Origin of the sequence: Bradyrhizobium genosp. P (genome assembly GCF_049949265.1) — a bacterium.
In the GTDB taxonomy this organism is placed as follows: domain Bacteria; phylum Pseudomonadota; class Alphaproteobacteria; order Rhizobiales; family Xanthobacteraceae; genus Bradyrhizobium.
Map to the genome: position 1 here is coordinate 1,354,219 of NZ_CP188195.1, position 56,765 is coordinate 1,410,983.

51 protein-coding genes and 1 pseudogene (2 of these 52 only partly in view) are annotated in these 56,765 nt (G+C 60.5%); 26 read left to right on the top strand and 26 right to left on the bottom strand.

Translation table 11 applies throughout. The features are described 5' to 3' along the window. Positions 1-798, top strand: partial view of a tetratricopeptide repeat protein gene (locus tag ACP2YO_RS06495; protein WP_426440110.1) — the 3' portion only. 117 nt of this gene lie to the left of the window's left edge; 798 of the gene's 915 nt are visible here — the last part of the coding sequence; its start codon lies beyond the left edge, outside the window; its stop codon occupies positions 796-798. Between the two features lie 760 nt (positions 799-1,558). Here ACP2YO_RS06495 and ACP2YO_RS06500 read toward each other — a convergent pair. The 10 genes and pseudogenes from ACP2YO_RS06500 to ACP2YO_RS06545 form a co-directional block, all read right to left on the bottom strand. Further along, positions 1,559-1,993 carry a hypothetical protein gene (locus ACP2YO_RS06500; protein WP_426440111.1) on the bottom strand — a complete coding sequence of 145 codons (435 nt, stop codon included), beginning with the start codon at positions 1,991-1,993 and terminating at the stop codon, positions 1,559-1,561. After that, positions 1,990-2,367, bottom strand: coding sequence for a hypothetical protein (locus ACP2YO_RS06505; protein WP_426440112.1), 378 nt, complete (start codon positions 2,365-2,367; stop codon positions 1,990-1,992). Before ACP2YO_RS06505 ends, ACP2YO_RS06500 begins: the two co-directional genes overlap by 4 nt. A gap of 269 nt (positions 2,368-2,636) precedes the next feature. Next, positions 2,637-5,255: an AAA family ATPase gene (locus tag ACP2YO_RS06510; protein WP_426440113.1), complete on the bottom strand. Its 2,619-nt coding sequence runs from the start codon at positions 5,253-5,255 to the stop codon at positions 2,637-2,639. Further along, positions 5,248-5,505, bottom strand: coding sequence for a helix-turn-helix transcriptional regulator (locus ACP2YO_RS06515; RefSeq protein WP_426440114.1), 258 nt, complete (start codon positions 5,503-5,505; stop codon positions 5,248-5,250). The genes ACP2YO_RS06510 and ACP2YO_RS06515 overlap by 8 nt, the downstream gene beginning before the upstream one ends. A 79-nt stretch (positions 5,506-5,584) precedes the next feature. Beyond that, positions 5,585-6,019 carry a hypothetical protein gene (locus ACP2YO_RS06520; protein ID WP_426440115.1) on the bottom strand — a complete coding sequence of 145 codons (435 nt, stop codon included), beginning with the start codon at positions 6,017-6,019 and terminating at the stop codon, positions 5,585-5,587. Next, positions 5,994-7,223 carry a tyrosine-type recombinase/integrase gene (locus ACP2YO_RS06525; RefSeq protein WP_426440116.1) on the bottom strand — a complete coding sequence of 410 codons (1,230 nt, stop codon included), beginning with the start codon at positions 7,221-7,223 and terminating at the stop codon, positions 5,994-5,996. Before ACP2YO_RS06525 ends, ACP2YO_RS06520 begins: the two co-directional genes overlap by 26 nt. A gap of 544 nt (positions 7,224-7,767) precedes the next feature. Continuing rightward, positions 7,768-8,509: pseudogene (locus ACP2YO_RS06530) on the bottom strand (AMP-binding protein); the annotation flags it as partial. Between the two features lie 123 nt (positions 8,510-8,632). Beyond that, the gene (locus tag ACP2YO_RS06535) at positions 8,633-9,445 is read right to left on the bottom strand and encodes a crotonase/enoyl-CoA hydratase family protein (RefSeq protein WP_426440117.1); all 813 of its coding nucleotides are present in this window, start codon (positions 9,443-9,445) and stop codon (positions 8,633-8,635) included. A gap of 15 nt (positions 9,446-9,460) precedes the next feature. Beyond that, positions 9,461-10,159: a TetR/AcrR family transcriptional regulator gene (locus ACP2YO_RS06540; RefSeq protein WP_426440118.1), complete on the bottom strand. Its 699-nt coding sequence runs from the start codon at positions 10,157-10,159 to the stop codon at positions 9,461-9,463. Between the two features lie 259 nt (positions 10,160-10,418). Next, a complete protein-coding gene (locus ACP2YO_RS06545; protein ID WP_426440119.1) occupies positions 10,419-11,366 on the bottom strand; it encodes a LysR family transcriptional regulator in 948 nt (315 codons plus the stop codon). Positions 11,367-11,547: 181 nt separating this feature from the next. Between ACP2YO_RS06545 and ACP2YO_RS06550 the strand changes: the two genes are divergently transcribed. From ACP2YO_RS06550 to ACP2YO_RS06565, 4 genes are all read left to right on the top strand, one after another. Further along, positions 11,548-12,294 carry an SDR family NAD(P)-dependent oxidoreductase gene (locus ACP2YO_RS06550; RefSeq protein ID WP_426440120.1) on the top strand — a complete coding sequence of 249 codons (747 nt, stop codon included), beginning with the start codon at positions 11,548-11,550 and terminating at the stop codon, positions 12,292-12,294. 71 nt (positions 12,295-12,365) lie between these two features. After that, on the top strand, positions 12,366-12,791 hold the full coding sequence (locus tag ACP2YO_RS06555; RefSeq protein ID WP_426440121.1) for a GlcG/HbpS family heme-binding protein: 426 nt from the start codon (positions 12,366-12,368) through the stop codon (positions 12,789-12,791). A gap of 106 nt (positions 12,792-12,897) precedes the next feature. Continuing rightward, positions 12,898-13,497, top strand: a complete 600-nt coding sequence (locus ACP2YO_RS06560) for a redoxin domain-containing protein (RefSeq protein ID WP_426440122.1) — start codon at positions 12,898-12,900, stop codon at positions 13,495-13,497. 487 nt (positions 13,498-13,984) lie between these two features. Continuing rightward, positions 13,985-14,614 carry an alpha/beta fold hydrolase gene (locus ACP2YO_RS06565; RefSeq protein WP_426440123.1) on the top strand — a complete coding sequence of 210 codons (630 nt, stop codon included), beginning with the start codon at positions 13,985-13,987 and terminating at the stop codon, positions 14,612-14,614. A 360-nt stretch (positions 14,615-14,974) separates the two neighbouring features. Here the strand turns inward: ACP2YO_RS06565 and ACP2YO_RS06570 are convergent, their stop codons facing one another. Further along, positions 14,975-18,082: an efflux RND transporter permease subunit gene (locus tag ACP2YO_RS06570; protein ID WP_426440124.1), complete on the bottom strand. Its 3,108-nt coding sequence runs from the start codon at positions 18,080-18,082 to the stop codon at positions 14,975-14,977. Positions 18,083-18,095: 13 nt separating this feature from the next. Further along, a complete protein-coding gene (locus ACP2YO_RS06575; protein ID WP_426440125.1) occupies positions 18,096-19,334 on the bottom strand; it encodes an efflux RND transporter periplasmic adaptor subunit in 1,239 nt (412 codons plus the stop codon). A 255-nt stretch (positions 19,335-19,589) separates the two neighbouring features. On the opposite strand from ACP2YO_RS06575, the gene ACP2YO_RS06580 reads away from it, so the two are divergent. The 8 genes from ACP2YO_RS06580 to ACP2YO_RS06615 all read left to right on the top strand — a co-directional run bounded on the left by ACP2YO_RS06580 (position 19,590) and on the right by ACP2YO_RS06615 (position 27,894). Further along, positions 19,590-19,979 carry a hypothetical protein gene (locus ACP2YO_RS06580; protein WP_426440126.1) on the top strand — a complete coding sequence of 130 codons (390 nt, stop codon included), beginning with the start codon at positions 19,590-19,592 and terminating at the stop codon, positions 19,977-19,979. A gap of 454 nt (positions 19,980-20,433) precedes the next feature. Continuing rightward, complete coding sequence (locus tag ACP2YO_RS06585; RefSeq protein WP_426443091.1) at positions 20,434-21,090, top strand: response regulator; 657 nt, start codon at positions 20,434-20,436, stop codon at positions 21,088-21,090. A gap of 39 nt (positions 21,091-21,129) precedes the next feature. Beyond that, complete coding sequence (locus ACP2YO_RS06590) at positions 21,130-22,428, top strand: ATP-binding protein (RefSeq protein ID WP_426440127.1); 1,299 nt, start codon at positions 21,130-21,132, stop codon at positions 22,426-22,428. A gap of 308 nt (positions 22,429-22,736) precedes the next feature. Beyond that, complete coding sequence (locus ACP2YO_RS06595; RefSeq protein WP_426440128.1) at positions 22,737-23,234, top strand: hypothetical protein; 498 nt, start codon at positions 22,737-22,739, stop codon at positions 23,232-23,234. A gap of 182 nt (positions 23,235-23,416) precedes the next feature. Next, positions 23,417-24,277, top strand: coding sequence for a helix-turn-helix domain-containing protein (locus ACP2YO_RS06600; protein WP_426440129.1), 861 nt, complete (start codon positions 23,417-23,419; stop codon positions 24,275-24,277). A gap of 419 nt (positions 24,278-24,696) precedes the next feature. Then, positions 24,697-26,169, top strand: coding sequence for a catalase (locus ACP2YO_RS06605; protein WP_426440130.1), 1,473 nt, complete (start codon positions 24,697-24,699; stop codon positions 26,167-26,169). A 121-nt stretch (positions 26,170-26,290) separates the two neighbouring features. After that, positions 26,291-27,034 carry an MIP/aquaporin family protein gene (locus ACP2YO_RS06610; protein ID WP_426440131.1) on the top strand — a complete coding sequence of 248 codons (744 nt, stop codon included), beginning with the start codon at positions 26,291-26,293 and terminating at the stop codon, positions 27,032-27,034. A 506-nt stretch (positions 27,035-27,540) separates the two neighbouring features. Beyond that, complete coding sequence (locus tag ACP2YO_RS06615) at positions 27,541-27,894, top strand: carboxymuconolactone decarboxylase family protein (RefSeq protein ID WP_426440132.1); 354 nt, start codon at positions 27,541-27,543, stop codon at positions 27,892-27,894. A gap of 120 nt (positions 27,895-28,014) precedes the next feature. On the opposite strand, the gene ACP2YO_RS06620 is transcribed toward ACP2YO_RS06615, so the two are convergent. Then, positions 28,015-31,119, bottom strand: coding sequence for an efflux RND transporter permease subunit (locus ACP2YO_RS06620; protein ID WP_426440133.1), 3,105 nt, complete (start codon positions 31,117-31,119; stop codon positions 28,015-28,017). Then, positions 31,119-32,429: an efflux RND transporter periplasmic adaptor subunit gene (locus ACP2YO_RS06625; protein ID WP_426440134.1), complete on the bottom strand. Its 1,311-nt coding sequence runs from the start codon at positions 32,427-32,429 to the stop codon at positions 31,119-31,121. The genes ACP2YO_RS06620 and ACP2YO_RS06625 overlap by 1 nt, the downstream gene beginning before the upstream one ends. Positions 32,430-32,922: 493 nt before the next feature. Here ACP2YO_RS06625 and ACP2YO_RS06630 point away from each other — a divergent pair, with 493 nt between their 5' ends. After that, positions 32,923-33,777 (top strand): PepSY domain-containing protein, encoded by an 855-nt coding sequence (locus ACP2YO_RS06630; protein ID WP_426440135.1) that lies wholly within the window; start codon positions 32,923-32,925, stop codon positions 33,775-33,777. A 704-nt stretch (positions 33,778-34,481) separates the two neighbouring features. Here ACP2YO_RS06630 and ACP2YO_RS06635 read toward each other — a convergent pair. The 3 genes from ACP2YO_RS06635 to ACP2YO_RS06645 all read right to left on the bottom strand — a co-directional run bounded on the left by ACP2YO_RS06635 (position 34,482) and on the right by ACP2YO_RS06645 (position 36,488). Next, positions 34,482-35,177 (bottom strand): GNAT family N-acetyltransferase, encoded by a 696-nt coding sequence (locus ACP2YO_RS06635; RefSeq protein WP_426440136.1) that lies wholly within the window; start codon positions 35,175-35,177, stop codon positions 34,482-34,484. A gap of 69 nt (positions 35,178-35,246) precedes the next feature. Beyond that, the gene (locus tag ACP2YO_RS06640; RefSeq protein WP_426440137.1) at positions 35,247-35,558 is read right to left on the bottom strand and encodes a hypothetical protein; all 312 of its coding nucleotides are present in this window, start codon (positions 35,556-35,558) and stop codon (positions 35,247-35,249) included. Between the two features lie 258 nt (positions 35,559-35,816). Continuing rightward, positions 35,817-36,488, bottom strand: coding sequence for a hypothetical protein (locus tag ACP2YO_RS06645; protein ID WP_426440138.1), 672 nt, complete (start codon positions 36,486-36,488; stop codon positions 35,817-35,819). 919 nt (positions 36,489-37,407) lie between these two features. Between ACP2YO_RS06645 and ACP2YO_RS06650 the strand changes: the two genes are divergently transcribed. Next, on the top strand, positions 37,408-37,620 hold the full coding sequence (locus ACP2YO_RS06650) for a hypothetical protein (protein WP_426440139.1): 213 nt from the start codon (positions 37,408-37,410) through the stop codon (positions 37,618-37,620). 299 nt (positions 37,621-37,919) lie between these two features. Here ACP2YO_RS06650 and ACP2YO_RS06655 read toward each other — a convergent pair whose 3' ends face one another. From ACP2YO_RS06655 to ACP2YO_RS06665, 3 genes are read right to left on the bottom strand one after another with little or no spacing between them, the layout of a single operon-like run. Beyond that, positions 37,920-38,291, bottom strand: a complete 372-nt coding sequence (locus ACP2YO_RS06655) for a DUF2147 domain-containing protein (protein WP_426440140.1) — start codon at positions 38,289-38,291, stop codon at positions 37,920-37,922. A gap of 26 nt (positions 38,292-38,317) precedes the next feature. After that, positions 38,318-39,076: a hypothetical protein gene (locus tag ACP2YO_RS06660; RefSeq protein WP_426440141.1), complete on the bottom strand. Its 759-nt coding sequence runs from the start codon at positions 39,074-39,076 to the stop codon at positions 38,318-38,320. A 6-nt stretch (positions 39,077-39,082) separates the two neighbouring features. Next, positions 39,083-39,979, bottom strand: a complete 897-nt coding sequence (locus tag ACP2YO_RS06665) for a MipA/OmpV family protein (protein ID WP_426440142.1) — start codon at positions 39,977-39,979, stop codon at positions 39,083-39,085. 510 nt (positions 39,980-40,489) lie between these two features. On the opposite strand from ACP2YO_RS06665, the gene ACP2YO_RS06670 reads away from it, so the two are divergent. Together ACP2YO_RS06670 and ACP2YO_RS06675 are read left to right on the top strand one after the other, a co-directional pair. Next, complete coding sequence (locus ACP2YO_RS06670; protein WP_426440143.1) at positions 40,490-41,170, top strand: response regulator transcription factor; 681 nt, start codon at positions 40,490-40,492, stop codon at positions 41,168-41,170. Further along, complete coding sequence (locus ACP2YO_RS06675) at positions 41,167-42,537, top strand: sensor histidine kinase (protein WP_426440144.1); 1,371 nt, start codon at positions 41,167-41,169, stop codon at positions 42,535-42,537. The genes ACP2YO_RS06670 and ACP2YO_RS06675 overlap by 4 nt, the downstream gene beginning before the upstream one ends. Positions 42,538-42,566: 29 nt before the next feature. Here the strand turns inward: ACP2YO_RS06675 and ACP2YO_RS06680 are convergent, their stop codons facing one another. Beyond that, the gene (locus ACP2YO_RS06680; protein ID WP_426440145.1) at positions 42,567-43,280 is read right to left on the bottom strand and encodes an EipA family protein; all 714 of its coding nucleotides are present in this window, start codon (positions 43,278-43,280) and stop codon (positions 42,567-42,569) included. 238 nt (positions 43,281-43,518) lie between these two features. On the opposite strand from ACP2YO_RS06680, the gene ACP2YO_RS06685 reads away from it, so the two are divergent. Continuing rightward, positions 43,519-44,856 (top strand): sensor histidine kinase, encoded by a 1,338-nt coding sequence (locus ACP2YO_RS06685; protein ID WP_426440146.1) that lies wholly within the window; start codon positions 43,519-43,521, stop codon positions 44,854-44,856. Between the two features lie 43 nt (positions 44,857-44,899). On the opposite strand, the gene ACP2YO_RS06690 is transcribed toward ACP2YO_RS06685, so the two are convergent. Beyond that, positions 44,900-45,625, bottom strand: a complete 726-nt coding sequence (locus tag ACP2YO_RS06690; protein WP_426440147.1) for a response regulator transcription factor — start codon at positions 45,623-45,625, stop codon at positions 44,900-44,902. A 387-nt stretch (positions 45,626-46,012) separates the two neighbouring features. Here ACP2YO_RS06690 and ACP2YO_RS06695 point away from each other — a divergent pair, with 387 nt between their 5' ends. Beyond that, entirely contained in the window at positions 46,013-46,423 is a 411-nt protein-coding gene (locus tag ACP2YO_RS06695; RefSeq protein WP_426440148.1) for a thermostable hemolysin, read from the top strand. Positions 46,424-46,619: 196 nt separating this feature from the next. Beyond that, positions 46,620-46,970, top strand: a complete 351-nt coding sequence (locus ACP2YO_RS06700) for a hypothetical protein (protein WP_426443092.1) — start codon at positions 46,620-46,622, stop codon at positions 46,968-46,970. Between the two features lie 255 nt (positions 46,971-47,225). Here ACP2YO_RS06700 and ACP2YO_RS06705 read toward each other — a convergent pair whose 3' ends face one another. The 3 genes from ACP2YO_RS06705 to ACP2YO_RS06715 all read right to left on the bottom strand — a co-directional run bounded on the left by ACP2YO_RS06705 (position 47,226) and on the right by ACP2YO_RS06715 (position 53,021). Beyond that, positions 47,226-49,148, bottom strand: coding sequence for an AMP-binding protein (locus ACP2YO_RS06705; RefSeq protein ID WP_426440149.1), 1,923 nt, complete (start codon positions 49,146-49,148; stop codon positions 47,226-47,228). Positions 49,149-49,422: 274 nt separating this feature from the next. Further along, positions 49,423-51,459, bottom strand: coding sequence for a biotin carboxylase N-terminal domain-containing protein (locus tag ACP2YO_RS06710; RefSeq protein ID WP_426440150.1), 2,037 nt, complete (start codon positions 51,457-51,459; stop codon positions 49,423-49,425). Positions 51,460-51,467: 8 nt separating this feature from the next. Beyond that, the gene (locus ACP2YO_RS06715; RefSeq protein WP_426440151.1) at positions 51,468-53,021 is read right to left on the bottom strand and encodes an acyl-CoA carboxylase subunit beta; all 1,554 of its coding nucleotides are present in this window, start codon (positions 53,019-53,021) and stop codon (positions 51,468-51,470) included. Between the two features lie 138 nt (positions 53,022-53,159). Between ACP2YO_RS06715 and ACP2YO_RS06720 the strand changes: the two genes are divergently transcribed. The 5 genes from ACP2YO_RS06720 to ACP2YO_RS06740 all read left to right on the top strand — a co-directional run bounded on the left by ACP2YO_RS06720 (position 53,160) and on the right by ACP2YO_RS06740 (position 56,263). Continuing rightward, a complete protein-coding gene (locus ACP2YO_RS06720) occupies positions 53,160-54,344 on the top strand; it encodes an acyl-CoA dehydrogenase family protein (protein WP_426440152.1) in 1,185 nt (394 codons plus the stop codon). 11 nt (positions 54,345-54,355) lie between these two features. Beyond that, on the top strand, positions 54,356-54,529 hold the full coding sequence (locus ACP2YO_RS06725; RefSeq protein WP_426443545.1) for a hypothetical protein: 174 nt from the start codon (positions 54,356-54,358) through the stop codon (positions 54,527-54,529). 31 nt (positions 54,530-54,560) lie between these two features. Continuing rightward, positions 54,561-55,187: a TetR/AcrR family transcriptional regulator gene (locus ACP2YO_RS06730; RefSeq protein ID WP_426440153.1), complete on the top strand. Its 627-nt coding sequence runs from the start codon at positions 54,561-54,563 to the stop codon at positions 55,185-55,187. 181 nt (positions 55,188-55,368) lie between these two features. Continuing rightward, a complete protein-coding gene (locus tag ACP2YO_RS06735; RefSeq protein WP_426440154.1) occupies positions 55,369-55,779 on the top strand; it encodes a hypothetical protein in 411 nt (136 codons plus the stop codon). Positions 55,780-55,951: 172 nt separating this feature from the next. Continuing rightward, positions 55,952-56,263 carry a hypothetical protein gene (locus tag ACP2YO_RS06740; RefSeq protein WP_426440155.1) on the top strand — a complete coding sequence of 104 codons (312 nt, stop codon included), beginning with the start codon at positions 55,952-55,954 and terminating at the stop codon, positions 56,261-56,263. 6 nt (positions 56,264-56,269) lie between these two features. Here ACP2YO_RS06740 and ACP2YO_RS06745 read toward each other — a convergent pair whose 3' ends face one another. Next, a complete protein-coding gene (locus ACP2YO_RS06745) occupies positions 56,270-56,491 on the bottom strand; it encodes a hypothetical protein (protein WP_426440156.1) in 222 nt (73 codons plus the stop codon). Positions 56,492-56,529: 38 nt separating this feature from the next. Between ACP2YO_RS06745 and ACP2YO_RS06750 the strand changes: the two genes are divergently transcribed. Beyond that, positions 56,530-56,765: the start of an AAA family ATPase gene (locus ACP2YO_RS06750; protein WP_426440157.1), read on the top strand. Its footprint extends 445 nt past the window's final position; only the first 236 of its 681 coding nucleotides appear in the window; the start codon lies at positions 56,530-56,532; the stop codon falls past the right edge of the window.

Sequence of the window (56,765 nt, forward strand, 5' to 3'; positions counted from 1 at the left end):
GACGCGCAAGCCCAATACAATCTCGGACTCAAGTACGCTACCGGCCAAGGCATTCCGCAGAACTACTTCGAGGCTGTTAGGTGGTATCGTCCTGCAGCCGATCATGGCCGCGCTGACGCGCAGAATAATCTTGCACTGATGTACAATGAAGGGAAGGGCGTACGGCAGGACTTTTTGGAGGCCGTGAAATGGTATCGACGCGCCGCCGAACAAGGCTACGCCACCGCACAGTACAATCTCGGCCTCGTGCATACTAACGGAACGGGCGTGCCGCAGGACAATGTCCTCGCGTATATGTGGTTCAGTTTGTCGGCTGCTCAGGGTGACAAGGACGCGATAGTAAGTCGAAACGGACTCGCACAACGCATGACTTCGGCGCAGATCGCCAAGGCGGCGAAGCTGGCTCGCGACTGGCGCGCGACGACGGTAGCTCAAGCTGGTGCTGCTCAACCGGTCGACCATGGTGCTCTACCGGCGTGGGACGATCTTCCAGCCACCAAGAGCGCGCCACGACAAGAAGGACAAGATTTCGACAGTATACCGCCCGACGCAAACGCAAAAGCTATTCTAGATTGGTCAGCGAGGTCGGCCAACTGCGAGACCGATTCAATCGAATCTGTATCGGGCGACGGCGGAATAATTAAGATGCTTTCGGGGGCAATATTTCAGGTTGATGGTGTCGACCAGGTCGATACCCAACTCTGGCTGCCAGCCGACGACGTGGTGGTGTGCGATGATGCGAGGGTCATCAACACTGACGAAAGCAGCGAGCAGGCTTCAGTCGCTAAGCTGCGCTAACCCAAGGTTGCTGGTACATAGTCGCGGCGCCCCTCCCATCTGCTCGGCTGGCCGAGCGACGGAGCCAACTCTGGAGCATCCAGCAGCGGGGGCCGCCCTGAGGACGAGGGGCGCAGTTGGTCGGGAGAGGGTGTGAAGCTCAGGCCTCGCATGACAGAACTTATGGACACCGCGGTACGTTGCGAATGGCATGGATGGCCGCGCCAGCAGTACGCCAGTCAAGTCAGTGGCCCCCAAGCACCGTCATAGCTCAACGGAGGCTCGGCCCTATGTTGAGTCCCCTGGGTCGACTTAAACAGCCCGGCTGCGCCCATCCGTCAAGCTGTCAGGCACGTTCTTCCAACAGCACCAAATAATTGGATACGCGGACGCGTAAGCGAGCTCAGCCATGCACATGGCTTCGCGTGCACTGCGGGCCGTTACAGGGATACTTTGAAAGAGGTAGGACAGTTCTTCGTGAACACTGGAATGATAAAAGTGTAAGCGTCTGGTGAGCCACTGGCTCCGGCCGACGCGTTGTACGGAGTAGATGTGATCACCCATCTGCTTGATATGGAAAAGCCCTACCTTTAGCCAGCCACACCCGCGGCGCATGCTGTCGGGATGCAACAAGACAGTTCCGCGGGAGAATAGCAGGCGAGGAGCCTGCTTTTCAGTCCATTCGTTCGACGGGTGCATTTTGTACTCCTTCTTCCTCGCGGTCATCTCAAGTTCGATGTTGGATAATGGCATGCGGAGCGCATCGGATTATCGCTGTTGCTCAGGTTCCGATGGGGATCCAACAGGCGGCGAGCACTGACGTCGGCAGCGGATCGCAATGCTCGGCAACGAGCATTGCCGACGCCATCGTTCGGGACCAGATCGGGTTGCCACTGAAGGCGCAAACCAGGGCCTGATCTTGATCAGGCTGGTTGGCTACTGAGCGTTCGATGATCCAATACCTGCCGCAACGCTGCACCCAAAGCATCCGATCGCTGGTGCTCGACCGTTTGCTGAAACCCGATGTTCCTCTTTTCCAACCTGCAGGGAGTGCACCGCCGGACACGTAGCCCAGCGCGTTGAGTATGGTCGGTCCCGCGATCGACACGTGGGTTGCTGAAGGTAAGTAGTAGTCCGGCATTTCGGTTTGTGTTCGATCCAAAATCGGATCGAACAGCATCGCCGGAACTTGCTTTAGCTTGGCTGTGGCGATCATGTTTTTCTTACCTTTTCACCTTGTCCCAAGGTGCAAATGTGCCAAGGTGAGGCGGTGGAACCTTGGCGGGGTTCTACCTTTTCACCTTCCGGCAGCGGTCTCATTGGGCGTACCCAGCCGCGGCTGACGGTGTCGCGAAAGCCACCAGGTAACAGCCGGCGCGACTGGATCGGGATGAACTTCAGTTCCCGCATGATCATGGCCAGCCTACGTGCGTTGCTGGTCGTGTGGCGGGCGCCTACGAGGTCAAGAAGTGCAACCGTGCTCATGGCATCCACGCCCTTCAGAGCGCTTTCCAGGGGCTTCCTCCACGGGTCGGGAGTTGGAGCGTCCAGCTGTTTGGCGGCGTCGCGTATTTTCTCAAGGAAGGACATGGGCACCTCCTGGTGTTGTAGCTGGCACCTTTGTGGCGGTCGGTCTGTGACGCTTCTGGCGGGCAATTAGTTCGGCTCGTTCGGCAACGGCGTAGCCAAGGGCGGCAGCGGGCCGCCTTATGATGGCTGTCGGCATGGGGCGCGGCCAATGCCGACGGTGAAGGCGGCAGGTGATCAATGGCCCCCTAAAGGGGGGCCCATTGACCACCACCACTGCCGCAGGGGATTGGTCAATGCATTGACCAGCAATTGACCAATTGACCACCGCGCTAGGCGGTGATTTCGGGCTCGGTTGCATCGGGTTTTCCGTTCGTGGTGAGTGAGGGGTCGGTGTGAAGTCCTTGCCTTCTCCGAAAACGTCCCGCTCCCGTAATTGCGCGGGACGCTAGGGCGCCTTCCTTCTGCATGGTCTTGATCATCGTCTTGACCAAGGCTTCGAGATCACCGGGGACCCATTGCCGTGGAGTGGTAGCGGTCTGTGCCGCGGCAATGGCGTCCTCCATGATGGAGCGCTCGTTGGCGGCGCCAGCGGTGTTCGGGCTGTACGGATAGAAATTGCCGTTGATCATTTTGCCGCGATTGACCAGGTCCAGGATCGCCTGCCGTATTTTTTGGTCGTCAGTTGAGCCGGCTCCGCCCGTTTGGGATGGCTGCAGCTCACGAACGATCGCCTGCACATTGTCGCCGAAAGGGTAGATCGTAGGCTCGGCATTTGGCAGCTGCACGCTGTGTAGGCGATACAAAGGCAAATCGGTGCTGCGGGGGACGAGGTTGGACTTGGCGTCGACAAGTTTGATATAAGATGCCCGCTGCGACGGAAGTATTCCGAGCGCCGCTGCTTCCTCAGCGGACAGAGGGACAGGCATGATGGCGCGCCGTGCCAAGTTGACGATGGACGCGGCGCCGCTGATGGCATCCGCGCTGCCGACGTCGCCGCCCTTCCGGGTGTGGTGCACGATCAGCGCTGCGCAGTCGAAATCCCCCGCCAGGCGCTTGAGTGCCCGCATCACAAGCGACATGCTGGAGTTGTCGTTCATGTTGCCGCCGGCGCATAAGGCGACGAGAGGGTCGAGGACGATGACGTCCGGTGATAAAGTCTGAAGCGCGTCCTTCAGCATGGAGAAGCCGGCCTCGTCCAGTTCGGATTGGCCCTTCAGGTTGGTGCGCAACAGCGAGAGACCTTGAACGCAGGGATTATCGGCGCCGGCGACGGAAAGGCGGTCCAGCTCGTGTTCGCTGACCCCGTGGGCCAGGCAGAAGGCCCACACGCGCCGTCGAATTTCCTCGGTGCTGTCTTCGGCATTGATGATCAGGACTTTGAGGTCGTGGCCGCGGATTTCTTCTTTCAGGAGTTCCTTGCCGACGGCGATCGACACCATCATGCCGATGGCCAAGGACGACTTGCCGCCGCCACCTGGCGACCCGAGGACAGTGAGTTCGCCGCGGACCAAGTCATAGCCGTACAAGGTGCGACGGTGCCGGATGTTCGAGAAGGTCACTCTCAAGTCTGCCGGGGACCAGATTGCCGGTGCTGCAATCGTCGAGCCGGGATTTACCGTGGCGGTAATTGGGCCGGTCAGGTGAAGCGGCGACTTGCCCAGGGAAAAAAATGAGCAAGTTGCGCATGACTGGCAACCCGCGCCGCGAATAGTTGCGCAGCTAGGCCAGCCAATGCCCCGTTCTGCGCGATCTGCCAGCTTGCGCTCGTACATCGCCTGCGTGTCGGCAGAGGTGTAATCCCGGTGGCCCTTCGAAATCTCGTGTGCGATCGCCTCGCCGCCTTCGAGAAACGTCGCCAACAGCACGGAGTACATCCAGAGGGTCTGGTCGTAGTCCGCTCCGCCAGTGTCACGGGCGTGGCGCGAGAAGCCGCACTTCTCGAAGACGGGACCAGGGTCGAGCGGGTGGCTGCTACGTCGGATGCGTGCGGTGAGATCGTCAGCCCCGGGGAACGACGCGAAAGCGGGGGCGGGTGGATCACCGAAAGCGCTCTCGTGGCCCGGCTCGATCACCGGAACCAAGGAGGGTGAGAGCACGTTCGCCGCAAGCTTGATCGACGTCACGTTACGTAACGTGCAAAGCTCGGTCGCAAAGTCGTACGGGCGGCCTAGATGAACGAGCTTAACGAGCCGGGGCGGAGAATATTTATGGTTCAGCGTATCCGGTACCCGAAGGATACGAGCACTGTCGGTTGTGAGCCCCGTGTCGCACTTCACACCCTCCCTGATCAGTAGGGCCTTGAGACCCTCAGCGTGGCCGCGCCAGTCGTCCGGCGTCATTGCCGCGTCCGCAATCCAGTACACGTGCACGCCGCCCCCGGACTTGACCACGGCAGAGGGCGTGGGGAGCCCGATCTTCTTCCGGAACTTGCGGATCGCAGCAAGCGCCTTCGAGATGGAGGTGTAGTGCTTGCCAGTGGTATCGTCCGGCTTGACGTCAATGTCGATCCAGATGGCCTTGAGCCAAGTGGCGTTAGCCGCAAGGCGCCTGGCCTTGGCCTTGCCGGTTTCGGCGTTTGTGGCGATGTCGCTCTGCTGCGAGGTGCAGAACCACACGTCGAAGAACTGACTGGTACTCTCGACCAATGCGGCGCGGCTGAGGAAGTCATCGACCGTCTTGAAGGGCCAACCGACGACGAAATCCTTCCCTCCCTTGATCGAGGGGTTCGTGTTTTTCGCGTGGCAGTGGAGGTTGATCCATCCGGGAGCATTGGCACTCCCCGGCCAAACCACCACGCTCTCCAAGAACTTTCGGTTCTTCTCAGCGTTGGACAGCGACGCGCGGGGGTGCGCTTCGCTGGGATTTGTTGACATGCCGGGAACATCGGCGCCGGTGCAATCGCCCTGCCGATCGGCAGCCTCAACAATGCCGGATGGAGCGTCAGACATGCCGCGGCACTCGCTCTTGAGGGCGCTCGGTAGCGGTCTCGCGATCCCTGGCTTTTGCGTTGAGCCACTCGTCGATCTCGTGTTCAAACCAAGCAGTACAGCCAGGACTGAGTTTGATAGGCGCTGGAAACTGGCCGCGGTTTACAAGGCGCCAGATACTGCTCGCTGCTAATCCGGTCTTCTCTGAGACATGCGGGAGCCGGATAGTCCGGAGGTGAGGTATGGTCTCGGTGCTCATAGTTGTCTCCATTCGATGGAGACGGCACCGTGGTGCATCATGGACATCATCGGTTACACGAGCCCGGCTCGTGTAATGGCCATATGCAGGATCAACCCATAAGCGGCCCTCGCTTCAGGGCCTGGTGTACATCACGTCGAACCTGGCTGTCCGTCGCGACAATGCCTGTGTCGTCTAGCCATTCGATGAGCTTCATTATGGTGCGATTTGAAGTCGCGGCTTTTTGGTCCTTGCGGTATTTCTTCTCCAAAACAAAACGCAGCAGGAGATTGACCCTGTCCCTCCGAAATGCTGCATTTCGCTTTGCGGCGCTCGTGCTCTTCTTTCCCCTCAATTGTTGCTGACGAGAAAGGTGGGCAACCAAGACTGCTAGCACAAACCGCTCTTCGGTCGTGTAGTCGGGTATGGCTCTCGGGGCCAGGGCACGATCCACCAGCCGTCCTACCGCTCGGATTTCTGCTTGCGAAAGCCCAGCGTCGCCGGCATTCGACATAACGCCCTCAAGAGGACCGGTCTTCTTGCCCATTCTCATACCTATCAAGTTGATCGGCGACAGCCTGAAGCGCTTCGGCATGCTGCTCGCGATAGCGGCTCTTGTTGTAGATCGCCAGGAGGTGGTCGTTTTGAGGATTTTTGTGCCCCAAGATGATGCTCACGACGTGCGGTGCAACATTGAGGTCCGCAGCCATGGTAGCGCAGGTCCTTCGCAGATCATGCCGGGTCCAACCTTTAGTTCCGGTCCGGTTGAACATGGACTTCGACCAACGATCCCAGTTGTCTAGCTTGCCGCCGTGAGCATTCGGGAAAACCAGCGCACCTGCATCCTGCCCTTTTTGCACTGTTAGCAGCATGGAAACTGCTTGACGGGGTAAGGGAATGATATGCGGTTGGGGAGGGGTCTGCTTCTTGCGTGCCCGGCTGCGGGTATCCTTTCGCCGGCCGGCAGTGATGGTCCATACTCCGGCATCAAGATCGACCTCGCTCCAGGTCGCTGAGCAGACCTCGTCTAGCCGGGCGGCAGTCCACAGCATCATACGGGCGGCGGGTCCATGACGCCCATCAGCGAGGGCTGGCAGCACCTTAGCGAGGGTATCTCGATCAAGGACAGTTTGACCGCCCCCGTGGACGTCGACCTCTGCGGGCTTCTCCAGCTCTGAGAACCCTCGCTGCATCAATCCGCGCTTCGCTGCCCACCGCGCTAGCGGCCGCAAATAGGTGACGGCACGGCTCGCCGAAGACGTGCTCGTGTGGGCGTCGGCCGTCAGCTGGAGGTCCTGCACGCTGATATCGATTGCCGCTCGGTCCAGATGCTTGCCGAATACGTGGCGTATGCGCGCCGCCTGTTCGCCCTTGGTCTTCAGGGCTTGACCATCTCCCCGATCGAAGTACGCGTTAATCACGCTCCTAAACGTCCCTATGCCGGCCTTCGCGTCCTTTACCCGCTGCCTGGCCGCGCGACGTTCGCCGGTCGGGTCGCTACCTTGCTTTATCGACTGTTTGAGGGTCTGTGCGCGGCTCCTTGCCTCGGCAAGTGAAAGGTTGTCCCCGACGTCGAAGCGGCGTCGTTCGCCTTTTGCGTTGCGGATGTTGAGAGACCAGAACCGGCCGCCCTGGCTGATGCGCACCCGCAGGCCGGGCAGGAGCCCGTCGCCAAGCTCAATAACTTCACCACCGCGCGGGCGCACCCCGTCCAGGCGTCTGGCTGACAATGGTTGTATGCGTTTGGGCATGATAACCGCTCAAAAAGGTTCCACCTAGGTTCCACGCGATGTGAGATTGAGCGAGACGAAATGCAATAGCTAGAGTGTAAAAGGTGCCGATAAAACAAGGTCAACATGAAAATTGACCTGTCTCAGGGGGCATCAGCTCGTCTTACCAAAACGCACCGAACGCTTACTGTGGAACAGGAGGTCGGTGGTTCGAGCCCACCCAACTGTACCAACAAAATCAATAACTTATTCTAGTCTTCGCTCGAAGCCAACGACCTCTAGCTACCAGGTAGCTACCACGGCGACGGAAACGCGGTGTGGTTCTGGAAGCGGTCATTCGTAATGACAGGGTCATAGGTTCGAGTAATGTTTGCGACATCACTCAACCTGATGAAATTGCTCCCGAGTCCTTACGCGGTTCGCGGCGGTGATAACGTGAGATCGCAAGTCAGTCCCGGCGACCGATGGCAAGCGAATTCCATACGCCGTCGTAACGGCCGATCGCAGCGACCTGTCAAGGTCAGCATCCCCATCCGGTTCGTAATGCGCTATCGGTAGCGAGCCAAAGATGCATCCTTTCGACCACCCGTTTCATCAATTCTATCGAACAGGGCGCTCCTGCCGTAGCCCGCCGCCGTACGAAGGGTAGAAAGGTCGAACTCATCAAAGCGCGGATGGTCCAACTCGGCGGCGAACATCGTCGGCGCCGTGCAACGCGGTGCAGCCCTCCTCTCGCACGGCCTCAAGAACGGTCAAGGGATCGAAGCCACATTCGGATAAACGATCGTCGAGCCGTGGGTAAGGCACCCAAGATTGCCCATCACCATGCCGAAGCAATGATAAAGAGGAACGGGGATGCAGAGCTTATCTTCGTGAGTGAGCCTCATGCGCTCGCCGACGAAGAAGCCATTATTCAAGATGTTTCTATGCGTGAGCGTTGCCCCTTTGGCTTTGCAGCCTGACTTGCTGAGTGCGTACTCGAGCTCGGCCGCGCGGTAGGCCAGATTTACATTGACGAGGATAATGCCCGTCTTTGCTGTCGCCAGCTGCATCAGCAGCCAAGAGATATAGTTGTGCGACCAAATGCCCACGCGATCTCCCGCCGTTAAACCCAAATTCAGCAATGCGCTCGCAAGTCGGTTCGTTTCAAGCTGCAGTTCTCGGTAGGTGTATCGCCTACCCTCATGCCGGCTAACGACCGCTTCACGGTGCGGCCAGCGCTCAACCACTTCGTCAAAAACATCGCCAAGCGTCTGCTCGATCAGAGGCAAATGAGTGGAGCCCCGTGTAAAGCTCTGAACCAGCATCTGTCACGTTCTCCATAGTCAAGCGGGCTGCTTTGCGGGAAAGTGCGTTACCGGAGGTATTGCCATCGAGTCTTGGGCAGCGCGCGTTCGTCGGCGCCGCCTTTCATTTGCCAGGGAGAGTGATCAGATTTTCTCGAAATTACCATGGCGGCCCAGGCCGCTCGCAAAGCGACCAGCGCCGGCCGCTCCTTCCTTGAAGTGCGCTTCGGTGCCATTCGCCCATTCGCGACGAAGTGCCTCGCGAACCGGCAAACCGTACGTTTCAAGCACCGAGCGGCGGTCGGCACGCACAGCCTCCTGGGGGAAACGTGCAATTTCCCGCGCCATCGTCTCAGCCGCGGCCCGTGCTTGACCGGGAGCAACAACCTTTTCACACATTCCGATGCGCACTGCCTCCTCCGCGGGGACTTTGCGGCCGGTCAGAATGATTTCCATGACCCGGCCTTGGCCCACCAGCCGCGCAAGTCGGACACTTCCGCCGTCGAGTAGCGGAATCCCCCAGCGTCGGCAGTAAACTCCGAAATAGGCGGTTTCAGCCATTACGCGGATGTCGCACCACAATGCGAGTTCCATTCCGCCCGCGACGGCCGGCCCCTCCACAGCCGCGATTACCGGCTTGGACAACTCAAGACGCGTGGGGCCCAGCGGCCCTCGGGGCGCTGCGTTCGCTCCGATGGGGAAGGCCAAGCCGTCCACGACTTCACGCTGAAAGATGTCGCGGTTCGACAGGGTGCTGGCGAATTTAAGGTCCCAGCCCGAGCAGAACGCACCACCTTCGCCCCATAAGACCGCCACGCTGGCAGTTTTATCCGCGTCGAATGACTTCATTACGTCGACTATCGCGTCGGCACTTGCGGGGTCCATCCCGTTACGGGCCTCGCTGTATCTGCTATGGATCACTGTCCATACCGGACCGTCTTTCTCAACACCCACCATTTCTCTTCTCCTGTTCTACTTTGTCTTGGCTTGCGGTTTCGTCGCATTGCGCTGGCCAGCTTCGTCATGGGAGTCGTCGAGCGACTGTGACGAAAACGTCCACAATTGTTGCAACAGCAGCCGCAGCAATTCTCGCGGGTCGATCTCCAGAAAATCCAAACGCCCCGCGATTTGCAGAACGAGCGCACCGATCATTTGGCTAAAGAGGAGAACGACCATGGGGCGAACATCCACCGATGCAAGCCCACGAGCTTCCGCCAGTGGCTCAGCGATCCGTTGCAAAACCGTCCAAAGCGCCTGATTGAGACGACGGTCCGCTTTCTTACCGACACCCTGGCGCTTAAGTCCCCGGAAAGCGTATAGACCCAAGTTCACTTCGAAACGGTGCAGAAGATAATATTCGAGGAAGGCACGGCACGCCGCTTCGACCTGAAGTTTCGGTTCTTCGACATGCAAGATCGCGTCCGCGACGTGGCGATCGAGAAGAAATAGCGATTGTTCCAGGAGAGCAGCGTAAATCGCCTCCTTACTTTGGAACAAGGGATAGATCGCGCCGGTCGTACAGCCCGCCCGAAGGGCGATGCCGCGCATGGTTGCGCCTTCCAACCCCTTATCGACGAACTCGTCGCGCGCCGCATTCAGGAGCAAATCGCGCTTTGCCCCCTTTACTGCGCCTGACCAACCCTGCGGCCGCGATATTTGATTGTTACTCATCCATAACGATGTTACAGATCGATCGATTTGTCAACCGCTCTCTGTCTCGCCTCGAGAAAAGGGACAAGCCGATTCGCGCTCATCCGGCGTCCTCGGAACGCCGTGTCGCGCGAAGTAGCGCGGTAACCCGACAATCATCATCCGCACCGCGCCAAGCTTGCGCGCAACAAGCTGGGAGCTTTTGACCCGTCCGCTGCGCAGCGCAACATCGGTCGAGCGGGTATCAAAGAGGCTGACCGGACCAACATCCCCAATGGCCTTAGCTTGCGTCAGCAACGGGGAGCACTGCACGAAAATGCTCTGAGTTATTGACGTCCTGGACTCGCGGGAAAAGGTTCGCGGCGAGGAAGTCCACGAAGACCCTGAGCTTGGGAGACAGGTGCCGGCTCGACGGCCACAGGACGCGAAGGGTCCCCGAGGGCTCAGCGTAGTCGTCCAGCACGGCGACGAGTATGCCCTCGCTAAGTTGCCGGCTTATGGCGAAGTCGGGCAGACAAGCGATACCCATGCCCTGTTCGGCCATACAAATGAGTGGCTCAATCGTGCTTGCCACGGCTGTCCTGGGCAGTTCGGTTTCGATGCCGGCATGCTCGGGCCGAAGCGGCCATCGCTCGAACTTCCTGCTGGTCGGAAACTTGTGATGCAGGCAGGCATGAGCCTTGAGGTCGTCGGGGATCAGAGGAACACCCTTGGCCGCCAGATAGGCCGGCGCTGCCACAAGGCTTTTGCGATATGTGCCCAAAGTCCGGGTCATCAACCGCGAGTCGCCAATCTCCGCGAAGCGCACTACGGCGTCGAAGCCCTCCTCAATCACATCGACGACCCGATCGCTGAAATCGAGATCCAATGTTATCTCGGGATAGGCGCGCATGAAGGCGACAAGAGTAGGCATCATCAGCATGCCGACCAATGGCAAGCTGACACGTAGGGTGCCGCGCGGAGCCTCTTGCGTCTGAGAGAGTTCAAGCTCTGCCGCTTCGATTTCTGAAAAGATGCGGCGGCAGCGTTCGAGGAATAACCCGCCTTCTGCAGTTAGCGTGATGCTGCGGGTGCTGCGATGAAAGAGGCGCACGCCGAGCCGTTCCTCCATCCGCGCCACCGCCTTGCCGACGGCCGACGACGACACGCCAAGTTGGCGTCCCGCAACGGTGAAACTTCGGGCTTCCGCGGCCTGAACGAAGGCATTCAGCGATCCCAGACTGTCCACCCGCGAACCTCCATTGCGGACAACCAAGTCCGATATGTTTGGAACTATGGCCCATTTTTCAAGCCCCCAGGAGAGTTCATCTCTGGCCTATGCCAGACGGCATTCTGTGGGACGAACACTTCGATTTCACCGAGCAAGCGCCTTCTGCGGCTTTAAATCGAGATCGATCAAGGAGATGGTCATGACTTCGCCCGTTGTTTTGATTACCGGTGGACTCACCGGCATTGGGCGCGCCGCCGCCGTCGCCTTCGCCAGGAAGGGCGCCAAGGTGGTGGTTGCCGGTCGGCGTGATGAGGCCGGCAAGGCGCTTGTTAAAGAGCTGCGCTCTTTGGGTTCGGAGGCGGAGTTCATCAACGCCGACGTCCGCAAGGAGGATGACGTCCGCGCGATGGTCGACAAGACCGTCGCACGGTTTGGCCGTCTCGATGTCGCAGTGAACAACGCCGCCACCGAAGGTGCGGTCGGCCCGATCACGGACCAGACCGCGGAAAGCTTTGCCGCGACGTTCGAGACCAACGTTCTCGGCGTGGTCCTGAGCATGAAGCACGAAGTGCGTGCCATGCAGGCCCAGGGGAGCGGCAGCATCATCAACATCTCGTCGACCTATGGGCACGAGGGCGCGGCCTTTGCCTCGATCTACGTCGGCGCCAAGCACGCCGTCGAAGGCATCACCAAGTCGGTGGCGCTCGAGGTTGCCAAGTCGGGGGTTCGCGTGAACGCCGTCGCACCCGGCCCCACGGACACCGGGATGCTGACCCGTTTCACCGGCACGGCGGAGAACAAGGCGGCGCTGGCGACGCAGGTTCCGCTGGGTCGGCTCGGTCTCTCGGAGGAGGTCGCCGATGGCATCGTGTTCCTCGGTTCGGACCAAGCCAGGTTCGTCACAGGTCACGTCCTCAACGTCGACGGCGGTCACAGCGCGAACTGATCCTGTCCGGGCGCAACTTTTACGATCCACACCCGATCAACGCGCAATGCAAATCAAGTGGAGGGAGTCCAATGGCTAACGTGGTGAAGAAACACAGCATCTCTTCCGAACTGGCCCAGGAAATGGTGGATGCAGCGGTGGCGAAGGCCAAAGAAATTAGCGTTGCCGAGAACGTGGCCATCCTCGACGACGGCGGCAATCTCAAAGCCTTCAGCCGGATGGATGGGGCGCCGCTCCTTTCCGTCGAGATTGCGCAGAACAAGGCGTACACGGCTCTGTTCGGCGTCTCCACGCAGGATTTCTTCAACTTCATCCAGGGCGACCCATCGCTTTTGGCCGGCCTTCCCACGCTTGCGCGTGTGGCAGCGTACGGAGGAGGGTTTCCCATCAAGGTGGACGGGGAGATTGTCGGAGCGATCGGGGTGAGCGGGGCACCCACAGTGCAGAACGACGTCGATTGCGCGAAAGCAGCCCTGGCGCTCTTGCCGGCTAAGTAATGACCGCACGACCATGATGAAACAGCCCCGAGATGGCCGTGCTGTTCTCCCGCGGAGTCGGTCCACAGCCATTCAGGAGGAAAAGCCGAAGGAAAGGAGATCGATCATGAGAGCAGATATCTTACCGGGCTCCGTGTTTCCCGACTACGAATTGAGTGACCACACCGCGACTCGACGCAAACTCTCGGATTTACAGGGGCCGGATCCTATGGTCCTCGTGCTGAGCCGGGGAGGCTACTGCCCGAAAGACCGGCGTCAGGCTGAGCTATTGGTTCAACTCTATCGCGAGATCGAAGTCGCTTATTGCCGGCTAGTCACGATCAGCACCGACAATTTGCTCGAGACAAACGAATATCGCACCGGTGTCGGCGCACACTGGCCGTTCTTGTCGGATGCTGGCCGCAAGATTCAAAAGGATCTCGATATCGCTGAGTACACGGACCCGGCACACAATCCCATGATTCCCCACACGATTGTTTTGGAGCCGGGGCTCGTCGTGTTCAAGGTTTATAACGGCTACTGGTTCTTCGGACGACCGACCAATGAGGAACTTCGACAAGACCTGCGTGCCGCTATAAGGAAGTGCCGCCCTGATTGGGATATCACTTCCGCTGATCAAAGGGCTGCATGGGCGAGCGGTGAGAAAGATCGCTTCCATCCGTATGGAAAGAGCTATGCGAGGGCGCTTGCCGATCAGGACTTATAGACTGATGGCGCCGGGCCGCCATGCCATTAGCGCTCCTGCGCGATGGGGTATCGGCTGACTAACAAGGGTGGCCGTATTCACACGCACTGGAGAAAGCTATTCTATAAATCAGCGAGCAATTTGATCCCCAATCGGATTCCAACGCTGATCCCACCCCATGCCGCTTGAAGTTATTGCCGGGGCGAAGGAAACCGAAGTTGCCCTGGGTCACGCATGGGCGCCGACAAGGGGGCAAATTTGAACGCTGATTGATATTCGATGCAAATTTCGATCTTGGGGACTTTTGAACTCCTCGTCGTCGGGGAATCCGGCTGAAGAGGCGCATCGAAAGCATCTGGTCGGTCCTGAGAACAAAATACCCATCACTACCGCGCCGACCAACTTCATTCGCTTATGGAATACGTACTCGTCCGGGCTGCGGTCTAACGCACCGGCATCACTGTGGGTAGACCCATCGCGAGCCAATCAGAGGCAAGGAGGAAATAGTATGATGGAAGCGATCTCAGCTGCAAAAAGGCCGATCTCGGCAGCGTTCACCTACGCCGAAAATTATGTCAGCCTTTACGGCTCCAGACTTCACTACGTCGATATCGGCGCAGGGGACCCGTTTCTGTTTCTACACGGCAATCCCACTTGGTCGTATTGTTGGCGGAACGTCATCCCTCATCTCGATCCGCTTGGCCGCTGCGTCGCGCCCGACTTTATTGGGTTCGGGAAGTCAGATCATCCTGACATCGCGTACAGGATATTCGATCAGATCCGTTACATTGAAGAGTTCGTAGTTCAGCCCGACCTCCGGAATATAACGCTGATTATCCACGATTGGGGGGCGCTTGTTGGCCTCAACCTGGCCCGTCGATTTCCCGGACGAGTTCGCGCCGTCGCGTTCTGTGAGTTTCCTGTCAAACCGTTGGGGACGCTCCAAGAGACTTGGCCGCTCATCGCCGAGGAGTTCAGCAAGTTCCGCTCCCCGGCGGGCCGGCCGCAAGGAAGCGATATCGGGCGACGCTTCGTCACCTCAATATCGGATGACGTGAAATCCTTCGGGATCGATCTGTGCCGCGGCTGCTTGCGACAACGCATTCCGAGGCGTGATGGCGGCGCATCCGCCCGCTGACGATACAGCAGAAGAGATCACGGTCAGAGCAATCGCTCGAGTAAGTCGCCCCATGACGGCAGACATCCAGTGAACCGCCGATCTCACAAGTTTGTTTACCAGGCCAGATCTACGACCGGTAGCATCGAAAGAGGGCCAAAGCATTGACGCTGGCACATGCCCGGCCGCCCGGGTGTAGAATTGGGCGGCCTGCTGCTCCATGCTCTGGGGCACCGCGGCGGCCCCAAGTTGCCATCGTCGGACCGCGACCGCCAGCACAATCGATCAGCCCGGGGCCGGATCGGCGATCGCCGGCCTTCAGAGGATTTCCCTTGGTCTCCGGCCCGGCGCGCTCCCTGATACTTCGCCGCGCGCACGTCGTCACTCTGCCGGCTGCGTCGCGTACGAGGTATCGGGTGTGGCGGCGCCAATGGAGAGGCGGGCGCAGCAGAACCATCGATAGAGAGCGGGGAGCACCAGCAAGGTGAGTAACGTCGCGCTGATCAGGCCGCCGATGACGACCGTGGCAAGCGGGCGCTGCACTTCGGCGCCGGAGTTCGTCGAGAGCGCCATTGGCAGGAAGCCGAGGCTTGCCACGGTCGCGGTCATCAGCACCGGGCGCAGCCGTGTCATGGCCGACTGCCAGGCCGCGGCGGCGACGGCGAGACCCTCCCTGCGCCGCTCCTCCATGGAGCTCACCATCACGACGCCGTTCAGGATGGCGATGCCGAACAACGCGATGAAGCCGACCGCGGCCGAGATGCTGAACGGCATCCCGCGCAGCGCGAGCGCGAATATCCCGCCGACGGCCGCAAACGGCACGTTGAAGAAGATCAGGGTCGCGACCCGCGCGCCGCCGAACATTAGATAAAGCAGCAGGAAGATGACGGCGAGCGTCACCGGCACGACGGTCAACAGCCGCGCCATGCCCTCCTGCAAATCCTGGAAGCTCCCACCCCAGGAGATCGTATAGCCAGGCGGCAGATGGACTTGAGCTGCAACTGCCCGTTGCGCGTCGGCCACGAAGCTGGCGAGCGGCCGTGCGCGCACATTGGCCTGCACCGTGATGATGCGCCGGCCTTGCTCGCGCTCGATCTGCGCGGGGCCGGGCTCCCAGCGGATATCGGCCAGATCGCCGAGAGGTACCGAAACGCCGGCGCCGTTGCTCACGCGCAGCGCCCGGATATGGTCGATGCTATCACGGTCCTGCGGAGTGAGCCGGACGCGGATATTGTACCGCTCGTCGCCGTCCTTCATGGTGCCAACGGTGCGTCCGCCGAGCGCCTCGACCAGATCGAGCACCTGGGTCGCATTGAACCCATGACGGGCAATCGCATCGCGATTGACGACGACGCGCAGATACGGCTGGCCGACGGTTTGCCTGGCCTGCACTTCGGCTGCACCGGGAACGCTCGTCACCACGCGCGCCACTTGATCGGCCAGGTCGTGGAGTGTTGCCGTGTCGGTCCCATGGATGACGATGGCCAAGTCGGCCATCACACCCTGCAGGAGGTCATCCATCCGCATCTCGATCGGCTGCGCCCAGCTCTGGGTAATGCCGGGCACGCTATCATCCAGAGCCTGCTTATAGGCTTCGATCAGTCCGGCCTCGGTCTGTGCGGTCCGCCATTCGGACTTCGGCTTGAGAATGATGAAGGTGTCGCTTTGCTCGACACCCATGGGGTCGGTTGGGATCTCCGAACTGCCGCCGAGCGTGACGACGGTCTTGACTTCCGGGAATCTCTTCAGCGTCTTCTCGACCATGGTCTGGGTGGCGATGGCTGATTCGAGCGAGATGCCGGGCAGCTTGGTGGTCGTTACGGTGAGTGCGCCTTCCTCCAGACGCGGCAGGAACTCCGCACCGAGGTTTGAGCCGATAACGAGCGCGCTGCCCAGCATCATGGTCGCTACCAGGATCGTGACGCCGGGATAGCGCATCGTTCGCGCGAGCACTGGCGCGTAACCGCGGCGGGCGATTCCGATGACGCGGCTGTCCCGCTCAGAGACCGGCTTGCACAGGAAGAACGATGCAAGCACCGGCATGAGCGTGAGGGTCAGCACAAGCGACGCGACCAGCGCGAACATCACCGTCAACGCCATCGGGCGGAACATCTTGCCCTCGACGCCCTGCAGGCTGAGGATCGGCAGGTAAATCAGCGTGATGATTGCGACTGCAAAGGCAACCGGCCGCGCCACATCGTGCGCAGCCTCGCGCACCACCTGCGCCGCGGGGAGGGAAGGCGCCTCGGCGCGGCGGCGCACGATGTTCTCGATCATCACCACGGCCCCGTCGACGAGGAGGCCGAAATCGATGGCGCCGAGACTCATCAGGTTGCCCGACAGCCCGGTGAAATACATCGCCGTGACGGCGGCCAGCATCGAGAGCGGAATCGCCAGTGCCACGATTAAGGCAGCCCGGAAATTGCCCAGCAGCAACAACAGCACGGCGATGACCAGGAACGCGCCCTCAGCCAGGTTGTGGGCCACGGTCCCCAGAACCCGGTCGATCAGATCGGCGCGATTGTAGTAGGGAACAATGCCGACGCCGGGCGGCAGCGTTTTGTTGATCTGATCGATAGCGGAGCCGAGCCGCTGCGCGACCACGCGCGTGTTCTCGCCCAGCGTCATGAGTGCGACGCCTACCACCGCCTGGCCGTCACCCTGGCTGGTCGCCGCACCAAGCCGCGGCATTGGCGCTTCGACTACGTCGGCGACGTTCTTGACGTAGAGCGGTGAACCGCCGGCTGCGGTGCGCAACACGATATTGCCAATGTCACCCATCGATTCCAGCAGTCCTTCGCCGCGGATGACGGCCTGCTCGCCGTTGCGCGCGATCGTCGCGCCGCCTGTCGCGCGGTTGTTCTGCGTCACCGCGTTGTAGATGTCCTCTATCGACAGGCCAAAGCGCGTCAATGCGCTCTCGGAGACACGGACCTCGTAGGTCTTGAGTTCGCCGCCGTTGACGTTGACCTCGGTGATGCCCGGGACCTGCTTGAGCTGCGGTGCGACCTGCCAATCCAGGATCGAGCGCAACTGCATAAGCGAGTAGTTCTTGCCCTCCACCTTGAACTGATAGATCTCGGAGAGACCGTCGGAGAGCGGGCCTAGCATCGGCGTGCCCGCTCCTGCGGGCAGGGCCGTCTGGCTCAAGCGCTGCGCCACCAGCGTGCGGTCGGTCAGGATATCGCCGCCGTCGGCGAACTTCACATAGATGACGGAGAGCCCGTAGCGCGAGATCGAGCGGTAACTCGTCATGCCCGGCAGGCCCTGCAAGGCGAGTTCGATCGGCGTGGTGATCGAACGCTCCACGTCCAGGGGGGCGAGCCCGGATGCCTGGGTGGCGACCAGCACCTGCAGCGGCGAGATGTCCGGGTCGGCATCAAACGGCAGGCGTTGCATGCTCAAAACTCCGGCGGCGACAAGCGCGGCGATGAGGATGAGCACGACCGAGCGGTTGCCAAGGGCGGCATCGACAATCCTGTTGATCATGGCGATGTCCTGTTTAACCTTGGTCCGGAATGGTGGACTGCATCAGCGCCGCCTTGAGCCAATAGCTGCCCCCGCCGACGACCGGCATGCCGGCCGCGAGCCCGCTCGTGATCTGGGTCTTTCCGTTTGCGACCAGGCCGGTATGAACCGCGCGCCAGGCGAACTGGCGATCTCCTGCCGGAATGAAGACGACGCTCTGGCCATTGACGTCCTGCAGGCTTTCGCTCGGCACCATGATGCCGTCGTCTCCCTGCGGTGCGAGAATCGTGACGGTCGCGAACATATTCACGCGCAGCGCGTCGTCCAGATTTGGCACTTCGCACCGCACCTTTGCCATTCCGGTGGTCGGCTCGATCTCGTCGGGAATGTAGGTGATGCGGCCGGTAAAAACGCGCCCCGGAAAGGCTTTCACCTTCACCTCGACTGCATCGCCGACCTTGACTGCGCCAAGATCCCTCTCTGCTATGTCGGCCTGCACCCAGACGGTTGAAAGGTCGGATACGGTGAAGATTGGCGTCGCCGGATCGACGATCTCCCCCTTGGCGACAGAGACAGTGTCCAGTACGCCGGCGAATGGCGCGACAATCGCGCCCCGCGAATCCAGCGTCGGCTGATCGCCGGACGGGCTTGCGTCCGCCGCGGCGGCACGCAAGGGCAAGAGCCGCGCCTCCTCTTCCTGGTACTGCCGCAACTGGGCTTCCTTGGTGCGGAGATCGGCTTCCATGCTGGCCGCGGTGGCACGACGGGCCTGGACCTCGGCCTGGGTCACGAGGTCGCTGCGAATGAGGTTTGCCGCGCGATCATAAGCAGCATTAGCCGCAGTGAGTTGCGCCTTTGCCTGATTGAGCGCAGCTTCGGCGCCCAGAACCTTGCTATGGGCGGCACTGAGGTCGAAATTGTCGAGAACGGCCAAGCGCTGACCCGCGACCACCCGATCGCCGGCGTTGACGTCGAGCGCTTCGATCCGGCCGCGCGCTACGGGCCTGATGCGGGCAAGATGGAGTTGGTTATATTCAACACTACCCGTCGCCGACACGGCGCGCACCAGCGGTGCGAGCTTCGTCTCCTCGATCTGCAATCGCGCGTTCGTAAACTTCGCCTCGGGGAGCGTAATTGTAGCGGGCAGCTTCGGATCGACGGTGTCTGCCGACGCGGCGCTTACAGGCACAGCGATCGAAGCGGCCGGCAACGAACGGCCCGCCGCAAATCCCGCGGCCAAGGCGATGGCGATTGCCGCAACGCTGAGACGCAATCGGTGCCTCGCAAGCGGCAATGTTCCACGAAGAAGCGATGGGCCACGACTAGACTCCGCCCCATTGATCGCGAAAAGGTGGGCTGTTTGTAATAGGCGTGTATGCATCATTATTTTCCCGCTCCGATGAAAACCCTTGGTCGCATCGCTAGCGGGCTTTTCTGACGCGGGCCTGAAGCCTGTTTGCAATGATGTTCAGGCTGGCTTCAGCTTTCTCCAAACGTGACTTTGCGGAGACGGCGTGCCGCGCCGACCATGGCGCTGGCACGTGGCGGCGGTGGCAGCTTTGGCGGTGGTGGCTTCCACGGCGGCGGTGGCTTTGCTGGTGGAGGCTTCCGCGGCGGCGGATTCACCGGCGCTTCCATGGCTTTGGCCCTGGCCCTGCCGTTGTCCACGATGGTGGCGGCTTCCGCGGTTTTGGTCCCGGCCCCGTCGTTCGGGGAGGTCATGATCACGACTTCGGTCACCATCGCTATGGATGGGCTATGGGTCTATCCCCACGGCTACCATGATGACTATGCGTATTACGACTGTCCCTACAGTTACGACGATTCGTATTACGACAACGGCAGCTGCCACGTCGTAAACCGGCGCGTGCACACCACCCACGGCTGGCGCACGCGCCCGGTTCAGGTGCGCGGCTGATCGTTCGCAGGCAATTTCTGCGTGCGATGATACATCGAACATCCACGAGCATTGGCCTCAGCGCGGTTCCGCGCGCTGAGGCGCTTGATGCATCCAGGACCGAGACATCTTCTGCTCCGCGACACCTCGCGACACTTGCGGAGCGGGCTCTTCCAACTAGCCCTTGAACGGTGGAATAACGATCCCGTGAACGGCGCCGTAGGCTCTCACGATAGTCGGATCGGTCTTGGCGGCGTGTGCCATCGTCGCGAAGACGGTGACAACCACGGCCAACATTCCGAACCAGGTCAAAACAGTGCTCCTCATGGCAGTTGCTCCTTTCTTTGCCGAGAATGTTTCCCGGAAGGGATCGTTAACGGGCTTTTCTGACACCGGCCTGAAGCATACTCTCGGACGTGTTCAGGTTGGCTTCAGCCTTTTCCTGCATCTACACTTGATGACGACGGGTGGACCCATGCGAGTCTTGCTGGTGGAAGACGAACCGCACCTTGGTTCGGCCGTGCAGGAGCACGTTCGAGCGGCAGGACACGCCGTCGACTGGTTCGAACGGCTGGAGCCGGCGGAGCATGCGGTACGCACAGTGCCGTATGATGCGCTGCTGCTTGATCTGCACCTGCCCGATGGGCGGGGCCTGGATTTCCTGCGCAAACTCCGTCGCCGTGGAAATGCGCTGCCGGTCGTCATCCTCACCGCGCGCGATCTCGTCAGCGACCGGATCGAGGGGCTGAAAGCGGGTGCGGACGATTACATCGTCAAGCCCTTCGACCTCGACGAAGTGAATGCGAGGTTGGAGGCGGTCAGCCGCCGGTACTTCGGAAAGGCGGTGCCGGTCCTTCAAGTCGGCCCAGTGGAGCTGGAATGGGAATCGAAACTCGCGCGGCTGGACGGGCGACCAGTCGAACTGAGCGCGCGGGAGTGGGCCGTGATTGAAGTGCTAGGCCGGCGACGGCAATCGACGGTGTCGAAAGAGCAGATCGAGGATGCGCTGTACGCGTTCGGCGAGGAGATCGAGAGCAACACCATCGAAGTCTACGTCAGTCGCATTCGCCGCAAGCTTGGGCGGGATTTCATTCGCACGATACGCGGTCTCGGCTACCGCTTCGGAGATTAGCACGTGGGGCACGGGAGCCTGGTTTCGCGGCTGATATGGATGCTGGCCTCGTCGATGGCGGGGCTGTGGCTGCTGGGGAGCATCGCCGCTGGGTTGCTGACGATATTCGAGGTCAACGAACGACTCGACGATGCGATCGAGGAGGTGGCGCAGCGGCTGCTGCCCGCCACCTATGATGCAGTCCAGCAACCACAGGCCATGCAGCAGATGGCCAAGCACCTGGTCGCGACGATGGATTCCAAGGCTCTGGCCTATCAGATCATCGGTCCGACCGGCGAGGTCCTCATGCGCTCGGAGAACGCGCCCGAGAGGCCGTTTCCGGTGCCGCGCCAGGCTGGATTTCATGACGCGCCGAGTTACCGGATCTATTCTCAGCCGGCGGTTGTTGATGGCTACTTCATTGAGGTTGCCGAGCCCGCCGTGCACCGCTCCGAGTCTCTGCGGCGAGCGGTCGCACTTACGGTCGGCCCGCTTTTGTTATTTCTGCCGCTATCGTGGTTCTTGATCCGCTGGGCGGTGTTTCGCAGCATGCGCTCGTTGGACCGCTTGCGGGGCGAGATCGGTCGTCGCGACGGCTCCAATCTGTTGCAGATCCCCGATATGGGCCTGCCGACCGAGCTCGCTTCGATGCTGGCAGCGGTGAACCGCTTGCTCGAGCGGCTGGAGCGTGCGCTTGCCAACGAACGCCAGTTCGCAGCCAACAGCGCACACGAATTGCGGACGCCGATCGCAGCCGTGCTGGCACAGATGCAATTGTTGTCGGCGCAGCTCGCTGGCACGCAGCACGCAGACCGCGCCGCACGTATCGTCAACCAGATAAAAGGTCTCAGTAGTCTTGCCGAGAAGCTACTGCAATTGTCCCGGGCGGGGGCAGGTGTAGGAATGCTGCGGGAACGCATTGATATGTTGACCGTGTTACAGGTTCTGGTCGATGAGTTCCGCCGACGCGAGGACGTGGGCGACAGGCTGGTCGTCACCGCCGAATGTCCGGACGAGTTCATCGTTCAAGGGGAATTGGACGTGCTCGGCATAACGCTGCGGAACCTTATCGAAAACGCCGTCCGTTATGGCGCTCCCGATGAGCCGATCGAGATTGTCGTCGGCCGCGACCGGCAAATTCGCCTGCTGAACGGCGGCGTTCCCATTCCATCTGAGACACTCGAAAATCTGAAGAAGCCGTTCGTTCGCGGATCGTCGGTTGGGGCAGGCGGTGGTCTCGGGCTCGCCATCGTCGACAGCGTCATGAAACAGATCGGTGGCAGCCTGACCCTCATCTCACCTGTCAAGGGCCGTGCCAGCGGCTTCGAGGCGCGTCTGGTCTTCCCTGAGCCGATCTGAAGTCCACTTCGAGCCGACACCGGTCCTCGGATATCGGCAGCGGAGCGGATAGCGTCAGTTCGGAGTGCGATCTTCAAGTAGATGCTCAGGCGTACCTATGGCCTGGCTGCGATTCGGTGTGCTTGTACTTAGGCGCGCTGTTGCCGGGACCCACTGCATTGGTGCGATGGACCAAATCGGCGCGGCAAATCACGACAGACTCGCGCCGAGTTGAGTGACTCTCACGCGGACGGCGATAGCAATGTTCCAGAACAATCGCCATCTCAAGCGCACCGGCTGGGTAGCGAAATCTCGAATGGAGAATGGTGATGTTGCGAAAGGGAGCAATCGTGTTGCTGGCCGCTGCCGCCGTTGGATTGGCCTCGCCAACCATGGCATTCGCCCGCGGAGGTGGAGGTGGCGGTCACGGTGGCGGCGGATTTGGCGGTGGCGGCGGCTTCCATGGAGGCGGCTTCGGCGGCGGAGCTTTCCACGGCAGCGGATTTGGCGGCTTTCATCCCGGCGGCCTTAGCAGCGAATTCCATGGTGGAGAGTTCCACGGAAGCACCTTGGCTGGTGGAGCCCGCGACCATGAGTTCGGCGGTGGTTTTCATGATCGGGGATTTCACGATCACGACTTCGGCCATCATCGCTTCGGAGGGAGCTACGGCTTCTATCCCTACGGCTACGATGATGACTATGCTGATTACGACTATCCCTACAATTACGACGAATCGTACTACGACAACGGCAGCTGCTACGTCGTAAACCGGCGCGTGCACACCACGCACGGCTGGCGCATGCGACCCGTTCAGGTGTGCGGCTGATAATGCACTGCGCGCAGTTTCGGCGTACGGCGATCATACATGGCAACGAACGAGATCGAATGATGGCTAGTTCTGCCGAAGCTACCTTCAATCTATCCGCTCCGCTTTTTCGAGCTCCAGCGCCTCCGATCAGCGATTACCATTCCCCGGCACCGGTACACCCGAATCTTGAAAATCGCTCGATGGTGGACTATGCCCCATCGGAGATCGTGAGGCGACGTTCCGCAGCCTGGTCAGGTTTGCGGGTGGAAACGGTCGAGATCACGCGGCACAAGCCGTTTGAATATCGATTCCGGGCTCCCTGCCATCTACTTATCGCCGCGGAGCTCGCGGAGCGCGACGGCGGTGAGACCTTTGTTGAGGGCCTGCCCCGGTCGACCCTGCGCAATTTCACGCGCAAGCTGACCTTCGTTCCCGCGGGCCATGACTTTTATGGATCGCAGAAACCGCGAGCGTTAGCTCGTGCAATCTATTTCTATATCGATGTGCGGGGACCTCTTGCCGATCCTGCGCTGCGGTTTGGCGAGATTCAATTCAAGCCGCGCATGTTCTTTTACGATCACGATCTCTGGCAAACTGCTCTCAAGCTCAAGTCGCAGGTCGAGTGCCCTGGCACGATGCTCCGCCAATACGCCGATGCGCTCGGAGTTTTGCTGACGCACGAAATCGTCCGCATCAATGGCGACGCCGCGCTCTACGAACCGGTCACTCGTGGCGGGCTTGCGTGCTGGCAGCGCAAGCGCGTGGCTGCCTATATCGAGGAGCATGTTGCCGATGACATACCGCTTGGAACCCTGGCCGAGCTGGCGCGGCTAAGCCCTTGGCATTTCTCCAGATCGTTCAAGCAGTCCTTCGGTGTGCCGCCTCACAAATATCATGCCAGTCGCCGGATCGAACGAGCCAAGCAGCTATTGGCCAATCGCGAGCTGTCCGTTACCGCGATTGCGTTCGAGGTGGGCTTCAGCGAAACCAGCACATTCAGTGCCGCGTTTCACAAACTGACCGGTCAGACCCCGAGCAGGTATCGCCGCAACATCGATTGAAAGCGCGGCGTCCGAGCCGAAGACCCGCCCTGCCTGCGGTCGGGGGAAGGCTGCTTTTTCCAAGCGACAAGTCGAAGGCCCAGGGGACTCGAGGTGCCGGACCCTTGAACGAGGTCGCGCCCCAAATTGGGTGCTACCGCGCGCAACATACAGAGGTTTGACGCTGGCGCTGGAATGCGTCGAGCCGCTGCCGCTGAGTGCCTTCCAGCCCGTCCAGCTTTCTCGCAAGGCCGCTGCAGTCGCAGCAAACGAACCAAAGTAATTGCGAAGTGGACGGATACATTTCCATCCGCGCCCTTATTCCGCAAACACCGACCGAATGCGACCCGCGGATCTCGCAGACACCACGGGGACAACGGACAACACGTCCGCAAATCAACACTGATCCGACTAATCACCATTGAGCAGAGGACGTTCCCATGATCGATCGCACCCCAAAAATGACCCACGCCACCGGTACGCCCGTGGTGGACAACACGAATATCATGACGGCTGGTCCGCGCGGCCCGGCTCTGCTCCAGGACATCTGGCTGATCGAGAAGTTGGCGCATTTCGACCGCGAGGTGATCCCGGAGCGGCGGATGCACGCCAAGGGCTGGGGAGCGCACGGCACGTTCACCGTGACGCACGACATCACCCGCTACACCAAGGCGAAGATATTCTCGGGGATCGGCAAGATGACTCCGATGTTTACTCGGTTCTCGACCGTGGCCGGGGAGCGCGGCGCCGCCGACGCCGAGCGCGACATCCGTGGCTTCTCCCTGAAATTCTACACCGAGGAAGGCAACTGGGACATCGTCGGCAACAACACGCCGGTGTTCTTCTTCCGCGATCCACTACGCTTCTCGGACCTGAACCATGCCATCAAGCGCGACCCGCGCACCGGGCTGCGCAGTGCGGATAACAACTGGGATTTCTGGTCGCTCCTGCCCGAGGCGTTGCATCAGGTCACCGTCACCATGTCGGAGCGCGGCATTCCGAAGAGCTTCCGCCACATGCATGGCTACGGTAGCCATACTTTCTCGCTGATCAACGCCGCCAATGAGCGGATTTGGGTCAAGTTCCACTTCCGCACGCAGCAGGGTATCCAGAACCTCTCCGACGAGGAAGCGGCGGCTGTCGTCGCCAGGGATCGCGAGAGCCACGGCCGAGACCTGTTCGAGAGTATCGAGCGCGGCGACTTTCCGCGCTGGACGCTGTTCATCCAGGTAATGACCGACGCACAGGCCAGAGCCTTCCGCTTCAATCCGTTCGACCTGACGAAGGTGTGGCCGCAGGGCGACTATCCGCTGATCGAGGTCGGCGTGATGGAGCTGAACCGCTATCCGGACAACTTCTTTGCGGAGGTCGAGCAAGCCGCCTTCTCGCCGGCCAATCTGGTGCCGGGTATCGGTTACTCGCCGGACAAGATGCTGCAGGGTCGGCTGTTCTCCTATGGCGACACTCAGCGCTATCGGCTCGGGGTCAACTTCAACCATATCCCGGTGAACGCGCCGAAATGCCCGTTCGTCAGCTATCATCGCGACGGCCAGATGCGAACCGACGGCAATCTCGGCGCAACGCCGAGCTACTGGCCCAACAGCAAGGGCGCCTGGATCGACAGTAACGAAGCGCTGATCGAACCGCCGCTGCCGATCGAGGGCGATGCGACCCATTGGGACCATCGAGTCGACGATGATCACTATGAACAGCCCGGCAATCTGTTCCGGAAGATGAGCTCCGCCCAACAAAAGGTTCTGTTCGAGAACACCGCTCGCGCCATGGGTGATGCCCGACTTGAAGTCAAGCAACGCCACGTCGCCAACTGCACCAAGGCCGATCCGGCGTACGGCGCAGGCGTCGCGAAGGCGCTGGGTATCAAATTCAAATCGCAAATGGCCGCCGCCGAGTAGGCTTGCTGGCTTTAGGCGGTCGGCGGCGCTCTCTGCTGCGCCGCCGGCTTCCGCCGATCAAGCCGGAACCCCTTGGCCCTAACCCGGTCGCGCCGGGTCAGTATCATCTCTGGAGAGAACGATGTCTAACCAGTCTGCATCCAAGCTCATCGCCGAGTTCATTGGCACCTTCGCGTTCGTATTCATCGGCGCTGGCGCCGCAGCCATAATCGGCGACGGTGTCGGCCTGCCCGGCGTCGCCGCAATTGCCTTCGCCCACGGCCTGGCCATCATGGCCTTCGCCTTCGCGTTCGGCTCAATATCAGGCGCGCACATGAATCCGGCCGTCACTATCGGTGTTCTAGCCGCCGGCGCGATGCGCGTTGGCGAAGCGATTGGCTACATCGTCAGCCAGCTCATCGGAGGCATCGCAGGCGCGCTCTTGCTGCGAACCGTTCTGGGTGGTGCAGCCACCGGCCTCGGCACGCCGGCACTTGCACACAATCTCGCTTTGGGCGCCACATCGGTGACGATCTCGCCCGCCGCCGGTTTCATGATCGAGGCGTTGCTCGCCTTCTTTCTGGTGACGGTCGTACTCGCCACGGCGGTTGCGGGCCGCGCCGGAAATCTCGCGCCGCTGGCAATTGGAATGACGCTGACCTTCAACATCCTCATGGGTGGGGCCCTCACAGGCGCCCCCTTCAACCCGGCGCGGGCTCTTGGCCCAATGGTCGCGACTGGCAAATTCGATGATGCATGGTTGTATCTCTTAGCTCCGATCGTTGGCGCCATCGTCGCTGCCATTGTGCACACCGGCCTCGGCCGGCTCGCCCAAGAGGGGTTGGCGGCCGGTCCGGGCAAGGCCGCCCAGACGCCCGCTCAGTGATGCCTAGAAACGAAGCTTTGAAATCAAAAGACCGCACCAAGCTCAATTTTTGTGACGGTCGAGCTAGACGACGCTCGAGCTTCAACTCGGGCGAGAGCGTCGAATATTCGAGCAGGTGAACCGGTCAGTAGCTATGGCAGTTCGTACATTCGTATTACCGTCGCAAACGCCGCTATCGCACGATCGACGATGGTGTCGTCGAACTGGGGCTCAGAGGTTATCGCGCGCCGAGCGCCAAGGCGTCGGGCGGCGCATGTCTGCTGCGCCCAGAAAGCGGTCCCCGTTGAGCATAATCGACTGCGTGCTGCCGATCGTCAGGGACCGCTTGATCCGATGCCCCCTTGTCTTGAGAACGGACGCGATATCGGGGGAGAAGCCTTCCTCCAACTCGAGTGGAGCGTCGCGGCCACCCTGCGCGCCGCCCTTTCTCGTCGAGGAATTGCAGGCGGTGGGACAACGCATCCCCGAATTCGAGGGGTCGTTGAGTGGTTCGCAAGAGCCTAAAGGTGCACTACCAGCAACGCTTCGGCGATTGGCCACTTTATTGCGAGAGAATGCTCAGTTTAGATCCGGGCCATTTCGCGGTGATGCTTGATCTTCTGACCTGCGGTGTCCCGGGGCCAGGCCTCGACGAAAAATCGCGAACGCTGATCGTACTGGCGCTGAACGCCTGTTTCACCGAACTGAATCCAGAGGGCGTACGCCTTCAAATCCGCCGGGCATTAAGGCTCGGCATCAGTCGTGCTGAGATCTTCAAGGTGTTGCAGATGGCGGCTCACATCGGCATCCACGCTTGTTCGATCGGCGTGCTGTCGCTGGTCTCTGCCATGGAAACCAACAAGATTCCCTTCGAACATTGACAGGTCGAGCCAGGGCATCCCAGCACTTTAGCGCCGTTGCCCGCTCTCTGTGCTTCTGATGGTCAGCCGGCATCGTCCACGCATTTTGGACGCAGCCGGCCAAGCGACGTTCTGCGGCTGTCACCGATTGTGCGTTGTAAGCGGTGTGCTTGCTGACGGAACCGCAATCCGCTGTCTCCGCAGCCGATCGAACGCTAGATGCACAACAGGCGTGGTGAATAGGGTCAGGATCTGGGAAACAACGAGGCCGCCGACAACGGCGATGCCGAGTGGTACGCGAAGTTCTGCGCCGGGGCCGTGACCTAGGGCGAGAGGCAAGGCGCCGAGAAGTGCTGCCAGCGTCGTCATCATGATTGGACGGAATCGCAGGATGCAGGCTTGGCGAATGGCGTCGGCGGGTAATGCTCCCTGTTCGCGCTCTGCCTCGATTGCGAAATCGATCATCATGATCGCGTTTTTCTTGACGATGCCGATCAGCAGAATAATGCCGATCATTCCCATGATGGAAAGGTCCCTTCCTGACCACAGCAGCGCCAGCAGCGCGCCAAGTCCTGCTGACGGCAACGTCGAGATGATCGTGAGTGGATGGATCGCGCTCTCGTAGAGCACGCCGAGCACGATATAGACTGCAACCACGGCTGCCAGGATCAGCCACGGCTGGCTCTTCAGAGAATCCTGGAATGCCTGGGCGGTGCCCTGAAATGACCCCGTGAGGCCGACCGGCATGCCTGCATTGAGCTCGGTGGTCCGGATCGCAGCAACGGCGTCGCTCAAAGCCACGCCGGGCGCTAGATTAAAGGAAAGAGTGGTGGCGGGCAGTGCGCCCTGGTGGTTGATGGTGACCGGAAGAACGGCTGTACTGACAGTTGCGAGCATGCTCAGCGGAATCAGCTTCTGCGTTGTGGAGGAGCGAGCATAGAGATGGGTCAAAGCTTCGGTGTCGAGTTGAAAGCGCGGATCGAGCTCCAAAACCACATGATACTGATTGACTTGCGTGAAGAGTGTGGCCACCTGCCGCTGGCCGAATGCATCATAGAGAATGTCGTCAATCGCCTGAACGCTGACTCCCAGTCGCGCCGCCGTTGGCCGATCAATCACCAGCATCGCACTGGTCGCCGGCTTCTGCTTGTCGGACGTGACATCCTGAATACCCGGAATCGCAGACATGGCCTTGCCAACCACCGTCGCCCATTTGTCGAGTTCGGCTGGGTTTCCGCTCTGAAGAGTGTATTGATACTGCGCCGCCGACTGTCGACCGCCGATCTGAACGTCTTGCCGGATTTGCATTGCAAGCGTCAGGCCTTCGATACTGATCGTGGCTATCTTGATCCTTGCCATGATCTGGGCGGCGCTCGATGTACGCTGCGCGAAAGGCTTGAGGTTGATCTGGATCTGCCCGACGCTCGATGAAGGGCTGGGATTAATCCAGTAGGCAGCGTTGTAGACGTCGGGATCGCTTGAGACGATCCGGCCGAGCTGCTGCATCTTGGTCGACATAGCCTCAAACGAGATATCGGTTGCGGCCTGTGCCTGTCCCTGAATAAAGCCCGTGTCCTGCTGGGGCAAAAATCCCTTGGGAACGAGCAAATAGAGCCAGATCGTGAGGACAAAAATTGCCGCGGTGACGAGCAGCGTAAGCAAATGGTGCCTCAGTGCAATGTCGAGGCAGCGTGCGTAGCCGCTGGTGATGGCTTCGAAGCCGCTTTCGGACCAGCGGTACAGCCGCCCGTGCCGGATGCCATGGCCGTCATCGATGAGCCAAGCGCACATCATGGGTGTCACGGTGAGGGAGATGACGCCGGACATCAGGATCGCTACGCTGACCGTCACGGCGAATTCGCGAAACATCCGACCGACGACGCCCCCCATCAGAAGCACCGGAATGAACACGGCAATCAGCGAAATCGTCATGGAGATGATGGTGAACGCCACTTCGCGCGCTCCTGAGATCGCGGCTTCGATTTTCGTTTTTCCCATCTCGATATGGCGGATGACGTTCTCGATGACCACGATGGCGTCATCGACGACGAAGCCGACGGCGATGACGAGACCCATCAGCGAGAGGTTGTCGAGGCTGTACCCGAGCAGATACATGACGCCGAAGGTGCCGAGCAAACTCAGCGGGATCGTGATGCTTGGGATGATGGTGGCCCAGACGTTGCGCAGGAACACGAAGATGACGGCAACAACCAGCGCGATCGTGATCAGCATCGTGTACTGAACGTCATCGACCGATGCCTGAATGATCTGTGTGCGATCGCCGACGACCGACAGGGTAACGGCGGCCGGCAATCCCGCCGAAAACGCCGGTATGCGATCCTTGATCGCCTGGATCGTGCTGAGAACGTTGAAGCCGGCCTGCTTATGGATGTCGATCATGACGGCGCGGGTACCCTGCAGCCATGCCGCCTGATGGGTGTCTTCCGGCGCGGTGACGACCGTCCCTAGGTCGCTCAGCAGAATTGGCGCGCCGTTGCGGTAGGCAACGACCATCCCGCCATAGGCCGGCGCGTCGATCAGCTGGTCGTTGGCATCGAGAACTACCGTCCGGTCCGCGTTGCTGAGCGATCCCTTGGGTGAGTTTACGGTCTGTTGCCCGATCACGTTGCGGATATCCTCCAGCGTCAGGCCGCGCGAAGCGACCTTGTCCGGATCGAGCCTTACCCGAACGGACCGACGCTGTGGGCCGTGGAAATCGACCAGGCCCACTCCAGACATCTGCGAGACCTGCTGCGCGATCACGTCCTCCGCATAGTGGTCGAGTTCGGTCACCGACACGACGTCGGAACTGAGCGAGAGCGTCAGCAGCGTCGCCTCGGCCGGATTGACCTTGTGGAAGGTCGGCGGGTTCGGCAGGTTCTTTGGCAGCGCACCTGCGGCAGCGGAGATCGCAGCCTGTACGTCTTGCGAGGCCGCGTTGATGTCACGGCTCAGGTCGAATTGCAGGGTGATATTCGTCTGCCCCGACGAACTCGTCGATGTCATTTGCGCGACACCGGACACGTTGGTCGCCAACGAGTTCTCCAGCGGCGTCGCGACGGCCGTAGCCATCGTTTGCGCGCTCGCGCCAGGCAGTTGGGCCGATATCGCGATCGTCGGAAAGTCGATCTGCGGCAAGGGCGCCACGGGCAGCATGAAGTACGCGACCGTGCCCAGCAGCGCCAGTCCAAGTGCCAGCAGGCAGGTGCCGACGGGACGGCGGATGAAGAGTTCGGAAATGACCATCACTCGGTTCGGGATACGGTGGATGCCGTTTTGGTATCGGCCTGTGTGACGCTCACTGCAGTACCTTGTGTCAGCCGCGACTGTCCGGATACGACGACGTTCTCGCCGGGCTTCACGCCCGACAGCAGCGCCGTGACGTCACCGACCGCCGGTCCGGACTTGATCGAAGTGCGCGCAACGGTGGCGTCGGGCTTGACGATGAAGAGATAGGGACCATCCTGACCGTTCTGGATTGCGGCCGACGGGACGATGGTCGCATTCCGATCGGTTTTGACGATCACGCGGGCGGTGACAAGTTGCCCCGGCCAAAGCGCGCTGTCGTCGTTGCCGAACTCTGCCTTCAGTTTGACCATTCCTGTGGATGTATCGACCTGGCTGTCGATCACTGTCAGTTTTCCTGTCGCGAGTTGGCGCGATCCGTCACGGGAGTATATCGTTACGGGAAGCGACGCCTTAGCCTGACCGGAGAGAAGATCGGGAAGCTCGTCCTGCGGGAGCGAGAACTCAACTGCGATGGGATGGATCTGCGTGAGGGTCACCAACCCGCTCGCGTCGCTTGCATGGACCACGGCGCCTTCGTTGATCTGCTTGAGCCCCACACGCCCGGAAATCGGTGACGTGATATTTGTATAGCCAAGGTTGATGGTAGCGGTATCGACCGCGGCCTGATCTCCCATGAGCGTTGCCTGCATGATCGCGACCTGAGCTTTTGCCTTGTCGGCGGCCTGTCCCGTCCCGGCGCCTGTGAGTGAAAGTTTAGCGGCTCGTGTGTCTTCGGCCTGATCGCTCGCGAGCTGGGCCATGTCTTTTTTGAGCGTGGCTTGGGCGGCCGCCAACTGCGCCTGATACGGTCGTGGGTCGATCTCAGCGAGGAGGTCGCCAGCCTGGACGGACTGGCCTTCGACAAAGGCGATCCGCTGCAATTGGCCGTCGGCGCGGACCTTTACGTCGACCTGATTGAGTGGCAGCACTGTTCCCAGACCGGATCTTTCGATGGGCAAGTCTCGCGTGGATGCCTTGACCGCGGTCACCGGAATGGCTGCGATAAGCAACGGTTTGACGGTCGGATTCGATGAATTTTTGAACCCGGACGTTGCCGCGGCTCCGCTGGCCGCGATCAACAGAAAGGCAACCAGGAGCTTTCGGCGACGCCCGCTCGAAAGCGTGTGGCGATTCTTGAGACCGCGCTCGATATCTTCATTGGCGTTGGTGTCCTCGGCGAGGCTCCGTGAAGAAGCGCCAGACGCGGGACCAGTGGCACCATTTTGTGGAGAGATTCGATTGTTGTCAGGGAGAGGAGTTCCGGTCATTGAGCGCCAGCGATCATTGCGTCGCACAATGACTATTTGACCCGACTTAGCTGATAATTAGGGCTTTGCCGCGCCGCTTGATTGCCGTTTACACTGTTCATATTCTGAGGCTCAATTGCGGAATTGGTAGAATACCAGCTGCGAACGCCTGGGCTTCGGCAACACCGAGGCGGGTCCTGGTCGCCTACAGATCCGGGTTGTTGGCCACCGCGCCGATGGCAACATCACCGATACCCAGCGGATGCCCCGGGGCCAAGCGATGCGGACTTAGGGCGGCGTCGCGCATTTGCGAGCCTGGGGCGAATATCTGTTCCAGCTCCTGAACAATTCTTCATCCTAAGGCGCTCCTAAGTTGGGGCGCTCATCATTCGGCATCGTCTGGCACAAGCTCGTTCGGGGAGATACGGGTTTCCGCCACCATCGATCTGCGCTCTGTCTCGTAAGTATCGCATCGCAGCCGGGACAAATCGAGCCCGTTCCGGAGGATTGCTTCTTGCAGAGAATAATCTCTCTCCTCCCGGTCGTCGGTGTCCTTTGCCTCATCCTGCTCGCACTCAGCGCGGGCAGCCGCGTTCTCGGCCAGGACGTATCAAAACAATGTAGCTCGTTGGGCGACCTTTCGTCCCTTCGCACAATCGCCGAAAATGCCCTGACCATCGTCAACGCCGGGGATCTCACGCGCGCCAAGGCGCGGATCAAGAATCTCAAAGCGAAGTGGAATAAAATGGAGGCGGCGCTTCGTCCCTGCGATCCGGGGCGATGGCGGGTCATGGACAAGGCGATCGACGTGGCTCTTGTGCAACTGAGTGCCAAGAGGCCGCAAGCGCCAACCGCGAAGGATGCCCTGCAGAATCTGTCCGCCAGCCTTGATCGGCGCGGCCCGAACTTACCGGCCACGGTTGAGAAAGCTGCAACAGCGCAATCGGCATGGCTTGCGGTCACCGATATCATCGACACGGCCGAAAAGCTGCGGGGCGAGGGAACCGTACTCGACGTAAGCTTCTTCGAACCAAAAGACGGCCAGCCAGTATATGCAGTCCGCACCTACGCGAATGGGAAGGTCTGGGACAGTCTCCTCGACAGTACGACCGCTGCAGTGATCGACGAGGGTATCATGACGCAGGAATCGGAATTGGACAGGGAGCACCAAGCGGAAGTAGCCGCCTTGAAGGGCGTCAAGGTCACGTTGCGCCAGGCCATTACGTCAGCTGAGAATACCGATGGCGGCCGTGCGATTGATGCCGGCTTGGTGCAGGTGCACGGCGGCCGGGTATGGGAAATTCTCGTCCAAAAAGGAGCGAAGTCTCGGCAGGTTCACGTCGATTCGGTTACCGGGAAGATCCTTTGAGTCGGTGGTTCCCGGGAAGAATTCTTCATCCTAAGGCGCCCCTAGGTCGGGCGCACTCATCATTTGGCGAAAGCGCGCTGCCCCAACGATCGACTTGGTTGCCGGCTACAACAAGGCAAATAGATCGCCGATCCCGAAGCTGTTCCTTTCGAGAGTCGATGAGTTGGGCGCCCATTTGTCCGGCAAGGGCCGGATGGCTTTGCGACTACGATGGGCATCGCATAATTTTCTTTTTACGAAGCGATTTCGGTGGCCTGTCAATGCCATGGTTTCTGCATTGCGCCGCCCCCGAGCGGATGCATAACTTCCCTACTGCATGACGTACTTCAGGAAGCGATTGCAGAGGTTGAGGGCTTGCCCGAGGCCGCTCAGGACAAGATCGGCAAGGAGCTCCTTCACCACGTCGGCGAACTCTGCCCACTGCGTGCCAAACTCGACAAAGGAATTGCACTCTTGATCGCGGCGGAGGTCGGGAACTCGACATCAAGCGCGCCACGCGCGACATGCCAGAGCATAACCGCCGATTAGATTAGGCCGTGCACTCATAAATTACTGTTGAGCGCAGCCTAACTTTGCTTCGCAGCTGGATTGGCCGGCCAATCCGGACCGGTGTTTCGTCTGGGTCGGAGATGCCGAATTCGTACATGGCCCTCGTTCATGGCCCAAGGCTTGTCTTCGGCCTTGCGCCCAAAAGTCGCCGGCCCTCATTCGCCGGCATTCCTCTCTCGCTTGAAAACATCCTGACGTCCCACGCGAGGTTTCGGAAACAGTTGCTGCGCGAATTGCTTCACAACCGCCTGCATAACGGGATTGCGCGCCTTCACATAACAATACATCGGCACCGTCTCGGCCCCTAGCCGCGACTTAAAACTATCCGACGTTTCACCCAAATGCACCTTAGTCGCCCCGCTCGAAAATGCATAATTAAGATCATGATAAAACAAATTGAAATAGATATGTGCACGTTCGTTCATCTCATAGTCAAAGCCCGAATACACGTTGTAATGTATCCCGTTTGCCTGGATCGCCAGCGTAAAGCCTACCACCCGTCTCGCTGCATCTTCCACAAACGTCACCACCACCTGACCCGGCAACGCATCCGGTAACTCCAGGAAGAATTTCAACGGCAAAAGCTCTAGCTTCGTCTTGGACTTCGCATGTACGGACATATACAGTTGATGCACCTCCGCCGTAAACCGCCGCCGTATCTCTTGCCGATCCGTCACATGAACAACCTGCAATCCTGCTGCCGAAAACCTTTTCTGCGATCGTGTGATCTGATTTCGATAACGCGCTCTCAGTGCGCCCAGATACTCCGTGAAACTACGAAAACGACCCGCCATCCTGTGCAGCACCGGCAAGGTCCCGCGAAAATAACCCCGTGCCTCGAGCAATGCCATGCGACTTGCATCCGTCTCCTCGAACTCCTTGTAAACGACGTAACTTGCGTGCTCCTCCCGCGCTAACTCCTAAATCCGCCGATCGAGCGTCTCCAGCGCCGATTGTCGGTTCGCTCGCGCAGCAAACCGCAAATGATTCGATGCGCATGGCAACGGCAAGCCGACAAACAGCACACGGTTCATCAAAAATCCTTGCCGCACCTGCCGCACTGCATCTACACCCCACTTCAACCACGAGGGCAACTCCATCAGTTCCAAATCGAATCGCGCCAAACACGCAATGGCTACCGGCTCACTTGCGGCATCCCTCACCAGCACGATCCACATGCGGCTCTGCTCGAGCAACGTCCTCCGCTGCACCTCAATCAGCCGTCGGTCCATCGCGAAGTCCGTCTCTATTACCAGCCGTCCCCATACCTCTGGCGGCACGTCAAGGACTGACTCGTAAATCGTGCACGTGTGCATGAATTGCGCCTCGATCAGTTGTTGTCTGCGCCGCAGGCGGAGAGCCGTGTCATAGGCACAGGCGTAGCGCGGTGGTTGGACATCGCCCAGGCAGGGATGGGCTGAGCGCGGGTGGGCAATCGGCGCGGGAAAGCGAACATTCCGCCGGGCATCACGTCCCCACCAAGCCTGGGCTCACGTCGGCGCTGCTACTCCACACCTGGTTAACGGCTCGCGCCAGAAGCACAGTATGAACGTGAGGACCGCGCCGGTTGCCACGATGCTGACCGGCAGCGTAAGCAGAAAGGCTAGGATGTCACCGACATTGGTGCCCCACCATCTCACCGCGGCGACCGCAATCCAGTAGCTTGCCGCGGGCGCTGCCGCCATCCGGGCTCTGATGCTGAAGATGAGCACCAAAGCTACAGTCGCGGTTACGGCCGAGATCGGAACGCTTATCTGCACGGAACTGAAGGCATGGCCGACACCGTCACCGATAACCGTCCCGAGCGCGCCGGCGGTAAGCATCGTGAACCAATATAGGCCGTCGGTCGCGGGAAGATCGCCGGTGGAGTATTTCGGAGCAGTGCGACGGCGAAGTGAGACCAGCGCGGCCAACAGCGCTGCGAGGCCGCCCGAGATCGGGATGTAGCCCAGATGCGCGCGCTCGACGGAGAGATCGGCAATATTGGTGGCAGCGGCTCGAACAGTCAGCAACGCCAGCCAGTAAACTGCCTCACTGCCGTTTCTAGTCTTGTGTTCGACTAATATGATGACGAAAAATATGACAGTCTGGGCGAGTAGGCTGACGCTCGAACCAAGTTTAAGGATGTCGGGGAATAAATCGCCTAAGTTCGTTCCGAGCATGCTCGCAACGAGGATTGCCGCCCAGTAGCGTGCGTCGACCTTTGGCGTGACTCTTAGTTGCATTTACTCAATTCTCCAGGTTTCTTCCGTGCGTGATTTCGATCGAGAGGCCAATATCACCGAACGCCATTCACCCCTGATGGGTGAGCGCGGTGACCCTGATCAGCTATCGACTGAAGCATGCAGATACTGTGTTGCGGCTCTAACGTTGTCGCGGATGCCGCGATGACCAGCAAAACTAGAATCGCGGCAATCAATCCCGTAAGGGTCGTGAATTCCACGATCAGGGTCAGCGTCTGCGCTGATCCATTTTTTGACGCAGCAACGTCCTTCCTCCTACTTTCCGGTCTGCACAGTTCGGCCGGCTGAATCCGCTCCATTGCGCTTCACTCGCGTGTTTGCTTTGCTATCGGACCTCCATTCAGTGTGTGGAGGCGAGCTTGTAAATGATCCGCCAACATTGCCCAAAGATTGCGGGCGGCGACGCCTGTGGCCACGCCCGTGCTCGATCGCGTGATCGACGGGGTCGCTTCGAGGGCATCACGGACGGAGAAAGGTGCATATCCATGGAAGGGTCCGGACCACAAACGATGACGATCGTTCGTCGGCTCGGTTGTGCATAAACGGGTTCCGCAAAGTGCGCGGTCAGCATCTTCACGAGATCGACGGTCCCGTGCAGGCGTTTCCTCAAGAGACCTCTACTGGATTGCCTCAACATTGCGGGAAGCGGACGCAACTGCGTTGCTAAAAATCTCCGCGCGAGAGCTGTTCTCCCGGGGTGTCCGGCTTTAGAAGAAACGATGTAATGCGGAGAATGGGTTGCAACATCCCGCTGGCGAAATGCACGCTCTTTGTCCGGTAGTCATGCGGCGGCGAGCGGTCGTCGTCTCGCTCAATTTCTCGTGGCGGAGCCGCGCCGATGGATGAAGCGGCGCTCGTACTGAAAGTGCGCTCGGTGGTCGCGCTGCCCGGTTCTTGCGGAATGGCTTTCGACGCGATCTCCAGCGTGGTCATTGTATTCGTCTCTGAAATGCGCCTGTCGCGCGGGGAAGGCCGATGCGGCGCAGGCACACTCGTCGGCTCGGCCAGTTTGCTGCTGGTAGACGGCACAGCCTGGTCTTCATCGGTCTGAGCGACGATGCGGCGGCTGGCGGCCGCCTCCGCTGGCCCGATTGCCTTAGCCGCCTCCAGCGAGCTTGCCGACGCAGTTACTTCCGCTTGTACCATCTCGTGATGAGGTGCACTGGCGTCGACTGCCTTTGGTTCGATTGCTGTGTACGCAAGCGATACCGGCGCCTTCGCAGTATACCTGCCTGCAAAGTAGTGGTGCACCAGGTAGGAGCCGATAACCGTCGCCAGGACAGAAAAAGAATGCCCAGAAGGAGCTTTGACGCGTATTTCAGCATGATCGGCCTCTCAGGCACGCCGGCGCTAAGGGACTCTCCTCCAGTTCGCTGACTTGCAGATCAGTCCAACGACTACGCAGCCAGAGGTGATGAGGGTGGATCCTTCAATTGACATCTTGCCCGAATAGAGGGTTCCGTCGTCAGGACTTGTGGCCTTGCCGGACCAGGAGTTCGTGCCATTTGGGCGCATGTCGTAGAATACACGCGTCCCGAGCTTGGCTTTGGAGTCCGGCTTTAGCCACACAATGTTCCCACAGATGGCATCGCCACACGGTTCGAACTTGACGCGCACGGCGCCGTTGTCGCGTGCCCAGGTACCGAGGACATCGTCAGCGAAACTGGTATCCGTGGTCAGCAGCAACGCCGTCAGAGCTAGGCAACGACGCAAAAGGTTCATCACATTCTCCTGGTTGTCGCTTCCGGTTAATGAGCATCTGCGAGATTCATGTCACTCAGCGTCGATGAGAGGCTGCGTACAATAAGGTCCGTGATCGCGGCGTGCAGCCTGTCGTTCTGCAGGGGGTTGTTGGGGTCTGCTGTGAACGTCTCGTCGACCAAGCGGCTTGGGCCCGTGAGCTTCATCGTCTCCGAATTATCCAAGGGCGGAGCCACGCGCTTCTCGATCACTTCGAACGTCTTGCCGTCGAACACCCTAATCTCGTAGAGGGCATGGATCTGGTTGTAGGACGCCAGCACCGTGCCGTAGGTGATGAAGCCAATGCCTTCGACCTTTCGGCCGCCACCGCCAAAATTCGACTTTGCCTTGGTGATCACGATGTAAGCGTCGAGCCCCTGTGGCGACACTTCCGTCTGAACGAGCTTCTTGAACGGGTCGGAACGAATGAGGTTGACGGGCATAACCGGAGAATCCTTGATCGTCGCGAACGCGGCTCGCTGGTAGCTGACAGGTTGCACTTGAAAACGAGTGCTCAATGCCGCGGTGGCTTGCTGGACGATCAGATCGTCCAGCCCCCATGACTGGATCGACATTTTTTGACTGGAGCTGCTCAGCCCGGTCAGCCCTGTCCGTGCGAAGCTCATCTCGTCACCAACCGCCGAGACGATGCCGACGGTCTTGACCGCCTGCAGTTTGGTTGCGTGCGTTTCAAGCATCGCGCAACCTCCGACATTGACGGCGAGAAGAATCGTCGCGAAGCTCACGAATCGAGTGCTGCGGCGCATGACTTTCTATCGGATCTTGAAGTCGAACGAATAGGACGCGCCAACGCCGAAGGTGGTCTGGTTCGGCGAACCTCGAAGGGTCACGAGAGGGCTCGACGCCGCGTCGCCGAGCAGCTTCTCGTACTCGACGTAGGAATGAACTTCCCATTGCTGATTTATTCGATAGGACACCTGGGCGCCAACGCCGACCGAGTGCGGACCGCCTTTCGCGTTGAAGATGGGCAGCCCGGAAGCCAGCGACTGCACGGCATCAACGCCGAAATAGGGTGCCGTCGCCTGGTTGCTTTCCCACGTGAAGCGTGGGCCGGCCGATATCGTGAGCCGCTGAATCAGCGGCACGATGAAATCCGCCGACAGGTCGGCAACGGTGCCGTGGTGGCCGGTCACGCCCTGCCGAAGCTCGGCGCGCGCGCGGAACCAGTCGACCGGATAGTATTCGACGAAGCCGCCGAGTTCGACCGCGGTGCTGACGTCGCCGAGGCCATTCAGTTCTTTGTAGTCGAAGCTCTTTCGCCCGGTCACGAACTTGCCGGCGGGACCGGCGCGAAGATCGCCGAAGTCGATCAGCGCGATGCTTGCGCTGTCGCGCGGGCCGCGAAACTGGTCGGTGGAGCCGGCGCGACGGATGGAAAAGATCGGGATCGGGCTGAACATGCTGTTTTTCGCCCCCTCGAAATCCGGTCTGTAATCGCCCCCTATTCCGATCGTCGCAGTCCAGTCGCCGGACGCGGACGGCAGCATCGGTACTTCAAAAGGGGGAGCCGGCAACGTGAAGGCAGGTTGGGCTGACGCGGAATTGGAGATGGCCCCAACGACGCCGAGCGCAGCAATTAACGCGGCCGAGAACATTCGGCGCGCGCCGCTCACGTACGAGCCGAGAGCGGCTTGGACGGCGTACTTCATTGGAGGGCCCCTGACCCCGGCGCAGCTTTGGCAGGGTCGGTTGGTGTGGTTTGGAGCTGCAAGATGCCGAGCCAACATTGCCCCAAGATTGCCCCCGGCAAAGCAGATCGGCGCTTCGCCGGATGTCTGCTGTTGCGGCCGGGATGTTCTCGGCTTTCTTCACTAAACAATTCTCAAGTAAGCGACTTGTTCGAGCGGTCTTGCTACCAATGCCGCAAGGCACCGGTGCCAATATCGGCAATCGGCGCTCTGGCTTGGAGCAAAAAATCTTTGATCAATGGATCATTGCCCGGCGTCGCTCGTCGATAGCTTGTGAGATTCGAAATACAGCTGAACATTGCCCCAACATTGCCTGCGAAGAAGCCGAGCCATCACCGTTGCCGGAACCCATGGGATGTCCGTGCTTCCTGGCTTGCGTTCGTTGCGCCGATTGCCGTAGGTGGAATCCGGCCAACCGGGTAATGTCACGATCCTGCGGGCTCTATCGACCAGTCATGGCAAGGAAGATCGATGCGCTCCCTGGTGATCGAGGACGAACCACAGATCGGGGCGTATGTCAGTCGTTTGCTCGGGGAGTTACACGGCATCGTCGACATCGTGGAGTCGGTTTTGGATGCCGAGCATGCGCTGAGCAATTTCAAGTACAACCTGGCGATCGTCGACCGGATGCTCCCGGATGGCGATGCGCTCAGAATCGTCACGGCGTTGAGCCAATTGCCGGAAAGACCGGCTATCATCATGCTGACGGCCAAGGACACCAAACAAGACGTGATCGATGGCCTGAACAGTGGGGCTGACGATTATCTTGGCAAACCGTTCGAGCCGCAGGAATTTATCGCCAGGGTGCGCGCCGTCCTGCGGCGGCCGCGGTTTCTGGTCCCACCGGTGCTGTCGTTCGGAAACGTCGAACTGCACGTCGGCACCAATGAGGCCATCGTCGCCAGCAACAAGATGCTGTTACGTCGGCGCGAATCCTTGATCCTCGAAGCGCTGCTGATGCGGCGAGACCGCGTGGTCACACGCGCAGCATTGATCGAGGAGATATACGGGTTCGATGACGAGATCGAATCCAATACCATCGAGTCGCAGGTGTCCCGGCTGCGCAAGAAGCTGGCCGACCTTGGCAGCGACGTCGAAATCCGCAGCATGCGGGGCATCGGCTATATTCTCAGGAAGAGTCATAACCGATGACGTCGATCACCAGGACCCTGACGTTTTCGCTCAGCGTGACTGCAACGGCGATCTTCCTGATCACGCTCGGCATCGTCGTCTGGTTGAGTCAAGCGCGCGAAGGGGAGCACCACCGTTGCGAGGTAGCCGCGGCTATTCTCAATGGCGCCACGGTCATCGACCCTGGAGGAGCGCTGACTATCCATTCCACGGGCGGTATCACCGAGATAAAATCCAATAGTCCAAACTTGTGGTACGTCGTGTCTTACGGACGACTTATAAGTGAGTTCAGGCGCGAACTCAGACCGGCCCTGCCTTTCTCGCTTCCCTATACCGGGCCGATCGGTTACTCGGTCCTCAATACGCTTGACCAGAAGAGCACTTTTTGCCTGGCCGTCGTGCGAAGGGGGCCTTCCGACTTGGTGGTGATGATGATCGGAGGCGCGCAAATCCGCCTCGGCCAGGTCGCAAGGTCATTTGTATCGCGAAATCTCCTTTCCGTTTCTCTTTTGGCGCTTGCCTTCGCGTCAACCGTAGCGGCCGGAGCGTCCTTGTCGGCGCGATTTGTGGCGCGCAGCATCGAACGCGTAACGAAGCTGGCACTAGCAATCGAGCCGACGGCACCGCAGGGATCGATTTCGCTCGATAAAGTCCCGGTCGAGCTTAAACCGTTGGTCCAGGCGCTTAACCGCGCTTTTGATGAGATTGACGCCTATATCCAAAGGCAACGCCGGTTCATCGGCAATGCAGCTCATCAGCTCCGAACGCCGCTGACCTTGTTGCGTGCCAAGATCGAAGATGTGACCGAACCTGCCTTGAAGGTCGAACTTGTGCGCGATGTTCGTCGGCTCACATCTCTGGTGGCGGCGATGCTGGACCTGGCGCGGTTGCAAAATCGTGCCATCGAACGGCGACCCATTGATCTGGCCGTCGTGACGCGGGACGTGCTTGCAGATTTCAGCCCCTCTGCACTGGATGCCGGAATCGAGCTATCACTGGAGCAGGTCGAGCAAGGCCCCCTCATGGTGCACGGCGTCGAAGCCGCGGTTCGGAGCGCCTTGGCCAACCTGGTTGGCAACGCGCTAGTCCATGCGCATGGCGCTGAGCGCATTGTTGCTAATCTAAGTCGCGGGAAGGTGTCGATCAGCGATGACGGAGTTGGGATATCGCCATGCGTTGAACGCAAGCTCATCGAGCCATTCCACACCGGAGACGCTGCAAAAGAAGGCGCCGGGCTAGGCCTCTCAATCGTTCAGGAGATCATGGCGGCGCATGGAGGGGCGCTGATCGTCACATCGACCCCCGGACGCGGGACGACTGCGAGCCTCCGGTTTCCCGAAGCCCTAAAAAATACGCAAGGGACCGTGCCGGCTGAGGATTCGCAATAACCTTGGGCTTCATTTCGTTAGATCTTGCATTAGCGCCGATTGGCACCCGGGCAATCTGCGGGATTGGCACAGATGTTCTCGGGTGGTCGCGGCGGGTTGTCGTCAGTATCGGGCTCGATGCGGAGGCCACTGACATCGCCCGACAGACGAAGTCCGAGCCCTGAGGAAATCAGGACGATCCTCGCGCGATCGGAGGCCAGGATTGTTGCGTTTGCCCCGACCAGGAAATGAGCGTTTCCGCCAATACTCGCATAGGTACCAAAAATATTTTCGGGCCGGTCCAGCCCGTAGACCAACATGATGACCCGGTCGTAGTTGGCTCCCAGCCCGATTCCGATGGAGAGGGCGGACCAAGTAATGGGCGAGGGCGATCCGGCGGCGAAATGCAGTTCGCCAACGCCGTGCCTTCCACCGACAACCAACGCGCCGCTCAGTTCGCCTCCGATGATATAAGCATTCGGCTCGCCGAATAAGGCAAATGACCGTTCAACAGTGCCGGCTACCCTCCGTGAAGCCGCATCGAAGGTCTTTTCGATCTGCGCCAGAATATCTCGGCCCGGAGCTGTTGGCAGACCACCGGGCCGCGTGTCGGCGTCAGCCCGAGCGCTCGACATTGCGAAGATCGACCAAGCAACGAGGGTGACAAAAATCATCCACAGGGCACGCGCGCCGAACTGAACTCTTGCGACAGGAGGGCCAGTTGGCCGGTCGGACGATGCGACAACAACGGCAATGTCAGCCATGGTAGCCACAATCCGTGAAGGCGAAGAGATTGTCCGAAGATGAATGGTTGGTTGACGTTCGCATCTCTAAGCCCCTCACCAGATGACACTCTTACGCCCTGGGGCTCTCGCAAGATCGGACAGGCGCCGTTCTTTTCCAAATCTTGGATGGCCGTGACAGTCCCAACCTGATATCCGCTGCTTTCCGCCGAGCTACGCCGTCTCAGGAGCAAAAGCGGAGATCCGCCCGGAGTCAATGATGACGTCTCTGTCTCGCGCTTTGACCATTCGACTGTCGCTCCTCGGGCTCGCTCTTTTCGGAACCGGCGTCGCCGCTGTTCTGGCTTTCACCTTTATCACCGAGGAGCCGGGTTCGCTTCGCAACAACGTGACCTCCGCGATCATCCGACAAGCAGTGCGTCTGTCCGACGCCAAGGGCGTTGCGGTAGAGAAAACGCCGGACTTGGTCAACCTCCAGAAAGTCAGCCCCAAACTCTGGTATCTGATATCAGACGGAGACGCCGTAGCTGAATACGCTCCCGAACTGCGACCGCATCTTCCGATCGATATCCGACTCGACGGGCCGACCATACAGGCCCAGATGACACTCGGTCGCGGCGTAGACAATGCCGTATCTTTCGACGTCGTCCAGATGAATGCTAGCCGCCTGATCATTGCAACGGGCGGCGGCAATCCTAGTCGCGCGCTGATTCTAGAGCACTACCTGGATGCCATAGCAATCCCTGCACTGATGACGTCCCTGGTTTTTGGAATCATCATCGCCGCCGCCATCGCGATGTCCGTCTCATTCATCGGCGCAACCTTGCGGCGCGCGGCCGAAGCGGCAGCGGCGATCGACCCCAAGGCGCCACGCGGCTCCTTTCCAACAAAGGAAACGCCGGCCGAACTCATGCCGCTGACCTCGGCTTTGAACTCTGCCCTTGATCAGATCGCCGGCACGATGGATTTGCAGCGACGTTTTATGAACAACGTCGCCCATGAGCTGCGCACGCCACTATCGATCATGCGATCGAAGGTCGAAGGGATCGGCGATGCCAAGACGCGGATCGCGCTGACAGCAGACGTGAACCGGCTGACTACGATCGTTTCGTCAATGCTACAGCTTGCGAGGCTCCACAATGCCGATCTGCCTTTCGAACCAATTTATCTTAACCATATAGCGCGCGACGCTCTCGCCGACTTGGCGCCACTGCTCGTGGCGCGCGGCATCGATATCGCTTTTGAAGAGCAAGGCGATATGAGGCCGTTGATCAATGCCAATGAAGCGACGGTTCGCGCCGCCGTTGCGAACCTCGTTGACAATGCCGTATTCCACGCCCACGCTAGATCGACAATACTTCTGCGTGTCGTCGACAATGTCATCCTTGAAGTTGTTGATGACGGGATCGGCATCACTTCACTGGAGCGCAGGAAGGTCACCGAACCGTTCAATCGATTGTCACCGCGCTCCGATGGAGCCGGCTTGGGGCTCACGATTGTCCGAGACATCATGGCCGCGCATGGAGGCCGACTGGCGATCTTTGAAACGCCAGGCGGAGGAACCACCATTCGGCTATTCTTCGCGGAGGATTCCTGACGCGACTGCGCCGAATGCAACGGTGTCAGAATTCACGTGTGCTCTACTTGTGGATTCGGTCTTGATGGATTCGGTCGTGGTCGGCGCCGGCGACAGTTGGCTCGGTCCTTTGCAGAAGATAGCCTAGTCCGCGCAGGGAAACGATCTCAACCTCGGCGGCGACATCGCGGAGCTTGCGCCGCAATCTCGAAATCTGAGAGTCGATCGTGTTCGATTCGATCAAATCGTCGGAGCCGTAGATGGCATCGATCAGAGCATTGCGCGTTACAACACGGCCGGCGCGTTGAGCAAGCGTCTGCAGGATGAGCAACTCGCCGCGTCGCAGCGCGAGCGGGGTATTCTCAACCCAGGCTCCTCCGTCGAGGTCGATTGACAGCTTTCCGACCAACGTCGCCAGCGAGCGGTTTGGACTTTTGCTGCGAGCGATTGCACGCACGCGCGCGAGCAACTCATCGGGTTCGAATGGCTTCACGAGGTAGTCATCAGCACCGCTATTTAACCCTTCAATCACATCGCTCTTTGCGTCGCGTGCGGTGAGGATGAGAAACGCCGGTACAAGTTCGCGTTCCTTCATTGCCTCGACGATTGACAGGCCGTCCCCGTCAGGAAGACGCCTATCCACAATCGCTATATCGAACGGTGCAGTCTCGAGCGCCTGAAGCGCCTCTCCTATTGAGCCACTCCGGTCAACCACGAGACCCGCGCTGACCAAAATGGAGGCCAGGAACGATGCCAGATCTGGCTCATCTTCGACGATTAGGACCCGCATGCCAGCCTGCTGCCAATGATCGGATAGGACATATAGAAACTGGTATCACGTGGCCGCTTACGTCCTGGGATCGGTTACCCGTCGCTCGCCAGCCGGTCGAAACGCTAGATCAGGTCCGGGAAATTGACCGGCGCTACAAATCGAGTTCGATGCGCCGCCCGCCAATTTGAGTGGCCCCCCAAGGCGGCAGAGATCGCTGCGGCTTTGAGGCCTTTTTATGGTGGAGGACGAACAACATCATGACGAGGACCAAGGACGAAGCAATGCCTCCATGCGGTGCCTGCTCCAGCTTGCAATGCTCGTGCAATGAAAGGGGTGCCTTGATCCGGCCTCGTGTGATGCGGCGAAAACGAAAACGTATTCGCCGATCGATAAGAATTGAGAGCGATGAGCCAGACAATATTGCTCGATACCAGCCACCCAAAACGCAAAACGGCAGAGCGTTTCATCAGGGCCGTCTATGACTCAAGGTACGGTGCCAGGCTGGATACTTTCCCGTCGCGACTCATAGCTCGCTTCGAAGCGGATGGCACGATTGATTGCGCCGCCGGCATACGAACGGAGCACGACGGCTTTTTCTCTGAAGCCTATCTCGACGCGCCCGCGGAAGAGGTGCTGAGCATTCGCTCCGGCCAGATGGTCCGGCGGAGTGAAATCTTCGAAGTCTCGACACTTGCAAGCCAGTCGCCTCGCGCGACGACCGGATTCATCGAGGCTATGGGAAGGTTCGGCGAGACCAACGGGTTTGTGTGGCCGTTTTTTACTCTCACGCACCGCCTCCACCAGTTGGTGGAGTGACTAGGACACCCTCTGATCCATCTGGCTGGAACGCAGTGCGGCGGCCGCTTCAGTCCGGGCAGCGTTCGGCGCGCAGCACGTTCGCGCCCAGACTGGGCCCGGCGTCGAATAACGCAACTTGGCTAACTCATCGCAAGGAGGCACTACAGTGAGCACTGGTGTGACGGAAAAGGTTAGGGCTGCCTGGCTCGATGCCATGCGCAGAGAGTTCGAAGCCAATCAGTTCAATAGACGCGTCGGCACGCGGCTCTTATCCGAAACGGACCGTGTGCGTGTCTGGGAAATCCGGCTTGCTCCGGGCCAGCGCATCGGATTCCATCGTCACGTGTTGGACTACTTTTGGACCGCAGTGACGCCGGGTCGGGCGCGATCGCACGCAGAGGATGGGACGATCGTCGAAGCCGTCTATTCAGCCGGCGAGACCCGTCACTTCGTCTATGGGAAGGGCGAGATCCACGATCTCGAAATCTTTGGCGATGCCGATTTGTGGTTCACCACGGTTGAGTTCCTCGACAGCACCAGTGCGCCCTTGGAACTTGGCTTGTGAACGCCATGGCGAAGCGCCTTTCTAACCCGACCACTCCCGATCGAAACTTCAGCCGCAATCTACTTTCCAAGAGTGATAGGACCCTTTGGGATCGTTGCGCCATCGGGCATTTTTAGCCTGCCCGAGAAGCTCGAGGTCAGCTGTGAATTTGGCCACAACCCCAGAACTCGCCCCATCACTTGGCAAGCTACCTGCACGCGGCGACGATTCTCATCGAAATTTGCTTATTCGTTCGAGGGAGGCAGCGCTCGAGTTTCAGCTCTTGACCGCGGTCAACACCGCCTGCACCGCCGCGGGATCGTCCAGTCCGGTGGTGTCTCCCGTAACCGTGCCGGTCTCGGCCGCTTCGCGCAAGAGACGCCGCATGATCTTGCCGGCCCGCGTCTTGGGTAGCGCTGTCGCGACATAGACATTGCCAAGCCGTGCGATCCCTCCGATGCCGCGCTCGACGGCGGTGGCGACACCTGTTTTGACCGCGGCAGCATCCGCACCGGGACGCAGCGTCACGAAGGCCACCGGCACGGTGCCACGCACGCTGTCGCGCACGCCGACGACGGCGGCCTCCGCGACACCCGGCTGGCTCGCCGCCATACTTTCGATTTCCATGGTGCTGATGCGGTGGGCTGCGACATTGATGACGTCATCCGTCCGGCCCAGCACCCAGATCTGCCCGTCGGCGTCCATCACGGCTTCGTCGGATGTCGCATATAGGCCGCGGAAGCGGGTGAAATAGGCGGTGCGATAGCGTTCCGCGTCGTCCCAGATCGTGCGCGCCAGCGTCGGGAAGGGAGCCGTCAGCACCAAATTGCCGCGCGTTCCGGGCGGGACCGGTTCGCCTGCGTCGTCGACGACAGCGCAGGCATGGCCCGGTACCGGAGTTCCGCAGCTTCCCGGCTTCAGCGCGTCCACGCCGTAGACCGGATAGGTCCAGGTCGAGCCGGTTTCGGTTTGGCCGTAGGCATTGACCAGCGGAACGTCGAACGTACGCTGAGTCCACTCTGCGGTTTCGGGGTCCAGCGGTTCGCCCTGGGTCGTGATCAGGCGTAGGCGCGGCTTCCGGGCGTTCACGGCGTCGTCGCCCGCGGCGCGCAGCATGCGAAGACCGGTGGGGGCGACGAGGATCTTGGTCACGCCATGCCGTTTTGCGCACGCCAGGAGCCGCGTCTGCTCGGGATAGTCGAGCGCGCCCTCGTAGCAGAACAAGGTGATGCCGTGCGCCAACCCTCCGGTGACGGCCTGGATCGGAAACGTCAACCAACCGACGTCCGCTGCGCACCAGTAGATGTCGTCCGGCTCCGGTCCGACCTGCCATTGCACGTTCGCCCAGGTCCCGACGAGAAAGCCCGCGGTGCTGTGCACGACCCCCTTGGGTTTGCTCTCGGTCCCCGACGTAAAAATCAGAAAAGCTGGCTCGTTCGCCTCCATCGCCTCGCAGGCGCAATCGGTGGACATGGTGTCCAGCAGCGTCGACCAATTGCTTTCGTTCACCTGGAGGTCGGGCGCGGCGCCGGTCCGATTAACCACCAGCGTGTGGCGCAGTTGGGGAACGCCCTGGCGCGCCTCGCGCAAATTGGCGAGCAGCGGCACGGTGCGGCTGCGGCGATAGGAGCCGTCCGCCGTGATGACGACGACGGCGCGCGATGCCTGCAGGCGGAGGCGGACGGCGTCCGGTGCAAAGCCACTGAACAGCACAGTGTGGATTGCGCCGATTCTGTTGCAGGCGTGAATGGCGACGAAGGTCTCGGGCAGGTTTGGCAAATAGATGGCGACCACGTCGCCGCGACGCACGCCGAGCGACTTCAGGGCGTTGGCGCAGCGGCTGACCTCGTCACGCAACTGGCGATAGGTCAGGCGACGCACGTCTCCAGGCTCGCCTTCCCAGATGATCGCGTGCCGGTCCGCCCGCTCTGGATCTTCGGCGTGTCGATCGACGCAATTGTCGGCGACGTTGAGCCGGCCACCTGCATAGTAGCGTATATCCCCCAGGCCGCCTTCGCGCAGAGCGTCCCAGGGGCGCTGCCAACGCATGTGCCTGGCCGCCCAATCCCAATAGGCGTCGGGTCCCCCGGTGCGTTCGGCGGCTCGGGCCTCTCCGAGCAGAGCGGCCTGGCGTGGAACGAGCCAATGGTCGTGCAGGGGAAGTAGCGGTGCAGTGGTCAGCGTTTCAATCGCGTCCATGATGTTTCCTCCAGAACGCCCGCATTGTTTTGCAGGTCGCAGATATCTCACAGTGCCGTCATGACCGGTCACGCCGACCGATCATGTTTTCCGTAGCGCCCGACGATCTTGCGCTGCAGCCTGCTGTCGAATTCAAACTCCACCCGACAAGGTATTGATATCCGGCCAAGTGGCACACGTCATTCAGTTTCCACTCTGCGGCTGAAGCACCGCACCCGCGCGTTGGGCGTGCGCCCGCTCAAGCATCCAGATCAGAGGACACGCCGAAAGGTCGTCAAACCACAATCCTAGCATCATTTTCCTCCTGAGGTTTTGGCGCCTCGGCTGGCTCGATGGTCATGATCAACACGTTCGCCGCGACGCTCTCGCCACGTGCGGCGAGTACGCGCGTGACCCGTCCGGCGCTCGTCACTTTCAGGTCGGTGAAGAGTTTCATTGACTCCAGGACGGCGACGGTCTGGCCGGCGATGACCTCGTCTCCCGCCGTCACCATGATGTCGGCGACAAGACCAGGCATCGGTGCGACGACGCTGGAAGCGTCTGCTCGGCTCGTACCCGCTGCGGTCTCAAGTGCGGCTTCAGCCATCGGGCAAACCTCGAGGGTTGCCTCGACGGTACCGACGCGGATAGCAACGCGGCGGCCATCGATCGCGAACGAACAGCGATGCAACGCGCCATCGAACACCGCAGTCATGACGTTGTTGTCGACGATGGCGTCGACCGTCAGGCTGCCAGCCGTGTCCGTCGTCACGAACTGACGAGGTCCACCAGCTACCTTCATCTGGGTCGTAACGCCGTCGCAGGTCACCGCGACATGCGTTGCTGCCGCGCGGCCGCTTTTGTCCAGGGTGCGGAAGCCGGCAAGGCTCGACCAGGGCGACGGCTTTGCCGCAGGTGGCAGTTTGCCGACCCACGCGGCAATCGCGGCTAGCCGATGTGCGAGAACGAGTGTTGCTCTGTCACGCGACCACCCGACCGGCCAGTTGTCGGCGATCAACTGTGTGGTGGCACGGCCCTCGATGAAATCTGGCGTGCCGATGGCGTCGAGCAGGAAAGCGCGGTTAGTCGCGGGGCCAAGCACGGTCAGGTCCTCGAGCCCCCGGCGCATACCCTCGAGCGCGTGCGCGCGATCGGAGCCGGTCGCGATCATCTTCGCAAGCAGGCTGTCATAGTGCAGTCCGACCGTCGTTCCGGTGGACACACCGGTATCGATTCGAATGCCGGAAGGTTGTGACCAGAGTTCGATCTTGCCGATGTCCGGGCGAAAGCCCTGGTCGGCGCGTTCGGCGGTGATCCGGGCCTGGATCGCGTGACCTTCGCAGCGAATATCGTCCTGCGTAAACGCCAACGGCTCGCCCGCGGCGACCCGTAACTGCCACTCGACGAGGTCGAGGCCGGTGACTTCCTCGGTCACCGTGTGCTCGACCTGCAGCCGGGTGTTCATTTCAAGAAAGAAGATGTCCTCGGTCGCCGCGTCGACCATGAATTCCATCGTACCGGCGGAATCATAGCCGATGGCGGCCGCGAGCTGGACGGCGTGGCGATGCAAGGCGGCGCGTGTCGTCGTCGACAGGTTGGGTGCGGGGGCTTCCTCCAGGAGCTTCTGGTTGTTGCGCTGGACCGAACAATCCCGCTCGAACAGATGTACGAGATGGCCGCGCTTATCGCCCAACACCTGAACCTCGATGTGGCGCGGGCGGGCGATAAGCTTTTCGATCAGCAGACGCCCGTCGCCGAACGCGGCTTCGGCTTCGCGCCGGGCGGCCGCGATCGACGCTGGCAGCGCGTCGGCCGCGGAGACCGGCCGCATGCCTTTCCCCCCGCCGCCCGCGGTCGCCTTGATCATCACCGGCAGACCGACGCGCAGCGCTTCGGCGACAAGCTGATCATCTTTCTGGTCTTCGCCGTTGTAACCCGGCACAACCGGGACGTTCGCCGATGCGGCAAGCCGCCTGGCTTCGATCTTGGAGCCCATGGCGGCGATCGCATCGAGGTGCGGTCCCACCCAGACGATGCCGTTCTGTTGGCAAAGCTGTGGCAGATCGACCTTCTCGGACAAAAAGCCGTAGCCAGGATGGATCGCTTCTGCGCCGGTCGCCAGCGCCGCTGCGATGATGCGGTCCGCCCGCAGATAGCTGTCGCGTGCGGCGGCAGGCCCGATCGGTACCGCGACATCGGCGAGCGCCACATGCATGGCCTGCCTGTCCGCTTCGGAATAGACCGCGATCGTGCGCAAGCCCATGCGCCGGGCGGTCCGAATGATCCGCACCGCGATCTCGCCGCGATTGGCAATCAGAACAGAGCGAAGCATTTCGGAACTCACATTCGGTAGACGGGGCGGGGCGAGGTGTCGTGCGGCTCGTCGGCCGACAGCGCGAGACAGAGGCCGAGCACGTCACGTGTCTGTGCGGGTTCGATGATGCCGTCGTCCCAGAGACGCGCGGTCGCGTAATATGGATCGCTTTGCTCTTCGAATTGCTCGCGCGTGCGCTTGTCGAGATCGGCGATGGCAGCTTCGTCGGCCGCGCCCTTGAGGCTCTGGCGGCGAAGTTCGGTGACGACGGTCGCAGCGACTTCGGGGCTCATGGTCGCGATGCGGGAATTCGGCCATGAAAACAGGAAGCGGGGCCGGAAGCCGCGGCCGCACATGCCGTAATTGCCCGCTCCGTAGGAGCCGCCGATCAGAACGGTGTATTTCGCGACGCGGGCGTTGGAGACCGCGTAGACGAGTTTTGCCGAATGCTTCGCGATTCCGGCCCGCTCGGCCTCGGTGCCGACCATGAAACCGGTGATGTTTTGAAGGAACAGCAGCGGGATGTGACACTGATCGCAGAGTTCGATGAAATGCGCTCCCTTCACGGCGGATTCGGCAAAAAGCACGCCGTTGTTGGCGAGGATGCCGACCGGAAAGCCATGGATTCGGGCGAATCCGGTGACGAGAGACGCTCCGTAAGCCGGTTTGAATTCCTGAAAGGCGCTGCCATCCACGACCCGCTTGATTACGGCATGGACGTCGTAAGGCTTTTTCAGATCGACTGGCACCAGCGCCGTGAGCTGCTCCGGATCATCGACGGGCGGTACCGGTGCGAAGGGCGGTTGCGCCGCTCGCCGTAGCGGCCCGAAGCCGAGCACGATTGTCCGCAGGCGGCCGATCGCTTCGGTTTCGGTATCCGCGACATGGTCCGTCACGCCGGAAACCGTGGCGTGCATGTCGGCGCCGCCCAGCGTTTCACCGTCGACGATCTCATTGATCGCGGCCTTGACGATCGGCGGGCCGCCGAGGTGGATGCGTCCGGTCCCGCGCACCATCACCACCTGATCGGACAAAGCGGGGATGTAGGCGCCGCCGGCGGTGCAGCCGCCGAACACCGCCGAGATTTGCGGGATGCCCGCCGCCGACATCCGGCACTGATTGAAGAATGTGCCGCCGAAATGGTCGCGGTCGGGAAACACCCGGTCCTGCTCGGGCAGAAATGCGCCGCCGCAGTCCACGAGATAGATGCAGGGCAGGCGGTGCTGTTCGGCGATCTCCTGCGCGCGCAGGTGCTTGCGAACGGTCTCGGCGAAAAACGAGCCGCCCTTTACGGTGGCATCGTTGGCGATGATCATGCATGGCGTGTCATGCACAATACCGATGCCGGTCACGATCCCGGCCGACGGCAGTTCGCCGCCGTAGAGTCCATGCGCGGCGAGCGGCGACAGTTCGAGAAACGGACTCGCAGCATCCAGCAGCAGGTCGATCCGGTCGCGCACCGGAATCTTTCCGCGCGTCCGATGTCGTTTCACGAGTGGCTCGCCGCCGCCTTCCAGCATGCCGCGATGCTCGTCGCGAAGCGTTTCGATCAGCGCGTCGAAGCGCACGCCCGCATCCATCGCCTTCCTCCCAACGGTATCTGGAAACCGAAGCTTGACTTGGTTTTCATTCTGCCTAACGTATGTTAGGTGAATTAAGCGGCAAACCGGGGCCGGCGTCAAGGCGTGTCTAGCGGTTCGATTGAAGGGGAGAACCAAATGGATGACGTGACATCGAAGGAAACGACAGGCGCCAACGGACCACGATCGCCGTTCTTCACGGAGGAACATGAGATGCTCCGTGACCAAGTCCGTCGCTTTGTTGAGCAGGAAATAAAGCCGTACGGTGACGCTTGGGAACAGCAAGGCTTCGTGCCCCGCGAGGTTCTGCGGCGCATGGGAGCGCTCGGCTTTTTCGGCATCCGTTATCCGGAAGTCTACGGCGGGTCGGACATGGACACGCTCGGAAGCGTCGTGCTCGCGGAGGAACTCGGGCGGTCGACATTTTCCGGTGTCGCGATCACCGCGCTTGTTCACACCGACATGGCTTCGGTGCATGTGTTCAACTCGGGGACCGAGGTGCAAAAACAGCGATGGATGCGCAAGATCATCGCCGGCGAGACCATCTGTGCCGTCGCCGTTACAGAGCCGGACGCCGGTTCGGACGTCAAGGGCATCCGCACCACCGCGCGCAGGTCCGACGCCGGTTATGTGTTGAACGGCACCAAGATGTTCATCACCAACGGCGTTCATGCCGATCTCTATTGCGTCGCCGCCAAGACCGGTGACGTCGACAGCGGCAGCAAGGCGGTGACCATGTTCCTGATCGAAAAGGGCGCGCCTGGATTCCGCGTCGGCCGCGCGCTCGACAAGCACGGCTGGCGCTCGTCGGACACGGCCGAACTGATTTTCGATAATTGCCTCGTGCCGCACGACGCGGTGTTGGGAGACGAGGGCTCCGGCTTCTACGCGATCATGAGAAACTTCCAGAACGAACGCACCGTGATCGGGGCGATGGCGATGGGGGAAGCGCAGGCCGCGCTCGATCTGACGATTGCCTATCTCAAGACGCGCAAGGCATTCGGCGCGCCGTTGTGGGAAAAGCAGGCGATTCGCCAGCGGCTCGCGCAGCGCGCGGCCGAAGTCGAAGCCGGGCGGCAGATGGTCTACTCCGCCGCCTGGCGCGATGCGCAGGGTCAGGACGTGACCCGCGAGGTCTCGATGGTGAAGGCTTATTGTGGCGAACTGGTCAATTCGGTGATGTACGACTGCGTGCAGTTTCACGGCGGCATGGGCTTCATGCGGGAGAGCGCCATCGAACGGATGGCCCGTGACGCGCGCGTGCAGGCAATCGGCGGCGGGGCGACCGAGGTCATGCTCGAAGAAGTTGCCAAGCGGCTTTGAGGAACTAGACCATGGAGGGATCGACCGGCTCTGGAGTCTCGCTCGACGACAAGTATACCGCCGAAGAGGGACGCATCTATCTGACCGGCGTGCAGGCGCTGGTACGTCTGCCGATGGTACAGCGACGGTTCGATCGCGCCGCGGGCCTGCCGTCGTCAACACCGACGCAAGTCGCCGCGGAATAGACGCTGCAATGGCTGGATTTGGGGCACGGCAATGACCGAGATGACCGCGCAAAACGGCACGGGCCCGACTTCCGGCGACAGGCGCTCTCGACGTTCCGACGTGTCGCGGCAACAGATTCTGGATGTCGCCGCCAAGTTGTTCCGCGCCAGGGGCTACACCGAGACCTCGCTTCGCGACATCGCCAAACTCGTAGGCATGAAAGCCGGGAGCCTCTACTACCACTTTGCATCAAAGGAAGAACTCGCCGCCGAGGTGCTGCGGATCGGCGTGAAGAGAGTGCACCAGGCCGTGGCGATGGCCATCGATACGCTTGGTCAGTTCGCAGACGCACGATCCAAACTCGCGGCGGCGATGGCGGCTCACCTCGAGACGTTGCTCGACGAAAGCGACTACACCTCGGCGCATATTCGCTGCTTCCCGTATGTTCCCGAAACTCTGCGCATCCAGCTCGGCAATGATCGGCGGGAATACGAAATGATCTGGCGGACCCTGCTGGACGAGGTTGCTGATAGCGACTCTCTTCCGTTTGGCATGGACCGGAGTGCTGCGCGTCTAATCATTCTAGGCGCACTCAACTGGTCGCTCGAATGGCAGGATCCGGCGAAGGGAGTGCCGTCGGAACTCACCAGAACATTACTCGCAGCGTTTGCGCGGTGATCGCGGTATCCGGCCGTTCGATGCGACAGCAAATCAATGAACAGCGCGGCAATGGTTGTTGCAGCTAGCTAGAGCGCATTCCCCAAAAAGTGAGTCAGAGATATTCGCTATATATATCAACGTCAAAGTGCGGTGTGGGCGGTGCCCATTTAATCGTGTTGCTAAGTGCTGGCGCCGTGACGTGCTCTCTCGCCTGCTTGCCATTCCTCGTCTCGTCACCCACTATCCGCGAAACGACGCCTCGGGGGGACGCATGGGGATCGCGGGTTCAAGGACTCTTTCGTTTGCGGTTGTTTTCGCAATTGTGGTTGCGGCCGCGCTGCTCCCGAGCAGGGGCAACGCCTACACCACCGAAGAGCAGCAAGCCTGCACGCCCGATGCGTTCCGGCTTTGCAATTCCGAAATCCCCGATGTCGATCGGGTCACCGCCTGCATGATCCGCAACAAGGCGCTGCTGTCGCCTCAATGCAAGGCGTTGTTCCGGCCTGATCCCCAGCCGGAGGAGGTCGTCGCGCGGCCGGAGCAGCGGCCGGTCGCTGCCAAGCGCAAGCCTGCGAAGCCGCACAAGGAGAAGAAGCCTGCGGCGAGCTGACGCAGTCTCATCGTGCGCAGACACCGTGGATGACGCAACGGCCGTTTCAAGGCCACCTCGCGCGACAGACTGACGCCTTGTGACGCTGTCACGCAGCATCATCTTTCCTGCTGGTGTTACCAGCCGAACAGACACCGTTCCGCGATGCGCGGCATGGTTGAGGAGAGATGGCTTGAGCGAGTTTTACGAGCAGGAGATCGATCGGCACTTCGCCTGGTTCGAAGCCAAGTTGCCGGCGGGACCGGCACGGTTCGTCGCCTGGCTGCGCAAGCCGTCGTCGCGCTATGTGCGGATTCCGCTTGCGATCCTGTTGATCCTCGGCGGCATCTTCAGTTTCTTGCCGGTGCTCGGGCTCTGGATGCTGCCGCTTGGACTCCTTTTGTTCGCGCAGGATGTGCCGCTCCTGCAGAAACCAGTCGCGCAGCTGCTCGGATGGATCGAGCGAAAATGGACCGAACGCGAACGCGCCAAGCGTGTGCGCTAAAGTCGTTCAGATTTTGCGCGGCACATTGAGAGCGCGCCGCAGCGGCTTGTTTTGACTCGTCTTAATCCCGACCAAACAAGCGGCGCTTCGCTTCAAAAGCAGCGATTGCGCCGCTGCCATTTCCGGTTGTGTCATGTGAAAGTGTGACTCAAAAGCCAAAATCGGCCGGTAATCTTGGCTTCTTTGCGAATTGCAAGAAATTTTTCTTTCACGAATCAGCGCGCTCATTCATTTTCGCCGCCTGGGGTCAATCTGGAGGCCAAGGTATGAACGTCATTGTTTTCGCTTCGCGTAAGGGGGGCTCGGGGAAAAGTACCCTGGCTGCCCACCTTGCTGCGCAGGTGCACAAGGCAACGAAGCCCTGTTTGCTGATCGACGCCGATCCGCAGGGCTCGCTGACTCTCTGGCACAAATTGCGCGGCACCAACGAGCCGCCGATCAAGACGGCGGTGAACTCGGTCAGCGGCATCATCGCGCAAGCCAAGCGTGACGGCATCGAGTG

Excerpts from the sequence above, each read along its gene's own strand:
- ACP2YO_RS06665 (WP_426440142.1), bottom strand. The coding sequence starts at position 39,979 with ATGAAGTACGCCGTCCAAGCCGCTCTCGGCTCGTACGTGAGCGGCGCG.
- ACP2YO_RS06570 (WP_426440124.1), bottom strand. The coding sequence starts at position 18,082 with ATGATCAACAGGATTGTCGATGCCGCCCTTGGCAACCGCTCGGTCGTG.
- ACP2YO_RS06605 (WP_426440130.1), top strand. The coding sequence starts at position 24,697 with ATGATCGATCGCACCCCAAAAATGACCCACGCCACCGGTACGCCCGTG.
- ACP2YO_RS06710 (WP_426440150.1), bottom strand. The coding sequence starts at position 51,459 with ATGCTTCGCTCTGTTCTGATTGCCAATCGCGGCGAGATCGCGGTGCGG.
- ACP2YO_RS06725 (WP_426443545.1), top strand. The coding sequence starts at position 54,356 with ATGGAGGGATCGACCGGCTCTGGAGTCTCGCTCGACGACAAGTATACC.
- ACP2YO_RS06695 (WP_426440148.1), top strand. The coding sequence starts at position 46,013 with ATGAGCCAGACAATATTGCTCGATACCAGCCACCCAAAACGCAAAACG.
- ACP2YO_RS06520 (WP_426440115.1), bottom strand. The coding sequence starts at position 6,019 with ATGGGCAAGAAGACCGGTCCTCTTGAGGGCGTTATGTCGAATGCCGGC.
- ACP2YO_RS06515 (WP_426440114.1), bottom strand. The coding sequence starts at position 5,505 with ATGGAGACAACTATGAGCACCGAGACCATACCTCACCTCCGGACTATC.
- ACP2YO_RS06540 (WP_426440118.1), bottom strand. The coding sequence starts at position 10,159 with ATGAGTAACAATCAAATATCGCGGCCGCAGGGTTGGTCAGGCGCAGTA.
- ACP2YO_RS06660 (WP_426440141.1), bottom strand. The coding sequence starts at position 39,076 with ATGCGCCGCAGCACTCGATTCGTGAGCTTCGCGACGATTCTTCTCGCC.
- ACP2YO_RS06730 (WP_426440153.1), top strand. The coding sequence starts at position 54,561 with ATGACCGAGATGACCGCGCAAAACGGCACGGGCCCGACTTCCGGCGAC.
- ACP2YO_RS06555 (WP_426440121.1), top strand. The coding sequence starts at position 12,366 with ATGGCTAACGTGGTGAAGAAACACAGCATCTCTTCCGAACTGGCCCAG.
- ACP2YO_RS06585 (WP_426443091.1), top strand. The coding sequence starts at position 20,434 with ATGCGAGTCTTGCTGGTGGAAGACGAACCGCACCTTGGTTCGGCCGTG.
- ACP2YO_RS06550 (WP_426440120.1), top strand. The coding sequence starts at position 11,548 with ATGACTTCGCCCGTTGTTTTGATTACCGGTGGACTCACCGGCATTGGG.
- ACP2YO_RS06590 (WP_426440127.1), top strand. The coding sequence starts at position 21,130 with ATGCTGGCCTCGTCGATGGCGGGGCTGTGGCTGCTGGGGAGCATCGCC.
- ACP2YO_RS06650 (WP_426440139.1), top strand. The coding sequence starts at position 37,408 with ATGGATGAAGCGGCGCTCGTACTGAAAGTGCGCTCGGTGGTCGCGCTG.
- ACP2YO_RS06645 (WP_426440138.1), bottom strand. The coding sequence starts at position 36,488 with ATGCTCGGAACGAACTTAGGCGATTTATTCCCCGACATCCTTAAACTT.
- ACP2YO_RS06535 (WP_426440117.1), bottom strand. The coding sequence starts at position 9,445 with ATGGTGGGTGTTGAGAAAGACGGTCCGGTATGGACAGTGATCCATAGC.
- ACP2YO_RS06720 (WP_426440152.1), top strand. The coding sequence starts at position 53,160 with ATGGATGACGTGACATCGAAGGAAACGACAGGCGCCAACGGACCACGA.
- ACP2YO_RS06640 (WP_426440137.1), bottom strand. The coding sequence starts at position 35,558 with ATGGACCGACGGCTGATTGAGGTGCAGCGGAGGACGTTGCTCGAGCAG.
- ACP2YO_RS06560 (WP_426440122.1), top strand. The coding sequence starts at position 12,898 with ATGAGAGCAGATATCTTACCGGGCTCCGTGTTTCCCGACTACGAATTG.
- ACP2YO_RS06525 (WP_426440116.1), bottom strand. The coding sequence starts at position 7,223 with ATGCCCAAACGCATACAACCATTGTCAGCCAGACGCCTGGACGGGGTG.
- ACP2YO_RS06705 (WP_426440149.1), bottom strand. The coding sequence starts at position 49,148 with ATGGACGCGATTGAAACGCTGACCACTGCACCGCTACTTCCCCTGCAC.
- ACP2YO_RS06700 (WP_426443092.1), top strand. The coding sequence starts at position 46,620 with ATGCGCAGAGAGTTCGAAGCCAATCAGTTCAATAGACGCGTCGGCACG.
- ACP2YO_RS06680 (WP_426440145.1), bottom strand. The coding sequence starts at position 43,280 with ATGGCTGACATTGCCGTTGTTGTCGCATCGTCCGACCGGCCAACTGGC.
- ACP2YO_RS06635 (WP_426440136.1), bottom strand. The coding sequence starts at position 35,177 with ATGGCATTGCTCGAGGCACGGGGTTATTTTCGCGGGACCTTGCCGGTG.
- ACP2YO_RS06510 (WP_426440113.1), bottom strand. The coding sequence starts at position 5,255 with ATGTCTGACGCTCCATCCGGCATTGTTGAGGCTGCCGATCGGCAGGGC.
- ACP2YO_RS06565 (WP_426440123.1), top strand. The coding sequence starts at position 13,985 with ATGATGGAAGCGATCTCAGCTGCAAAAAGGCCGATCTCGGCAGCGTTC.
- ACP2YO_RS06620 (WP_426440133.1), bottom strand. The coding sequence starts at position 31,119 with ATGGTCATTTCCGAACTCTTCATCCGCCGTCCCGTCGGCACCTGCCTG.
- ACP2YO_RS06505 (WP_426440112.1), bottom strand. The coding sequence starts at position 2,367 with ATGTCCTTCCTTGAGAAAATACGCGACGCCGCCAAACAGCTGGACGCT.
- ACP2YO_RS06625 (WP_426440134.1), bottom strand. The coding sequence starts at position 32,429 with ATGACCGGAACTCCTCTCCCTGACAACAATCGAATCTCTCCACAAAAT.
- ACP2YO_RS06690 (WP_426440147.1), bottom strand. The coding sequence starts at position 45,625 with ATGCGGGTCCTAATCGTCGAAGATGAGCCAGATCTGGCATCGTTCCTG.
- ACP2YO_RS06745 (WP_426440156.1), bottom strand. The coding sequence starts at position 56,491 with ATGAGCGCGCTGATTCGTGAAAGAAAAATTTCTTGCAATTCGCAAAGA.
- ACP2YO_RS06600 (WP_426440129.1), top strand. The coding sequence starts at position 23,417 with ATGGTGGACTATGCCCCATCGGAGATCGTGAGGCGACGTTCCGCAGCC.
- ACP2YO_RS06655 (WP_426440140.1), bottom strand. The coding sequence starts at position 38,291 with ATGAACCTTTTGCGTCGTTGCCTAGCTCTGACGGCGTTGCTGCTGACC.
- ACP2YO_RS06715 (WP_426440151.1), bottom strand. The coding sequence starts at position 53,021 with ATGGATGCGGGCGTGCGCTTCGACGCGCTGATCGAAACGCTTCGCGAC.
- ACP2YO_RS06500 (WP_426440111.1), bottom strand. The coding sequence starts at position 1,993 with ATGATCGCCACAGCCAAGCTAAAGCAAGTTCCGGCGATGCTGTTCGAT.
- ACP2YO_RS06610 (WP_426440131.1), top strand. The coding sequence starts at position 26,291 with ATGTCTAACCAGTCTGCATCCAAGCTCATCGCCGAGTTCATTGGCACC.
- ACP2YO_RS06670 (WP_426440143.1), top strand. The coding sequence starts at position 40,490 with ATGCGCTCCCTGGTGATCGAGGACGAACCACAGATCGGGGCGTATGTC.
- ACP2YO_RS06675 (WP_426440144.1), top strand. The coding sequence starts at position 41,167 with ATGACGTCGATCACCAGGACCCTGACGTTTTCGCTCAGCGTGACTGCA.
- ACP2YO_RS06595 (WP_426440128.1), top strand. The coding sequence starts at position 22,737 with ATGTTGCGAAAGGGAGCAATCGTGTTGCTGGCCGCTGCCGCCGTTGGA.
- ACP2YO_RS06685 (WP_426440146.1), top strand. The coding sequence starts at position 43,519 with ATGACGTCTCTGTCTCGCGCTTTGACCATTCGACTGTCGCTCCTCGGG.
- ACP2YO_RS06580 (WP_426440126.1), top strand. The coding sequence starts at position 19,590 with ATGGCGCTGGCACGTGGCGGCGGTGGCAGCTTTGGCGGTGGTGGCTTC.